The organism is Enterobacteriaceae bacterium Kacie_13, from assembly GCA_013457415.1.
Lineage (GTDB): Bacteria > Pseudomonadota > Gammaproteobacteria > Enterobacterales > Enterobacteriaceae > Rahnella.
This window is the reverse complement of sequence record CP045665.1, coordinates 3,055,567-3,113,237: the sequence shown is the minus strand read 5'-3', so window position 1 is coordinate 3,113,237 and position 57,671 is coordinate 3,055,567. Positions and strand designations below refer to the sequence as shown.

Genomic DNA, 57,671 nt, shown 5'->3' with positions numbered 1-57,671 from the left:
GTGTTACTGACGCTGGTTTTGCTGCTGTTGCTGGCCGGTTACGGCCTGGCATTTCTCAGTCATGCGCCGAACCGGCTGGTCTCGGGGCAAGGCATTCCATTATCGACGCTGCTGCACGGTTATTTCGCGCTGATTTTACTGCCTGCCCTGTTATTGCTGGTGGCGGCTTTTCTCACTCTTTACGGAAAGAATTATCTGCTGGTGATGCTGCTGGCGGAAATCCTGCTGACCGCACTGGTATGGCTGGCCGGGCACAGTGCGGTGCAACTGACCGGGGGCGATGAAGACAGCATAGCGCGCACGTCCCTCGGCGGTGGTTTCTGGGCAGCGGCGGCGCTGTGCCTGTTGATAGCCTCCGACGCCATCTCCCGTTTTACCCGCAATCACAGTCTGCGCATTGTGCTTAACGTACAGATGATTTTGCCGGTCGCTGTGTTGCTGGCGTACGGCCAGCTGGCAGAACTTTCATTGTTAAAAGAATACGATAACCGCTCTGACGTGTTTAACGACGCGGTGTGGCAGCATCTGGGCATTTTGTTTGGCACGCTGCTGCCAGCGGTACTCATTGGCCTGCCGGTTGGGTTTCTGTGTCATCGCAAAGCACGCTGGCGCTCACCGGTGCTCTCAGTGCTGAATATCATTCAGACCGTACCGTCCATAGCGTTGTTTGGTTTGCTGCTTGCGCCGCTGGCCGGGCTCGCCCGCGCGCTACCGTGGCTGGCGGAGCATGGGATCAGCGGCATCGGCCTGGCCCCGGGGATTATCGCGCTGGTATTGTATTCCCTGCTGCCACTGGTGCGCGGGGTGATTGCCGGGCTGGAATCGGTGCCGGAAGCGGTGATCGAATCCGCGCGCGGCATGGGCATGAACCGCGGGCAGATCTTCTTGCGCGTGCAGTTGCCCATCGCGCTGCCGGTCATTCTCACCGGTATCCGCATCGTGGCGGTGCAAACTGTCGGTATGGCGATGGTCGCGGCGCTGATCGGCGCGGGCGGTCTGGGTGCCATCATGTTCCAGGGATTACTCAGCAGCGCGCTGGATTTAGTGCTGCTCGGTGTGATCCCGGCGGTGTTGATGGCTGTAGTCGTCGACAGCGTCTTTAAATTCGCAATCTCAATACTGGAAACCTCACGCAGATGATTCATTTCAAGCAGGTAAGCAAACACTTTGCCGGAAAGGCGGTCGTGCGTGACCTGACGCTGGAAATGGCTAAAGGCGAATTTACGGTGCTGATCGGCACCTCCGGCTCGGGTAAATCCACCACGCTGAAAATGATTAACCGGCTGGTGGAGCACGACCGTGGGGAAATTCTGTTCGCCGGTGAACCTATCGAAAAATTCCGTGCGCAGGATTTACGCCGCCGGATGGGGTATGCGATCCAGTCGATCGGCCTGTTCCCGCACTGGACAGTGGAAGAGAATATCGCCACCGTGCCGCAGTTGCTGAAATGGCCGAAAGCCAAAATCCGCGACCGCGTGACCGAGCTGCTGGCGTTGCTAAACCTGGATCCGAAACAGTTCCGTCACCGTTACCCGCATCAGCTGTCCGGCGGGCAGCAGCAGCGTGTCGGCGTGGCGCGTGCGCTGGCGTCAGATCCGGAAGTGTTGCTGATGGATGAACCCTTCGGCGCACTCGATCCGGTGACCCGCGCGACGTTGCAGGAAGAAGTGGCGCGGATCCACAAAATGACCCACCGCACTATTGTGCTGGTGACACACGATATTGACGAAGCGCTGGCACTGGCCGACCGCATCGTGCTGCTCAACGACGGGCAGGTGGTGCAGCAGGGCACGCCGCTGGAATTGCTGACCAAACCTGCGACGCCTTTCGTGCGGGATTTCTTCGGCGGCAGCGATATGGGCATCCGTTTGCTGTCGTTGCAGGAGGTCGGATCGCGTACCCGGCACGGCGAGCTTTACCACGGCAGCCAAAAGCCGCTGGTGGCATCGATGAGCCTGAGTCAGGCGTTGTCGAAATTTGTCGCGCAGCAGGTTCAGCAATTGCCGGTGGTGGACGATGAGGGGCAGCCGCTCGGCGTGCTGCATTTTGCTGATCTGACCGCACAAAGGAGCGAGGCATGAAACACGGTTTGCGGCGGATTATCACCGATCCGTTACCCTGGCTTTTTGCATTGCTGCTGGCGCTTATCTTCGGCATGACATCGCTCGGCGGCCTGTTTCACTGGATGTTTCCGCAGCTCAGTCGTCCGGTTTATCAGCAGGAAAGTTTTGCCTCGCTGGTGCAGGCACATCTGTTGCTGGTCGGCGTATCAAGTCTGATTGCCGTGATCATGGGTATGGCGGCGGGCGTGGTCGTAACGCGCCCGGCGGGGAAAGAGTTTCGTTCACTGGTTGAAACTCTGGTCGCTATGGGGCAGACGTTTCCGCCGGTCGCGGTGCTTGCCGTGGCGGTGCCGGTCATGGGATTTAGCGAAAAACCGGCGATTATTGCGCTGGTGCTGTACGGCTTATTGCCGATTTTGCAGGGGACAATTGCCGGGATTGAATCGGTCTCTCCCTCAGCGCGTGAGATTGCGCAGGGTGTCGGAATGAGTCGCTGGCAGATGCTGCGTAAAGTGGAAATACCGCTGGCGGCACCTGTTATCATCGCCGGGATCCGCACGTCGGTTATCATCAATATTGGTACAGCGGCAATCGCCTCTACGGTCGGAACATCCAGCCTGGGCTCGCCGATCATTATCGGCCTGAGCGGCTTTAATACCGCCTATGTATTGCAGGGCGCGGTGATTGTCGCGCTGCTGGCGATTTGCGTGGATATGCTGTTTGAACGCTGGAGCCGCTGGTTACATCGCTGGCAGCAGCGGTCGCTGGAGTGATCAGTTAACGGAAGCAGAAGACGACGGCGCAGGGACCACGGAAGGGGCGTCGTTATCGTTTGCCGGTTTAGCATCATCCTGAATGACGACGGCATAGCCTGCGACCATCACACCGCCAATCGCGCCAATCGCCATCAGACCAAACAGCGCGATAAATAATTTTTTGCCAAGCGAATTCATGTGTCTTACCTCAAAAATATCAGCCCCGAATTATAAGTCCTTTATGGGATCCGGCAACACACCATTCATGCGATAACAATATTATCCCTCAATGCTACTCATTTTTTGTCATATACAGACACTTTTTAGCAACATTTTGGTGCGATCGCACAGAATTCCTTGCCGTTAATCAGGGCAATAGCGTTAACTGTCTGCCTTCGTTATCACGCTAATAAGTTACTCCTATGCCTTCTGCTTCGCGTTCCCTGTTGCCGTTAGTTGCTGCATTATTTGCGCTGTATTTTATCTGGGGCTCTACCTATTTTGTGATCCGCGTTGGGGTAGAAAGCTGGCCGCCGCTGATGATGGCCGGTCTGCGTTTCTTCGTCGCCGGATGTGTGTTGTTCACGTTTCTGATGCTGCGTGGGCATAAATTTCCGAGCCTGAAACAGTGGCTCTCGGCGGGTGCAGTGGGGATTTTACTGCTGTCGGTAGGCAATGGTCTGGTGACCGTCGCCGAACATATGCAGGTGCCGTCCGGTATCGCGGCGGTGATGGTGGCGACCGTACCGCTATTTACCCTGTGCTTTAGCCGTCTGTGGGGGATGCCAAACAGTCGTCTGGAATGGACCGGCGTCGGCATCGGCCTGTTCGGTATTGTGCTGCTCAATACCGGCAGCAATCTGGAAGGCAATCCGTGGGGCGCAGCGCTTATTTTACTGGCGTCTCTGAGCTGGGCATTCGGTTCGGTGTGGAGTTCGCGCCTGATCTTACCGGTCGGCCTGATGGCTGGGGCGGCGGAGATGATTGTCGCCGGGGTTGTGCTGCTTATCGCCAGCCAGCTGAGCGGCGAGCATCTGGTCGCTACGCCTTCACTGCACGGATTTCTGGCGCTGGGGTATCTGATTGTATTTGGCTCGATGATCGCCATCAGCGCCTACATGTTTTTGCTGAAAACCGTGCGTCCGGCCATCGCCACCAGCTACGCCTACGTGAACCCGATCGTTGCAGTGCTGCTCGGCATCGGTTTCGCCGGAGAATCCCTGTCACCGGTTGAGTGGGTGGCGTTGGGGATTATCCTGTGCGCAGTTCTGCTGGTCACGCTGGGCAAATTCGTCTTCGGGCGCAGGAAGACGGTGATTAAAGAGGTGAAGGTGTAAGCTTTTACTTCTTCTCAAAGAACAGCGTCACCCGCGCCACTTCGACGCCTAATTTTTTCAGCGACGTGACGTTAAACAGATGCTGTTCGTCCTGCTGATAAATCCAGTCGTCGAAGGTCAGGCGATAGGTGCTGCCGCCTGATTTGACGTCCATCACGTAGTTCCAGTTGAACGCGTTACCCGCCGACTGGCCTTTGGCGGTGCCAATAATATCGCCTGCGGTGCCGGTATAGGTGCCGTCAGCGAGTTTGCGAATGTGCCAGACGCGGGTTTGTTTTTCGCCGTCGTCATACACAAAATCTTCGTGCAAGGTGAGCGTATCGGCCACCACATCACCACGAATTTTCACTGCGAAGCGGCGCGTTTGTTTATGAGTGTAATCCTGCACCATACCGTAGGCGACGCTCTCCCCTTTGAAGTAGGTGAAAATATCCAGCTTTGGCTGCGTCTGTGCGTAATCTTTAATGTCCGCGCTGCAACTGGTCAGTAACAGAACGCAGGCCGCCATCAGACCGAGAAAACCTTTGCGTAAAACAGAGTGTGAAACTGTCATAAAACCTCCGGTCGGATGAATATTAATCAGACGCCGATGCGCCGATCAACTTGCTGCGTAAGTCAGGATATTGCGTGGCGGGCGAGAGCCAGATCGCCAGAAAAGCGTCGCGGAATTCAGGGCTGAATGAATCACCGACCGGCGCAATTATCGCGCTGTTGGCCGCACTGCTGTAAAACTGACCGCCGGACTCCGTTGCCAGAAAAACGATTTCGCTGCCGTTGCTGACGTCCGGCCAGGTTTTTTCCACGGCCTCCAGCCAGCCATTTTTCTGCGCGACGCTATCCATGCCCAGTTTCTGCCACTGTTCTTCGGTGGCTTTGGTCAGCTCCTGTCGGTCGATACTGCGCAGGTACTCAATGGCCAGCGCCTGCGGCCATTTTTGCGCCTGATATTTACCATCGGGCGTCAGTAATGAGGAGTGGTAGACCTCGAACGGTCCCCAGCTCAGGGTAGCGCGGCCTGCCTGTTGCCACTGCGCCCAGGGCGTTGACGCGAAGGCAGAAAAGGAAAATATCAGTACCAGCGCGGCAATGAGTAAACGTTTCATCGCGTTCTCCTGTTGAGCAAAACCGGCAGACTGATGAGCGGCAGGAATATCGCCCAGCCTGCTGCCATTAGCAACCAGACGTAAGATGGCGAGGCAATAAGGGTCATCGCGCCGAGCCGCATACCGAGGTAATACGCCAGCGGGCCGCTGACAGCGCCGAGCGGGATCAGCCAGTACCACGTCAGGCGCAGATACCCGAGAAGCCAAAGCCACCACGCGCTGAATCCCAGCCACAGCGCCATCATCCACGGTGGAACGCCCGTCGAACCGGTGAATTCAAATAGTCCGAGAATGCACCACAGCGAATCCAGAATAATGCCCAGCGAACAGGCCACCGCCACCCACAGACGGCGTCGCGACGGGGTAAATGCCAGCATCAGAAAACTGCTGATCAGCAACAGAAAAATAAATCGCTCGCGCCCCCACACAGCCAGCGTCCACCAGGCATCAAAGCCCAGCGTCAGCAGCCAGAAGCGCAGGGAATTCATGTGCGTCGCTCGGCGATCAGCTGAACGGTGCTGATGGTGCGGGCGCGGAATCCGGCCTCGCAGTAGCACAGGTAAAACAGCCACAGGCGGCGGAAACGCTCGTCATGTGCACCGTCGAGCTGGGCGTTCCAGTAGCGCTGTACGCGTTCACGCCATTCGTGCAACGTGCGGGCGTAGTCGAAACCGATATCGAACAAATCGCGCACCACCAGCCCGGTACAGCGGGTCATGGTCTCATTCATGGCGGTGATGGAAGGCAGAAAACCGCCGGGGAACACGTAGCGCTGAATGAAATCGACGTTGCGGCTGTACGAGGCGTAACGCTGATCGGCAATAGTGATCGCCTGAATCGCCATGCGCCCGTTCGGTTTTAGCAGGGCGTTGCAGCGCCTGAAGAAGGTTTTAAGATAGCGCTTGCCCACCGCTTCGATCATCTCGATAGAGACCAGTTTATCGAACTGCCCGCGCAGGGCGCGATAGTCCTCAAACAGTACGGTGACGCGGTCGGTTAATCCGGCTTTTTCGATGCGCTGACAGGCGAAGTCGTACTGCTCGCGGGAAATAGTGGTGGTAGTAACCTGGCAGCCGTATTCGCGCGCGGCGAATTCTGCCATCGCGCCCCAGCCGGTGCCGATTTCCAGCAAATGATCGCCCGCATGCAATTGCAGATGATCGCACAGGCGACGCATTTTCGCTTCCTGAGCCTGCTCCAGCGTCATCTGGGGCTCCTGATACCAGGCGGAAGAATAGAGCATCTTCTCATCAAGAAAGCCCTGATAAAAATCGTTGCCGAGATCGTAATGTGCAGAAATGTTTTTGCGCGCCTGCGAGGGACTGTTGCGGCGAAAGAAGTGGATCAGGCTGTTGACCGGCGCAGTGATCCAGCTCAGGCGGGCTTCGAGCTTATCAACCAGCTTAAGATTTTCAGCCAGCAGTTGCAGCACGGTAGTCAGATTAGGCGTCGTCCAGTCGCCATCAATGTAACTTTCCCCGGCAGCGATACTGCCGCCGAGTAATACACGGCGGTAGGCACGCAGGTTGTGTACCTCGATTTCGCCCTGCAACGGCGCGGTCGGATCACCAAAGAAGATGGCATTCTCACCGGTTTCCCGCAGGGTCAGACCGGCACCATGCAGCTGCTTTAAAACACCGAGAATCAGTGCGCGTGCAGCCTTGATGCGCCGGTTAGTCGCCCCGTCGCGGGCGAGTTGCACTTCGGGTTGGCTCATGGTCAGTCCTTATCAACAGGAGGATGCGAATAAATCGGTGCCCGTTTCAGCCACAGTTTCACGGCCTGCCAGTAAATGGTCAGAGCGGTTTTTGCGGTCATCAGGGGCAGTCGCCATAATTGTTTGCGCAGCGCCTCGCGGGTGAGCGGGAGCGCCTTCAGCGACAGGGCAGCATCGAATTCACGTTCTTTGCGATGATTTTCGATAGTGATGTGTAACTCTTTTCCCGGGGGTGTCAGCCGCCAGTGATAGACCATGTCCATCGGATTGAAGGGCGACACATGAAAGGCTTTCGGCACCGGCTGCGAGCCGTCGGGGACAACGGCGTAGGTGTGGCGTTCGTTCCAGGGCGTATTACGCACTTCAGCCAGCATCCAGCGCAAAATTCCGGTCTTATCATAAAGGTAGTAAAAGTTGACCGGATTGAAATAACAGCCGAAATAACACAGCTGGCACAGCAACATCACGCGGCCATCGGGGCGTTCCCCGGTCAGCTCGGCAATTCTGTTCTGTGCTTTGGTTTTGATGTCGCCGCCGCCGAGATAATCTTTGCGGCGAAAGCTGGCGGCGGAAAAACGCTCCAGTTTGATGCCGACGGCGGGCAACTGCTCCAGCTCATCGAGATCTATCAGCGGCATAAAAATGTCGTAGTCGAAACGATGCTCAACCGGCCTAAACCGGCGATGGCGCACCGTGCCGACGTACAACGTGCTGTTCATGACATTTCCAGCGCAGCAGGCGTTTGGTGTTCAGCTTCGCGTTGCAGCTGCAAATCCAGTTGTTCGACCACGTCGCGGGCGCTGTTCACGCCATCCTCATGAAAGCCGTTGTACCAGTACGCGCCGCAAAACCAGGTACGGTGATGGCCGTTGATGCGAAAACGCTGCTGCTGCGCATGATGGCTGGCCAGATTCAGGACCGGATGCATGTAGGTTGCGCGGAACAGCACTTTGCTTTCATCAATCGGTGAGAGCGGATTGAGCGAGACGCAGAACGTATGCGGCGCTTCCAGCCTCTGCAAAATATTCATGTTATAGGTCACGCTGGCACGGCGGGTGTGCGCCGGACTGGTATCGCGCATATCGGCACGGGAGGAAGATTTCAGCGAGTTGGGTAACTGATAATTCCAGCTCGCCCATGCGCGCTTTTCACGCGGCAGCAGACGGGTGTCGGTGTGCAGGATAACGTCGTTGGCCTGATACGGCAGCGCGCCGAGAATGACACGTTCATCCGCCGTGGCGCTGTCACCTAAAATCGCTAGTGCCTGATCGGAATGGCAGGCGAAAATCACCTGATCAAATATTTCCTCGCCGCGCGTGGCGGACTGAAGTGTCACGCTGCTGGCGGTGCGGGTGATTTTGGTCACCGGCGTGTTAGTGCGAAGCGTCACACGGCGCGGCAACTTTTCCTGCATCCGGCGAATGTATTCCCGCGAACCGCCGGGCACCACCATCCACTGCGGACGATTTGTTACGTCCAGCAGGCCGTGGTTATCGAAAAAGCGTAAAAACATCGACAGCGGGAAATTCGCCATATCGCTCAGGGAAGATGACCAGATCGCCGCGCCCATTGGCAAAACGTAGTGCAGGGCGAAAAACGGCGTGAAGCCATTTTGATCGAGCAAATCAGCCAGCGTATCTTCGTCATTGTGCGCATTAAGCAGACGCGCTTTGCACAATTTATTAAAGCGCAGAATTTCGCGAATAAACCGCCAGAACTGCGGCCTGAGCAGGTTGCGTCGCTGAGCAAACAGGCTGTTGAGCGAATGGCCGTTATACTCCAGTCCGCTCACCGGATTGCGCACCGAGAAACTCATTTCAGTCGGCGTGCCTTCAATGTCCAGCTCTTTGAGCAGCGCGATGAAACCGGGATAGGTGCGGGTGTTATAGACAATAAAACCGGTGTCGATGGCGTAAGTTTTACCGTCGCAAACCACGTCCTGCGTGGCGGTATGCCCGCCCAGCTCCATCGCTGATTCAAATACAGTGATTTCTGCATGAGGCTGGCGCTGTGCCAGTAACCACGCACAGCTCAAACCGGAAATACCGCTGCCGACGATCGCCACTTTTGTTGTCATCTTATCTCACCATTCTTCGGCTTAACCATTTTTGAATGCTGACCGGTAGCAGCGAGGCGACCTTCAGTAAGCGGGCAAAAAGTGGCGGGAAAGCAATTTCACTGGCACCTTGCGCCAGCTTTTTACGAATATGCGCCGAGGCCTGACTGACGGTGACCATCATCGGCATCGGGAAGTCATTGCGGGACGTGAGGGGCGTATCGACAAAGCCCGGTTGGATCAGCGAAACGTGGATGTTCCGCGCTATCAGGTCAACCGACAGCGAACGGGCGAAGTACGCCAGCGCCGCTTTGGATGCGCCGTAGGCTTCTGCCCGCGGAAACGGCAATAATGAGGCGGTTGAGCCGACCAGCGCGACGCGGCTGCCTTCCGCTAAGCCCGGCAGCAGGGCATCGAGACAGTTCACCGGCCCCATAAAATTGGTGCTGATGACCCGCGCGACTTTTTCAGCCTCAACCACGCCATTATCCAGGTACTCACAGGTACCGGCGCAGAGGATGACTAAATCGGCTGTCACGCCCTGTAAAGCCTGACGTGTTTCATCCAAATCGGTGATATCAAAACGCAGCGGAATAATCAGCGGACTGTGTGCAGCCACGGCGTTGAGTTTGGCTGCATCGCGTCCGCAAGCGGTTACTTCCCAGCCTTCATCGGCGTAATCCTGCGCCAGTTGCTGACCGATGCCCGAACTGGCACCGGTAATCAGTACGCGGCGCATTATTTCAACCTGGCTTTAATGGCGCGGACGGCACCGCCGAGAAGGGGGACGTGCTCATAAATCATGGCGCCGAGATCGTAATAATCGCGCTGATAAATGATACGGTTTTCCGCCTGACGCAAATGGCTGGCGCCGTTAAGCGACATCGCGTGGCCTTTTTTCAATGACGGATGGGAATACTCCATCCGCCAGAATAACGATGCTTCATCGCCATGAATCAGGGCTGGCTGGATATCAAAGCGGCAGTAATTCACTTTTTTGAGCAGTTGCGCGAAGTAATGCTCCAGAGCGTCAACGCCGTCGTAATGCGATACCGGATCGATAAACACCACGTGCGGATGATAGATGCGCGACAGCTGCGGGAGCAGACTCATGTCCAGATGACGATAAAAGTCGCAGAGTCGCGTCAGAGCGTCGGCGGGCAGGGGAGGTTCAGGAAAATGTTTAATCATTATTTTTCCTTAAATTTGTGGATCGGGACGATGGTCGGATCATCGAAAGGAACGTCTTCAGCCTCCTCCTGACTCCCTGCCTCCGCGGCCAGCAGTACCGAGGCGCTGCCGAGCAAAATAATTGTGAGCCCTTGATCTACCCACTGCGCCAAACGCAAACGCTCAATCTGCGTCAGTTTTCCTTCCGCCCAGACATAAATCCGGTCGCACAACAGATTTTCCAGATGTGGATCTTCGAGCGGCGCGGGCAGAACTTCTACCTGCATCCCTTCTTCACAACGCACTATCGCTTCCAGCCACAGTTCGGCGGGGTCGATGACGCCCCAACCCAGCACTGCAGCCCGAATGCCCGGCCGTTTGCGGGCGGCGTTCATGCACATCACCGCATGCTCAATCACTAAGCCGTCGAACAGGCTGCGCAAGGTACGCAGGCGATGATCGCCGGGGTTAAGGCGCGTACGCAGCGGGCGGAAGACATGATTGACCAATGCTGCGGCTGGATATTCACGCCCCAGTTCGGTTATCACCTGACGGACTTTCTGGTTTTGGCCGTTTTGCAGCGCGGTCAGCAGCCGGTGTTCAGATTCTGACCAGTCGCCTGATATTGCCTCGACTTTGCCTTCGAGCAGCGATTTGACCTGACCCACCGGAATACCGCGTTCTATCCATCCAAGAATGGTGCGGATGGTGTCGAGATCGTCATCATTAAACAGCCGGTGGCCGCCTTCGGTGCGCTGCGGTTTCAGCAGGCCGTAACGGCGTTGCCACGCGCGGAGCGTGACCGGATTGATACCACAAATGCGAGCAACCTCGCCGATGCTGTAAAGTGACATTCGCTACCCAAATATTTACATGACTAATGTTAACTCTAGCGTCTTGGTTCAAAGTTGTACAACTTTATTATTTTTGTACAACTTGGCTAATACTAACGGATTACATTATTTTAACTTGCCAGTTTCCCTAATTAGAGATAATTTCCCTGTATTGAGAATTCAGGTAAGGGTAAAGGAATGGAAGCGGAACAGGACAGCCACGATTTACGGCTGGCAGAACGGCTGGCGGAACTACGTATCATGCAGGGTTGGTCGCTTGAACAGCTGGCGCAGCGTACCGGCATCAGCCGGGCCACGCTGTCGCGCATCGAACGGGCGGAAACCAGCCCGACCGCGTCGGTACTGGGAAAGCTAAGCGCAACCTATGGCCTGACGACGTCAAGATTGCTGATGGCGCTGGAAGATAATCCGCCGGATCTGATTCGCGCCGCCCTGCAGCCGGTCTGGCATGATCGCGAAACCGGTTTCGAACGTCGTTCTGTATCCGCGCCCGCGCCGGGTTTTCGCACCGAACTTATTTCCGGCAGGTTAAAAGCCGGTGCCACCATTGTTTATGATTCTCCGCCAGTTGTCGGCCTGGAGCAGCACATCTGGATGCTGGAGGGCCTGCTGGATTTCACGCTGGATTCGCGTTGCTACCGGCTTGAGCCGGGTGACTGCCTGCGATTTCATCTTCACGGCGCATCCTCCTTTTATGTCCCGGGCCCGGCCGATGCGCGCTACGCCATCGTGATCTCCCGTCCTTAATCTCAGTCAGAAATAAGGTGTAACGCTATGCAAAGCAGTAGTGAAATTGTGATCAGTGAAGTGCAGGGCGGAGTGTTAACGGCAGCCGATCTCGATGCCTTAGCGGAGACGCTGATGCAGTCGGTCGCGCTGGGAGCAAGTATTGGTTTCGTGCTGCCGTTTGGATTTGTGCAGGCGCAGGCTTTCTGGCAAAAACTGTTACCCGCTTTCGAGCGCGGAGAAAGGCGTCTGCTGGTGGCGCGTCTCGACGGGATTATCGTGGGTACGGTGCAACTGGTGGTCGATCAGCCCGCTAACGGCGAGCATCGCGGAGATGTTGTGAAACTGATGGTGCATCCCGATGGCCGCCGCAAAGGCATCGCCCGTCTGTTGATGGAGCAGGTTGAAGCGCGAGCACGCGAGGCAGGCAAAACGCTGCTGATGCTTGACACGGTCACTGGCAGCCCGGCGCAGACCCTTTATGAAAGTCAGGATTTTACGCTGAGTGGGACGATCCCGCATTACGCGATGTCGACGGAGGGAATTCTGGAGTCAACGAGTGTGATGTATAAGATTTTGTTTTAATTGGAAATTGTTGGATTAAAATTTAAAACCGTGGGCGTCGGCCCACACCGACTTGGGGGGCGGCCTATCGCCGCCACCCCCCAAGACCCCCCGGGCTCTATAAAACACGCGCTATCGCTAGGCCGATGGACGTGTTCTGTGGCTCCCGCATGTGGCGCAAAATCCTGCCGCTGCGCGATGCCCTCTCTCGGTGCTGGAGCCATAGGTCTCCAGCCCGCTCCGTTCGGCAGGATTTTTTGATCGCGCCATCTCACCATTTTTAAAAAACAAAACAGAAAATTTGCACAACGTATTTGGTTTTTATTTTGAAATGATCCGAGAGGGCAAAGTTGTGACCTAAAAAGTTTCTGGCCGCCTTCAAAAATCACGCCGTAGGGAGAGGTGGAAAACCGCGCGGCTTTAGGCGCGGGTTGTAACCCAACCGGAGGGTACCGCGGTGCGGCGGGATTTTTGCGGCAATAGCTGCGACGGCTGAAACAGAGCCCGACTGCATGGCACGTGTTTTAAAGAGCCTGGGATTCTTAAGGGCGGCGGCGATAAGCCGCCCTTGAGGCCGGTTTGGGCGGCAGCCCAAGGTCTTGAACTTGACCTTGACCTTGAACTTGATTTTAAAGCCGCTATTGCAGCGGCATCTGCAACCGATACACCTGAGTCGGATCGCTCCCCTCACTCTTCCTTTTATCCTGCCACAAATTCATGCGTGCTCTCAGCGATCCGTTAAGTTCCTCATGAACCTGTTTCACCACCTCCGATTCAGGATTTATCTCCAGCGCGAACACCATAAACTGATCCGCGATGTAGCGGTTTTTCTTCACACCGGTGCCGGTCAGCCAGGCCATGCCCAGCGTGTAGGCGGCTTCGGCGCGATCAGGGTGCCCGGCGTTGTGCAAAATCTCCGGCAGCCAGTGCTCGGCAGCCTGACGTTTTTCGGCGTCAGAGCCGTTATCCAGTGCGCAGCTGGCACGCCAGTAGGCGGCGGATAAATGCCCGGCGTCCATCGCACGCTGATACCACTGCATCGCCTGCTCATAATCCGGTTCGCCGCCCAAACCTTCGCGCAGGGCGTTGGCACAGGTGAACATCGCTGGCACCATCCCGGAACGCGCGGCGCTCAGCACGCAATCCATCGCATTGCTGTCATTGTGATACTGAGACGGAACATCCTGATGCCAGGTGTTGCGGTAGAAAAAGTACAACTCATAACAATGGATGGCGCTGCCGTGGCGGGCCATCTCGGTCATCAGAAAATGTGCCGCGTCCAGATCGTCGTTAATCGCCATATCGTGTGCCAGCGTGACCAGATCTTTAGCAGGCTGATCGTCGCCGGATTGCTGCATCAGCGACCACGCGTGATCCATCAACCCGCTGCACAACTCCGGTTTTGCCGGTAATCCGTATAAGCCTGACTGAAGCGCTGCGGCGGCAAAGGCCACCAGCGTCGGGTTATTGGCCTGACTCAGCGCGCGGGTGAGCAGCTGCGTAAGAACCGGCAAACCTTCTTCATGGCCGTTCGCCAGCACAGCGCGGGAGATAAACATCGTGGCGAAATGCCCCGGCATGGCCTGCGCCGAAACGGCAAACAGATCGTCATAAACGGCTAAACCGGCCTGATCGTTATCCTGCCAGTAGGCGATGCAGATACCTGCCAAATCCAGTAAACGGATGCGTGTGGCGGGGGCGAGAGATTGCGCCAGTAAATCAGCCAGACGTTGTTGTAATTCGAGGGCACGTGCTGAATCGCGATCGGCGATATCGCCGGACAACGCATCGCAAAGGGCATTAGCGCGGAACTGATTGCGCTCTTCTTCGCTGAACTCCGCGCACAGCGGGCTGTCGATAATCAGCATCTGTTGCTCGTCGCTGCCGCCCCAAAAAGCAGAATGGAATAGCAGATAGGATTCCATGGTGCCGACGTCGGCGTGACGCACCGACATCGCCATGCGCAGCCAGTGATCCACCGCCTCTTCACCGGCTTTGCGGGTATCCTGCAGCGCAACGGGCAACGTTTGCGGCCAGTGCGTGGCGGGTTCGAAGCCGAGGGCGTGAATGTGAGCAATACCGGCGTGCCAGATTTCGCTGCCCTGAATCGAAAACTTTTCATGTAAGGGCAATGGAATTTCACCGGCGAACAGCGATTTCAGCCAGTAAGGTTCGCCGAAGCCGCCGCTGAGATTCATCATATGGCGATAGGCGTGAGTCGGGCGCGGATGCAATTCAATTGCCCGTAAAAACGCCAGAACCGCGTAGTCGCAGCACAGCTGGGCGCCCAGCCACTGATCATCTTCCACTTCCTGACCAGCCTGAGTCTGGCGGATCTGCCATGCGTTTTCATGCCAGACCATACCGAGCAAGACGTGAGCGTGATAGCTCTGCGGGCACTGTTGCGCCCAGTCGCTGAGAATTTCCAGTGGATTGAGCACAGGAGATTCGGTACCGGTAAACAGTGTCGCCGGGTGCAGCAGCAGGCCGTAAGCGCTGTGATCGTCAGTCTGGTTCTGCCAGCCACGCATCAGTGACAACAGCCACTCGTCGAGTTTTAGAAAACGGCGGGTTGCCAGCAGCATTCTGGCTTTGGATATGTTGTCGGACTGATCCTGTTGCGGCATGAGTTTCCCTGAACGGTTGTGAAGCCTGAACTGTCGGATAAAAAAGGTATAACGTGGCAGCGCAGTCTAACGTTGTTGAGCGCGCAGATCAGCGAGATTGCTCTGACTTTGCGTATACTACCGGATCCGTTCCTGAGAGACGAATAAACCCTGCACAATTTGGCGGCTAATAATCAGGCTTTATTTCCTTTTTAATTCCGCTATTTAGATATCAGATATTAATAAAATGGCGGCGCGAAAGAAGGAGAAACGATGAATTAATTATGGAGGAATAATGTCAATATGTGTAATAACCACTCTTAAATAATATCACCCGCCGTAATCATTTTTCTGAAAGCAAAAAAAAACCGACCACGATGGGTCGGCTGTTGTTTCCACAAAACGGGGAATGAGGGTAATTCAATAACAAATAATGATGATAGCGAGGTGAAGTATATATTAATGGCGGGAGTTTGCTTTATCACTTAGTGCGGTAAGTGATTGCGTTAATTTATTGATTTAAAACATGATTATATAAAATTAGCTTTGCGTGCTTTATTTTAACATAGATAAATAGAGGTAAATTTACTCTTTTAAAATATCTTGTTACATCTTATCGTATATAAGAAATGTCTTAACTAACTTCGTATCATTTTCTTTCTGGATTAATAGTAATTATAACCAGAGAATGAATTCGCCATGTCGGGCCAAAAATCTTAAAAAAGTTTTACCTCAGTAAAAAAGTAAAAAAGTAAAAAACGATACTTTACATTCAGTGGCACGGCTCGACACCTATCGAGGATAAATAAAATGAAACTCCGTGTTCTTTCGCTCATGATCCCTGCATTAGTGGTGGCGGGCTCAGCAAGTGCGGCAGAAGTCTACAATAAAGATGGCAACAAACTGGATCTTTACGGTCTGGTTGACGGTTTACACTATTTTTCCAACAACGCCGGTTCTGACGGCGATCAGAGCTACATCCGTTTAGGTTTCAAAGGCGAAACGCAGATCACCGACCAGCTGACCGGCTACGGCCAGTGGGAATATCAGGTTCAGGCTAATCAGGCTGAAAGCTCTGACGACGGCGATCGCGCATTCACCCGTTATGGGTTTGCCGGTCTTAAATTTGGTGATATGGGTTCATTCGACTACGGTCGCAACAACGGCGTGCTATACGACGTCGCGGCATGGACTGACATGCAGCCTGAGTTCGATGGTTCCACCTACGGCGCGGACCAGTTCTTGTTCCAGCGCACCAACGGTGTTGCCACTTACCGTAACGATAACTTCTTCGGCATGGTCGATGGCCTGCACTTTGCCCTGCAATATCAGGGTAAAAATGACAGCGGTGGTGGTGAACCGGGTACGCGCGATGTGCTGACGCAAAACGGCGACGGTTACGGGATGTCCCTGAGCTACGATATTGGCGCTGGCGTCAGCGTGGCGGGTGCCTTCTTCAACTCTGACCGTACTGACGAGCAGAATTCCGCGCCGGGAATTATGGGCGACGGCAAAAAAGCCGAAGGTTATACCGGTGGCCTGAAATATGACGCCAACAATGTTTATCTGGCCGCAATGTTCACTCAGGCGTACAACGCTTCCCGCTTCGGTTCTACCGATTCAGAAGCTTACGGTTATGCCAATGAATCTCAGGCATTTGAAGCCTACGCCAGCTACCAGTTCGACTTCGGTCTGCGTCCGTTCGTCGCCTATAACCAGACTCGCGGTAAAGATTTAGGCACAGACCGTCTGGGTAACAACTATCAGGATCAGGATCTGGTCAAATTCGTCGATCTGGGCGCGACCTATTACTTTAACAAAAACATGTCAGCCTACGTTGACTACAAAATCAACCTGATTGACAGCAGCACCTTCACCGACAACGCCGGTATCAATACCGATGACGTGACGGCTGTCGGTCTGGTTTACCAGTTCTAAACGTGCCTTTCTCAGACACAGAATGCGTATAGAATTGTGCAGTAAAGAATAAGCAGTAAAAGAGCGCGGCCATCAATGGCCGCGTTTTTTATAGGGACGATTTGGCGTGCGAACCCCGTTAAACGCCGTCAGTGAACACCGGTTCCACTGGCCATCAGGGCGCAGGCCGGATACACATCCGTGCAGCTTCAGGCTGATTTTTGGTGGATCAAATGCAGCGGGGGAGAAACATCGAGTTTGATGTCGGGGTTTTGGCGGAATTCATGGGGCGTAATGTTGAAACGCTTGCGGAACATGTAGGTGAAATGCGACTGCGAGCCGAATCCGAAATCCATCGCGATATCAAAAATCGGTGTTTCACTGCTGCTCAGCTGATAGACAGCACTCGCCAGACGACGTTCCCTGATGTACTTCCCCAGAGAAATGCCTGTCGATTCCTTGAACAGTTTTTGCATATGCCAGAGCGAATAGCCTGAGTACTCAGCCAGTTCTTCGAGGTGGATGACGCGGCCCAGGTGGCCTTCGATCCATTTGCTGAGTGCGCTGACGATTGCGAGATGAATGTCTTGAGCCATAACCAGTCTGTATTGATGTCGAATATCGCTATTATACACGACTTCGCCCTGATGGCGTGGCAGGTGTTGCTCAGGAAATTGGTGAGCAAATGGCCCGCAGAGCAGAACTGCGCGTGCAGCCTGGGGGGCCATGATTTAGCGTAACAGGATCCAGTGAATTAACCGGGCAATGCCATCGTCCAGAAGTACCATTCCGGCGAGAATAAGAACGATCAGAATGATAAAGTTCTTACGCGTTGGCATAAGCTACCTCAGTTACCAGGGGCCACTGCCCTGCATATTCAGTGCAATAACAGCCAGACACACCACAACAAAGACCAGCAAAACGATAAAAAGGCGTTTCATTGTTTTTTATCAGAGCCTGAGCTCTTCCTCCAGCATAGGGAAATCATCTGCACGTTTCCTGAAACTGAGTTTCAGGAATCAAATCACGCGAACGTTAACCCTATTTCCCCCACAAATCCAGTGAACTTGTGACGCAGATCTACCCTTCAGTCGCCGGACGCCTCACCAGATCGGTCTTCTGCCCGCCGTTGATGATGGTGGTTGGCGGTGTTTCAGGCACCAGCGCGTCAGGAGCGATATTCATGTGGTTGAGCACTTCGCCCATGATTTGTCCGAAGATGGGGCCGGCCACCGAGCCACCAAAGTGTTTACCGGCCTGCGGGTTGTTGACCATCACCACCAGCGCTACGCGCGGATTACTGGCCGGTGCGACGCCTGCCGTATAGTTGATGTAACCGCCATCGTATTTACCGCTGGCGCCCATTTTTTCTGCGGTACCGGTTTTGATCGCCAGCCGATAACCGGGAACCGCCGCGCTGAGGCCGGAGCCGCCGGGCAGGGCATCACTTTCCATCATATGAATCACGGTGCGCACCACATCAGCGGACATGATTCGGGTGCCGAGCACCGGAGGCGTCACTTTGGTGATCGACAACGGGCGATAAATACCTTCCGAGCCAATGGTGGCGTATTCACGGGCAATTTGCAGCGGCGTGACGCGCAGGCCGTAGCCGAAGGAGAACGTGGCGCGCTCGATATCCGCCCAGCGCTCACGGTGCGCCGGGAAGTAACCACTGCTCTCGCCGCCGATGCCTAAATCTGTTGCTTTGCCTAAACCGAAGGACTGATAGAGTTGCACCAGCACGTTGGCAGGCATCGCCAGCGCGATGTGCGAGACAGCTATATCACTGGATTTCTGCAGAATACCGGTGATGGTTAGCGCAGGCCAGTGGCCGACGTCTTTGATCAGATGACCGTTTACGGTGTACGGATGGGTATCAAGCACGGAGTCAGGGCGGATCATCTTGCGTGCCAGACCGGCCATTACCACCAGCGGTTTCACGGTCGAACCCGGCTCGAAGCTGTCGCTGATGGCGACGTTACGCATGTCTTTGACTGCCACGCCAGCATAGTTGTTCGGGTTATAGGAGGGGAACGATGCCATGCCTAAAATCTCGCCCGTATTCACATCCACCAGCACCGCTGCGCCAGATTCAGCCTGGTTTAGCAACACGCCTGTGCGCAGGCGTGAGTACAGGACGTACTGCATAAAACTGTCGATGCTCAGGTTGATGGTCGGTGGCTGTTGTGGCGCGACTTCTTTCAACACACCGATGACATTACCGTGGCGATCCTGACGGTACTCGCGCATGCCAGGTTTACCTTCAAGTAGCGCGTTAAAGCCTTTTTCGATGCCGTTCAGACCTTCGTTATCGGTGCCGACTACGCCGACCAAATTGGCTGCGGCTTCGCTCATCGGATAATAACGGCTGTCGTCATGGATGCTGCTGATGCCGCCGAGGTGCAATTGCCCGATATCTTCAGCGATGCCTTCTTCAATTTTTCGGCCCAGATACACAAAGCGGCGCTGCGGATCACTGTTGATGGTTTGCTGCAGTTGCGACAGCGGCATATTTAGCGCGGAGGCCAGATACTGCCATTTAGGACTGTTCAGATCACTGTGCAACTCCAGAATACGAAAGGGATCGGCGACAATATCTTTTGAAGCGACGCTTAACGCCAGAGGATGGCCGTTACGGTCGGATATCGTCCCGCGCACGGCAGGAATAACATTGGAACGCAGCGAGCGTGAGTCGGCTTCTTTTTCCAGCATAGGCTGATTGAGCAGTTGCAAATAGCCCACCCGGCCAAGCAGAAGCGCCATACAACAGACAATGCCGAGGCAAATTAGCGCAAAGCGCTTGGCGTAAAAATGGGGTTGGGCGCTGGATTTTTTTGAACTCGGTGGCATGGCGGTTTCGCAAAGTCATTGACGCATTGAAGCGAAAAGCGAAGGTGCACAGGAACACTAAAACCGGACGAAATTAATCCAGTGTGTACCCAATATTTTGCGACACATCGCTCTGATTGATAATGAATTTCGTATATCACCAATATCTTATATTAAGCCCAGGCTATGGATTGTTTATTTCAATTGCGCTTTGTAAGCAAGTGCGACCACAACGCCATTTTTTATTCGACGGACAGCCATTCGTCGGCTTCTTCGAACATTTCCTCTAGCATTTGGTTTAATTGCGAACGTTCCTGCTTGCTGGCACCGTGGGTGTTCAGCCCGTTCGCCTGCATGGGTTTTACTTTTACGTCGGCGTCCGGGAACATCCGGTGAACACGTTTAGCCAGCTCAGCTTCAATTTTTTCACTGGCATTAGGGATGCCGGAGACATTCCGTTTGTCAAAAATCAGTTCAACCCGCATAACTTTCCTCATTATTATTCAATGTCATTAACTGGCTAAATATACAGTAACTGAGCAGGGCGCTCTAGCTGTTTTTCACCCGTGGATTGGAATCAGTTTCACTTTTTTAAGCGTAAATTCATGTAATTCGTGAACCATAGCTATTGTGAATGTTTTGTTGCCCGTTAGAATGGCGGCGATATAGATGAGGGAACTGTGAATAAACAACGGCGTTCAGCACTGATTTTCTTCTGCCTGGCATGTCTTGTCATACTTACTTGTATGACACAGCGCATCGCCGGGCTGAACGCGTTGTCCGCCATTCTAAAACAGGATGCCGTTACGCAAGCGGGTTCGCCCGCGCTGACTGAACAGCCTTCCGACGTCTCGTCTATCCCCACACCTTGTGAGCTGGCCAGCAAGTCATTGCTTTCCGTTCCGCCTCTGCTTTTAGAATTTGCGTTTCTGGCGCTGAGCCTGCTGCTGGCCTTTTTGTCACGTGGCAACCTGGCGGCCATTCGCTGTCTTCTGCCCGAGGCCGTGCCTGTACCGCGATTGCGGGTACATCTGCGGCTTTGCGTTTTCCGGGAATAAAAATACGTCTGCGTTATTCAACAGGACGTGATCTTTTATTTTTGGAGAAAATCTATGCGAAGTTTATTCAGGGCAGCGTTCGGCTGCTTTCTGATGCTCTGGCTGAACGCCGGGACAGCGGCCGATTCCGGCTGGCTGCAAAGTCCGCAAAATACTCATGCGAAAGTCCGTTTACAGGCTCAGCCTGCGGACGCTACTGCGGAACATACCCGGCTGCTGCTGTCTGTCAGTCTGGAAAAGGGCTGGAAAACCTACTGGCGATCGCCGGGGGAGGGCGGTATTGCACCGTCGATCAGCTGGCAGGATGACGCCGCGGGCAAATCTGCTACCTGGTTCTGGCCGACGCCGTCGCGGTTTGATGTCGCCGGGATCACCACCCAGGGCTATCACGATGAAGTGAGTTTGCCGCTGGTGTTTACGGGTAAAACACCGGAAACGCTCTCCGGAACGCTGACGCTACCGGTGTGCAGTAACGTCTGTATCCTCACCGATTATCCTTTTAGTCTGGATCTGCGTAAAACCACGGATATCGAGGATTTTGCCCGTCAGTTTGCTGTTGCAATGGGGAAGGTGCCGATTGCGCAGGGGCTGACGGATAAGGCTTCAGCCGGTTATCGTAGTGGAAGTTTGCAGATTACCGCTCACCGCGCTCAGGGCTGGCAAAAACCTGAATTGTTTATTGATACGCAAGAAGGCAGTGCGTTTGGTAAACCGGTGGTGAAGGTTGAGGGTGAGCAACTGCGCGTGACGCTGCCGGTGACCGATGAGTGGGGGGATGTCGCCGGTGAACTCAGCGGTAAAACCGTCAGCGTGGTGCTGGCTGACGAGGGTATTGCGCAGCAGCTGAGCCTGAAAGTCGGTACGCTTTCCCCGAAGTCCGGCGAGGGGATCGCGCTGTGGCAGCTAGCACTGATGGCGCTGGCGGGCGGATTTATTCTCAATCTGATGCCATGCGTGCTGCCGGTGCTGGGCATGAAGCTGGGCAGCATCTTGCAGGTGGCCGAGCGTGACCGGCAACGCGTACGCGTGCAGTTTCTGGCATCCTCAGCCGGGATTATTACCTCGTTTCTTGCGCTTGCGCTGCTGATGACGGTATTACGTCTCACTCATCAGACGCTGGGATGGGGAATTCAGTTTCAGAACCCCTGGTTTATCGGCCTGATGATGCTGGTCACCGCGCTGTTTACCGCCAATTTGCTCGGCCTGTTTGAAATCAATTTGCCTTCACGCATGACGACCCGTTTAGCGACGCAAAAACGCGGCGGATTGACGGGGCACTTTGCCGAGGGGGCGTTTGCGACCCTGCTGGCGACGCCGTGCTCTGCACCATTCCTCGGCACGGCCGTAGCCTTTGCGCTGGCGGCGTCCCTGCCGATGCTTTGGGGCGTCTTCCTGATGTTAGGGGTAGGCATGAGCCTGCCGTGGCTGATGATTGCGCTGTGGCCGGATCTGGCGCTGCGCCTGCCGCGTCCCGGCCGCTGGATGTTGCGCCTGCGGCTGACGCTCGGGTTCCTGATGCTCGCCGCCTGCCTGTGGCTGCTCAGTCTGATGCAAAATCATCTCTCCGTTCAGACGGTTATCATCATCGCTGCCGCGTTATTGCTGGTGCTGATGGGGGTTTCTGCCCGTCGCTACGGGGTGCGCGGTACGGCAATGGCGACCGGCGTCGGGCTTGTCGTGTCGGTGATCATTTTCTTTGGTCTGACTTTCAGCTCAGGCAAGCCATCCAGCCGCGATGAAATTCGCTGGCAACCGCTGTCCGAGCAGGCCATTGAGGACGCGCTGGCGCAGAAAAAAGTGGTGTTTGTGGATGTTACCGCTGACTGGTGTGTGACCTGTAAAGCCAATAAATACAACGTTTTGCTGCGTGATGATGTGCAGAAAGCGCTGACGGACAATCACGTCGTCGCCCTGCGCGGTGACTGGAGTTTACCGTCGAAAACGATCACTGAATTCCTGCAAAAACGCGGCAGCGTTGCCGTGCCTTTCAATCAAATTTATGGTCCTTATCAGCCAGAGGGCGACATTTTATCGCCGCTGCTGACCCGGGAAGCCGTCTTACAGGGGCTGAAAAAAGCCCGCGGAGCTGAATAATGAAGATGTTAATGCTGGTTTTAATGATGGTGATTTCCCCTGCAGTGCTGGCGATGACGCCGGAAGAAACGCTGTTCAACAACCCGGCTACGCCGCACTTTGGCGCGAAAAATCCGCGGCTCACTATTGTGTCGTTCACCGATTACAACTGCCCGTACTGCAAACAGTTCGATCCGCTGCTGGAGCGAGTGGTGAAGGAAAATCCTGAGGTATCGGTGGTCATCAAACTGCTGCCGTTCCGCGGAGCCAGTTCGATCATTGCCGGTCGTGCGGCGATGACCGTCTGGGAGCAGCATCCCGAGAAGTTTCAGGCGTTACACCAGCGGCTGATGTCCAAAAAAGGGCCGCATGACGAAGCCAGCGCCGTAGAGGCAGTGAAAAGCGTCGGGCTGGCGCCGATCACCGTCACCCCAGCCAGTTATCTTGAGCTGAAAACTAATGTGGAAATCGCCGAAGTGTTGGGCATTCAGGGCACGCCGGCAACGATTATTGGCGATCAACTGGTCGCGGGCGCCATCAGTTGGGATGACCTTAATAAGCTGGTGAAAGAGCAACTGGCGAAGGTGAAGAATGACAAAGCTTAAACGCTGGGCGCGCGAGCTGGGTATTCTGGCACTGGTTATTGTGACTGTGATGTTCGCCATGGATTTCTTGCGCGGACCGCAGGCACCGGCGAATTTCGGTAATCAGCCTTTACACATGCTCGATGGTCAGAACATCACGTTGCTTGAACAAAGCCAGCAGCGGCCGCTGCTGGTGTACTTCTGGGCGACGTGGTGCGGTGTGTGCAAAATGACCACGCCGGACGTCGCGGCGCTGGCACAAGAGGGCGGAAATGTTATTTCCGTGGCACTGCGCTCCGGCGATGAAGAGAAAATCCGGCAGTATCTGGCAGCGAAAAATATCGCGATGCCGGTGATCAATGATCCGCGCGGTGAGCTTTCCGCACAGTGGGATATCGGCGTGACACCAACATTCGTTATTATCAATAAAGGCAAAGTGGTCAGCACTACCACCGGCTGGACATCGTACTGGGGAATGAAAGCCAGACTGTGGTGGGCGGAGTTCTAATCCATATACTGGCAAAACAAAAAGGCCTTCACTGACGGATCGGTGAAGGCCTTTTTCAAAGATGTGCTTTATGCAAAAAAATCAGTTGGCGAGGAAGCGTTTCTCGTCGGTCAGAACCTGCAGCAGAAGGCTCAGATCAGGTTTTTGATCTTTTATGCGCTTACCGTTCTCATCGAACGCACGGTAATCTCCGTCGCTTTCCAGTTCCAGCGTCTGGGTTGGCGTAGTGATGACCAGCGTACCCTCATCGCTGGTGGTGACCCAGTTGTGGCGGCGTTTGGCAGCAAACAAATCTTCGCCCTGCGAGTAATCCGCCGGGGAGGTTGTGACGTGGAGCAGACGTTGCATGAGCGTGGTCATGACATCGGCATGCGCCGTCAGCTTGTCGATATTCTGCGCCGGAGTGCCTGGCCAGTGAATGATCAGCGGAACCTGCATTTGCTGGCGATTCATGGTATTGCCTGAACCCCATGTGCCGTTCTCATTGAATTCAATGCCGTGCGAGGCGGTGATCACTACCACGGTTTTATCCAGCTCTCCGCGATCTTTTAGCGATTGCAGGATGTTGGTGATTTGCTGATCAACGCTCTGCGCGCCACGCTGATAACGATGAATAAAGGTGTTACCCACCGGAACGCTATCGTCGTTCTGGCGCAGCGAGGAACTGATACCGTTCAGATTGATGTAGGAGAACCACGGGCTATTGCCGCGCACGTTCAGCCACTGTTGCCACTGGGCAACTGTCTGCTCATCGGTCTGTTTGACCGGTGCGGGCAGCGTAAAGTCGGTCAGCAGCGCCTGACGGTACAGCGGATTATCAAAGCCGTCAGAGGCAAACAGGCCGAATTCATAACCCTGATGTTCCAAAGAGGTGACCAGCGCCGACGGTTTGCGCGCCGCCAGAATACCCGGCATATAAGTCGGAGAGATACCGTAGAACAGGCCAAACTGGCCGGTATCTTCACGGTTGCCGGAGCTGAAATGCTGGTCGAAACGAATATTCTGCCTGGAGAATTCTGTCAGCGCAGGCATATCCTGGTTAAGCGTGGACGTGTGGACGCCGTCAAGTACGACCATCAGCAGGTTGTATTTGGTACCGGTGGCGTTGAACGTGATGTTGTTCAGCGGATATTCCACCGCCAGCGCTTCAGGGTTTCCCTGTTCGATAAGACGCTTCTGGTACTCCGCGGCATTCAGCAGACCGTGCTTCTCCAGGAATTTACGCGCCGTCATCGGATAGGACAGTGGCAGATTCGAGCGTTGCATGGTGATCGGGCGATAGAAATTGGCATCCGCCCAGATATACATCAGGTGCGAAGCAAAGAAGCTGACGATAAACAGCACGACGATGGGTTTGGCAAAATTGCGGCGGTTCAGGCTGCGCAGCTTCTGCCATGCCCAGGTACCAAATAGCATTTCAAGCAGGAAAATCACCGGCACGGCGATGAACATCAGCTGCCAGTCGCGCGCCATCTCACCCTGTCCGGGATTGACGACCAGCTCCCACACCACAGGATTAATGTGCAGGTGGAAGCGGGTAAAGACTTCGGTATCGACCAGCAGGAGCGTAAGCCCGGCTGTGGCCAGTATCGCTGAGAGGAATCGCAACAAACGTTGCGACATCACCACAAAGGTCAGTGGGAAGATGATCAGCAGATAGGCGGAAAAACCGATAAAACTGAAATGCCCAAGCCAACTGACGAACGCGTAAACGCGACCTTGCAGCGAGGAAGGCCAGTCAGAAACAAACAGGTAGCGGCTGCCCAGCCCCAGAATGAGCAGGATATTAAACAGGGCGAACCAGTGGCCCCAGCTGATCATCTGGGAAACTTTTTCGCGATAGCGCTGACTATTTGTCACCATGAGAGGGTTTGGGCAAGTAAAGGATTAATGGGCTTTATCTTCTCTTATCGACGCTTGCAGAGCATTAGCGAAAGACTGAGATAACGCTTTGCGCTGTGCAGGAGCGACGCTGGTATTGATAAGGTTAGTCACCATATTGCCCAGAACCATCAAAGAAAGATCGGTTGGGGCGCGGTGCTTTTCCAGAACGGTTGCCAGCTCGGAAAGGAGTTGTTCAACGTGTTCGTCACTGTAACGGGATGATTGTGCCATAGAGTAATGTGCTTCTTGATCTGACAAAGTCCAATATCTTAACGTAACGCGCCCCCATTTTCCGCATTTTTATAACGAAGATAACGTTGCGTTATTGATCGTATCTATTAATCGGTATTTCCGGCGTGGGAGTGGTTGCGGCTTTCGCACTTCAGTGTTTGAATACGCCCCGCAGGCAAACCCCTCTTACACGGCTGCATTTCAAACAGGAGAAAGTCCCCATGAGTCTGGATATCGAGCAGATCGCTCTGCACCAGTTGAACAAGCGCGATGAGCAAACGCTGGATGTTGTGCTGCGCGATACGCTTTTGACGCCTAATGCTGCCGTTGACGAAATGATGGCTGAACTGCACCGCGTCTACAGCGCAAAAAGCAAAGCCTATGGTCTGTTCAACGAAGACAGTGAGCTGAAAGAGGCGTTACGCAGCTGCCGCAAAGGGGACGACGATTTTCTGTCATTCAGCCGCGCTGCCACTGGCCGTCTGCGTGATGAGTTGGCCAAGTATCCGTTTGCCGACGGCGGCGTGGTGCTGTTCTGTCATTACCGCTTTTTAGCCGTCGAATATTTGCTGGTGGCGGTACTTAGCAGCCGCAGCAGCATGCGCGTGAACGAGCAGCTGGACGTCAGCAGCATCCATTATCTCGACATTAACCATGCGGATATCGTGGCGCGTATCGATCTGACCGAGTGGGAAACCAATCCTGAATCCACCCGCTATCTGACGTTCCTGAAAGGCAGGGTAGGGCGCAAAGTCTCTGACTTCTTCATGGATTTCCTTGGCGCAGGCGTCGGGCTGGACACCAAAGCGCAGAACCGCGGTTTATTGCAGGCGGTTGACGATTTCTGTACGGAAGCGCAGCTCGATAAAAACGAGCGCCAGAATTATCGTCAGCAGGTTTACACCTACTGCAACGAACAGTTGCAGGCGGGAGAAGAGATCGCGCTGGATGATTTGTCCGAAGAGCTGCCGCCATGGAATGACAAGAAATTCAAAGAATTTACCCAGGAGCAGGGCTATCAGCTGGAAGAAACCTTCCCGGCAGATCGCAGCACACTGCGTCAGCTGACAAAATTCGCCGGCAGCGGCGGCGGCCTTACTATCAATTTTGATGCAATGCTGATGGGCGAACGTATTTTCTGGGATCCGGCGACCGATACGCTGACCATTAAAGGCACGCCGCCGAATCTGCGGGATCAGTTGCAGCGAAAGTCCGGCAAATAAAACCTGGATCGCAGCCAATAAAAAACACCGCCTGGGCGGTGTTTTTTATTTGTTCTCGCACGGCGTCCCGATGCGCAACAACTCAGTCTGCGATTAAACGCGAACGAAGTCGATGTGAGCCAGTTTTGGCTTGAACGGGTGACGCTGTACAGCCTGAACTTTAACTTTGGTTTCTTTACCGTCGATAACCAGAGTAATAGCTTCAGAGTAGAACTCCGCTTTAACTTCCATGTTCTTTACAGAATCATGGTCCAGTTTGATGGAAACTGGAGCAGCTGAGCCACCGTAAACGATAGCTGGGAATTTGTTTTCTGTACGCAGGCGGCGGCTCGCACCTTTGCCCTGCTCTGCTTCTGGACGTAATTCAACATTGATAGTGAACATGTTTTATTTCTCATTTAGAAAGTTTGCCCCGCCACCTGCGACCGAGTGACGAGTTGAGTATTGCTGCTTCCACACATGGCGAAAGCGGGCGGTATAATACCGGAATACCCGAGGGACTAAAAGTCCTATCTGGATATTATCCGCGCAGCTCATTGGCACGCCGGTATCGCCCCTCATAATCGAACATTTTTTCCCGCACCTGCCAGAACTGGCCTTTCATGCGTGCGACCACAAAATCGGGATGCCGGAGCAAAACCTGCTGCGCGACAATATCCGCCGCCGTATTCCACTCAAGAGGGATGCCCGGTGCGCGCTGATGCGGACGCAGGAAATTATGCAAAAATGCCAATCGCTGGGCGGGGGTGCTCAGACGGTAACGTTCCGAAACGTCCGCGCCGTCTTCATCGTAATAGGTGATTTTCAGCCATTCGCCTTTATCGTCTCGCCCGTGTTCCAGTTTCATCCCGCCGCAGCGCAGCACCAGCGCATCTTTCAGCCGCAGCGCGGCTTTGAGCATATCGTCAGGATCCACCAGGATTTCCTGACACTGATGGCAGCGGCGTGCGGCGATGTCGTTCTCTGCGCCACAGTGCGGGCAGCTTTTGAAGCGAAAGCGGAAATCACACTGTTCGCGGTTGCCGTCGTCATCTTCCAGTACGCCCTGACAGCGGCGGCCAAAATGCTCGATAATCGTGCCGTCTTCGGTGGTTTTCCCCCAGAAGATATTGGCAAAGCCGCAGGCCGGGCAGAATACCTGCACCGGTTTGTTGTCGCCCGCCGGCTTATGGCTGCCCACTTCCGGTGTAAAAAGGTCGTGCGGATTACCCGCGTAATCGAGGATCAGGCAGTCGGTTTTGCCCGGCGCAAGACGCAGCCCGCGCCCGACGATCTGCTGATACAGGCTGACCGATTCGGTCGGGCGCAGAATGGCTATCAGATCCACATGCGGCGCATCGAAGCCGGTGGTCAGCACCGAAACGTTCACCAGATAGCGTAACTGCTGCTGTTTGAAGGCGGTGATCAGGCGGTCACGCTCTGCTGCATGGGTTTGTGCGCTGATCAGCGCCGCTTCGCCTTTGGGCAGCAAACCGAAAATCTCCGCCGCGTGTTCGACGGTAGAAGCAAAGATCATCACGCCTTTGCGATCCTGCGAGAACTCGACAATCTGGCTGATGATGTGTGGCGTGATGCGTTTTTGCTGGCGCAGTTCGTGGTTGAGATCGGTTTCGCTGAACAGCCCGCTGCTGTTGGTTTTTAAACGGCTGAAATCGTAGCTGACCACCGGCATGTCCAGCCGCTCAGGCGGTACCAGAAAGCCATTTTTAATCATGTAACGCAGCGGCAATTCATAAATGCAGTCGCGAAACAGGCTGTCAGCGTCGCCGCGCACCATACCCTGATAGTGATACTGATAAATCCAGCCTTTGCCGAGACGATAGGGCGTGGCCGTCAGCCCGAGCAGCCGCAGGCGTGGGTTCTGTGCTTTCAGATGAGTGATAATTTGCTGATACTGGCTGGTGTCGTCGTCGGAGATGCGGTGGCATTCATCGACAATCAGCAGGGAAAACTCACCGCTGAACGCCGCAAGATTAGGAGCGACGGACTGCACGCTGCCGAACACCACTTTACCGCTGCTTTGTTTGAGATTCAGCCCTGCGGCAAAGATATCCGCTTCCAGTCCGTAGGAAAGGTATTTGCTGTGATTCTGCGCCACCAGCTCTTTGACGTGCGCCAGTACCAGCACGCGGCCACGCGCCACGCGGGCGAGTTCGGCGATCACCAGACTTTTCCCCGCACCGGTAGGCAGTACGATCACTGCCGGTTCATCGTGTTGGCGGAAATGACGCAGCGTGGCGTCCACGGCATCTTGCTGATAAGGGCGGAGTGTAAAAGCAGTCACGGTTGGCCAGTCACCTTTTGATTTTTCCTGTAAATAACCACAGTGGTGAAGTATGCCAAGAAATCTGCCTGATGGCGATGAGCAATCAAATCACCCGACGTGAATGTTTAGCCTGCTTATTTTTATGCTTTCCTTCTAGGATGCACCGCTAAGCGCGGCTATACTCTCTGTCTCAATGCGGCAGTGCGTCTGCTCCCTCGAAGTAATAATCACTTTTTGCAGTTATTACGAATTGAAAGTATTGCAAACTGAAAGTATTACGAATCGAACAACCCTGAACCCTGTCAGTTGCTTGAATGCGGCGGCGGGGTCTTGTGTTTTATCAGTAACGCGATCACTCAGATCGCCATGTAAGGCAAGCCTACCCAATGCGTCTGGACAAGTTTCTATCTCAGCAATTAGGTGTAAGCCGCGCGCTCGTGCTGCGTGAGCTACGTAATAAACGCGTCACCGTCGACGGTGAAATCGTCAAAACCGGCGCGATGAAAATCAGCCCCGAGCAGGTCGTCGCCTTCGACGGTAATGTGCTCGATCAAATCACGGGTCCGCGTTATTTCATGCTCAACAAGCCGCAGGGTTATGTGTGTTCTACCGATGATCCCGATCATCCGACCGTGCTGTATTTCCTCGAAGAGCCGGTAGCGTACAAACTGCATGCGGCAGGGCGTCTGGATATCGACACCACCGGTCTGGTGTTAATGACCGACGACGGTCAGTGGTCGCACCGTGTTACATCGCCTCGCCATCAGTGTGAAAAAACCTATCTGGTGACGCTCGAAAATCCGCTGGCAGATGATACCGCCGCGCAGTTTGAAGCAGGTGTGCAATTGCACAACGAGGATTCCCTGACCAAACCTGCTCAGCTTGAGCAAATCGACGAGCGTGTAGTACGACTGACTATCAGCGAAGGTCGTTACCATCAGGTGAAACGCATGTTTGCTGCGGTGGGTAACCACGTGGTGGCGCTGCACCGTGAGCGTATCGGTGAGATTGTGATGGATGAAGATTTAGAGCCAGGCCAGTACCGTCCTTTAACTGAGCAGGAAATTGCCAGCGTTGGCATGCCCCCGCGATAGTTTTCTCATTGTCTGATTAATTTGGTGGTGAACGTGCAGGAAAAACCGGTATCCCATATTGGATTGATTTTCATTCTGGGATTGATATCGATGCTGATGCCTCTGGCTATCGATATGTATCTGCCAAGTATGCCCGTGATCGCGCAGGAATATGGTGTTCCGGCGGGCAGTGTGCAAATGACCCTCAGCGCCTACGTGCTGGGTTTTGCGATAGGGCAGCTGTTTTACGGGCCGATGGCGGACAGCCTCGGGCGTAAACCGGTCATTTTCTGGGGCGTAATGATCTTTGCGGTAGCGGCCGGGGCCTGTGCGATGGCGCAGTCGGTCGAGCAGCTGGTCTGGATGCGCTTCCTGCACGGTTTAGCTGCGGCGGCCGCCAGCGTGGTGATCAACGCGCTGATGCGCGACATGTTCACTAAAGACGAGTTCTCGCGGATGATGTCTTTCGTGGTGCTGGTAATGACCGTCGCGCCGCTGCTTGCCCCGATGCTGGGCGGCGTACTGATGGTGCTGTTCAGCTGGCACGCGATTTTCTGGGCGATGGCGATTGCCGCGCTGATTGCCGCAACGCTGGTGGCGGTGTACATCAAAGAAACGCTGCCCAAAGAGCGAAGACAAAAATTCCATCTGCGTACCAGCATTGGCAACTTTGTGTCGCTGTTTCGCCATAAGCGCGTGTTGAGTTATATGCTGGCGAGTGGTTTCTCTTTCGCCGGGATGTTCTCCTTCCTCAGCGCCGGTCCGTTTGTGTATATCGAACTCAACGGTGTTTCGCCGCAACACTTCGGCTTTTACTTTGCGCTGAACATCGTGGCGCTGGTCATCCTGACCATCATTAACAGCCGTAACGTCCGCCGCGCGGGCGCAGTGAAAATGTTCCGCTTCGGCCTGTTTGTGCAGCTGGCGATGGGTATCTGGCTGGTCGTAGTGTGTCTGCTTGGGTTGCCATTCTGGGCAATGGTGATAGGCGTGGCGGGGTATGTCGGCGTGATTGCCATGGTGACGTCTAACGCGATGGCGGTGATCATGGATGACTTTCCGCACATGGCCGGTACCGCGGCCTCTCTGGCCGGGACGATTCGTTTCGGCACCGGTGCGGCGATTGGTTCCATTCTGTCGCTGTTTACCGCGAAAAGTGCCTGGCCGATGGTCGGTTCAATGGCGTTTTGCGTGATTGCCGCCACCTTGCTGTACCTGTACGCCAGCCGCCCGGCGAAAGTGTCTACCCAAGTCGCCTGATATAAACTCCCCTGCGAAGGGGAGTCATTCTCCTAGCCAACGATCTCCGCTTTAACTCCCTGAACTCTGCGTGCAGCTTTGGCTCTGGCATATTCATCCGCCATCGCTTTGGCTTTCGCGCCGGGGATAAGCGCCATGTCGCACTCTTTCGGCAGTAACGTGGTGACCGCTGCGGCAATCAGTAATGACGCCACCAGCGCGTAAATCGCGGTGCTCTGACCGTACAGGCTGACCAGTACGCCGACCAGATACGGCCCGCAGAAGCCCCCTAAATTCCCCAGACCGTTAATCACACCGCGCGCGCTGCCTGCCACTTCCGGCGTGGTCACTTTGCCCGGAATGGTCCAGAAGGCGCTGGTGGCGGCTTGCAGGAAGAAACCGGCACCGACCAGGAAACCGTAGGCCGCCATGATGTTATGGCCGAATGCCACCGACGCCGCCAGACAGGCCGCGAAACCACACAGCGGCAGGGCGATAAACATCCGGCGTTTGCCGGTTTTATCGGACATCACCGACATCGCCAGGATCCCCAGCATGGTGCCCACGTAAGGGATAATCGCCAGCATACCCACCGAGCTCATGTCGCCGCCGGTGAGGTTTTTCAGGATAGTCGGCAGCCACAGGGTGTAGCCGTAGATGCCGGTCTGATAGAAGAAGTTAATGATGATCAGTTTGACGATAGAACCGTTGCGGAACACCTCTTTGAGCGGCGCATTGTTCACCGGCGCCAGTGCCCGCAGGGCGTCGCGTTCGCGGTTCAGCTCGGTGACCAGATAGTCGCGTTCACGCTCTGACAGCCATTTGGCCTCTTCCGGACGGTCGCTGATGGTGAACCACCAGAAAATCATCACCACGAAAGACAATGCCCCTTCAATGATGAACAACCAGCGCCAGTCGAGTGTATCCAGAATCAGGCCGGACAGTGGGGCGGTGATCATGCCACCCAGCGGCGCGAACATCAGCACATAAGCATTGGCGCGACCACGCTCCTTGTCCGGGAACCAGTTGCTGACCATCGTCAGCACCACCGGCAACATGCCGCCTTCTGCCACGCCCAGCGCAAAGCGCAGGAACAGTAGCTGGTACTGGTTAGTGATAAAACCGGTGAGGATGGAAATGATTGCCCAGGCAATCAGCGAGCAGGCGATAAATTTGCGTCCGCTGCCATGAACGGCAAGGCTGCCGCCGGGTACTTGCAGGAATAAATAACCGATGAAGAAAATACCCGCAGCCAGTCCGGCCATCGATGCGGTAATTCCTAATTCAGCATCCATTCCTCCGGGCATGGCGAAACTAATATTCACCCTGTCCATAAACGAAATAATACAGGCAATGAGAATGGGAGCGATGACGCGTAACCAGCGGGCCTTAGGAATCTTATTATTCATATTCTTTCCTCTGTGTACTTGTATCCGGCGATGGCCTAATAAAAGCATTTTGAGGAAACTATTTAGTGACATGAGTCACGTTGAATTATGTTAAGAAAAGGTGTTACCCGTAACGTGATCCTGCGCCACACTTCGGGCGCGGGACTGAGGATTTTTAACCGCTGGTAAACAGGGGGGAAGCTGTGTTAAATCGTGCCGCCCAGAGAGATCCGATAGTGTAAATCGACGCGCTCAATGGTAGGCAGGTTTTTGATTTTCTTCAGTAATATCTCGGCCACCACTTTGCCCATTTCGAAGCGCGGGGTAATAACACTGGCCAGCAGCGGCGTGGTCGCCAGGCCGATATCCAGACCATGGAAGCCGGAAATCGCCATGTCCTGAGGGACGCGGATCCCCAATTTCAGGCATTCCTGTAACACGCCCACCGCAATATCGTCATTGGTGCATAAAATGGCGTTTGTCTGCGGATCCAGCTGGCGCGCCATCGCCAGCATGCCTGCGCCAATAGACACCGACGAGACTTTATTTGGCGTGATATGCACCGGCGTCAGCCCGCGTTCATTCATGGCGCGGCAATATCCCTGATAACGTTTCTGATCGCGGGCATCAGACATCGAGCCGAAATAGACCACGTGCTGTTTGCCGCTGGCGAGCAGCGTGGTGGCCATGTCGTAGCCGGCCTGCTGATTGTCAAACCCTACGGCGATCCGGCCATGGGCATCATCCAGATCCATCACCTGCGCCACGGGAATATCCGCCGCATTCAGGTACTTATCGGCTTTCAGCGTATGGACGGAATCCGTCAGGATAAGCCCCGCCAGCTGATAACCCAGCAGGTTGATGATGTGCTCTTCTTCGCGCTCTTTGCTGTAATCATAATTGACCACCAGCGTCTGGTAGCCCTGTGCCGAGGTCACCGATTCAATACCGGCCAGCAAATCGGAGAAGATCTGATTATTAAACGACGGCACAAGAATGCCGATGCGCGGCGCTTTGGCCGGTCCCCGCGCCTCTTCCAGCGGATATCCCACTTCCTCCATCACCCTGGTGATGCGCTCGCGGGTTTCAGGAGACACCTTTTCCGGCGTGCGCAGAAAACGACTGACCGTCATCTTGGTCACATCTGCCAGTTGGGCGATATCCTGTAGTGTCACGCGCTGATTTCTCATGCGGAATGTTCCTGGTTGTGCCTGCAAATAGTCCTGATTATTGAAACAGAAAGCGCCGTGAATTGTTATCAAAATGATGATGATCACACGAAGGGTAACAGCGTTTTTTAACATCCTTCAAAGTGATCTGCATCACAGTTTGCCCGCGCCTAAAACGTTGTAGTGTGGCTAACGCTTCGAACCGCTTCCTTCATAAGGCCAATGCTATGACAAATCTCTTCTCACTGGATAACAAAAAGATACTGGTCACCGGATCCACGCGCGGTCTGGGTTTCCTGCTGGCGAAAGGGCTGGCGCAGCACGGCGCTGAAATTATCGTCAACGGTACGCAGCAGGCGTCCACGCAAAAGGCGGCCGAAGCCCTGCGGGCGGAAGGTTTTATCGCCCATGCCGTTGCGTTTGATGTCACCAGCAGTCAGGCGGTGAATCAGGCTATTGACCATATTGAAAGCACCATCGGACCGATTGATGTGCTGATCAATAACGCCGGGATCCAGCGCCGTCACAAATTTACCGAGTTTCCGGAAAAAGACTGGGACGACGTGATTGCCGTGAACCAGAAATCCGTGTTTTTGGTTTCTCAGGCGGTGGCGCGTTACATGATCCCGCGCGAGCGCGGCAAAATCATCAATATCGGTTCGATGCAAAGCGAGCTGGGCCGCGACACCATCACGCCTTACGCCGCGTCAAAGGGGGCGGTGAAAATGCTGACCCGCGGCATGTGTGTTGAGCTGGCGCGCTACAATATTCAGGTGAACGGCATCGCACCGGGCTATTTCAAAACCGACATGACGCAGGCGCTGGTGGATAACAAAGAGTTCTCCGACTGGCTGTGTAAACGCACACCGGCAGCGCGCTGGGGTAACCCGGAAGAGCTGGTCGGCGGCGCAGTTTATCTGTCATCCCGAGCCTCAGATTTCGTCAACGGGCATCTTTTATTCATTGATGGCGGCATGCTGGCCGCGGTGTAGAAGGAAGCGAGATGAGCACAGAAAACGCGAAAATTGCTTTAGTCACCGGCGGCGGGAGCGGCATTGGCCTGAGTGCCGCGAAGGCGCTGGGAGCGATCGGTTTTACCGTGATCCTGGCCGGGCGCAATAAAGAAAAGCTTGATCAGGCGGTGAAGTTATTTGCAGCGGGGCAGGCGGTGGCGCGGCAACTGGACGTTACCAGCCCGCAATCGGTCGCCGCACTGTTTCAGGATATTCAGGAAACCTTCGGGCGGCTGGATGTGCTGTTCAATAACGCCGGTAACAATGTGAAGGATGTGCCCATCGACGAACTGCCGGTGGAAGACTGGCTGTCGGTGATCAACACCAATCTGACCGGCGTATTTTTATGTACGCAGGCGGCGGTAAAACTGATGAAACAGCAATCGCCGCAGGGTGGGCGCATCATCAACAACGGCTCTATTTCGGCGCAGTCGCCGCGCCCGAATTCTGCGCCGTACACCGCCAGCAAACACGCTATTACCGGTCTGACCAAATCCACCGCGCTGGATGGGCGCGCGTTCAATATTGCCTGCGGGCAGATTGATGTGGGCAATGCAGCGACGGACATGGGCAATAAAGCGCTGGCGGGCAGAATGCAGGCCGACGGGCATATTGCCGAAGAACCGGTGATCCCGGTGGAACGTGTCGGTGAGGCGGTGGCATTTATGGCCGGTTTGCCGCTTGATACTAACGTGCTGACCATGACCGTCATGGCGAGCGCGATGCCGCTGGTAGGCCGAGGTTAAGCTGAATTTCTGACATAAAAAAACGGCCCTTAAGCAGGGCCGTTTTGCATTGCATTGAACGAATTACGCCGCTTTCGCTTTGCGTTTGCGTCCGAGCCAGAAAATCAGCACCAGCAGAATCACCACGCCTGCCACCATCGCCGGTGCCATGAACGGCTGGAGTTTTGCCAGCAATGTGACCGGCCCCCCGGCGCGTAACACCGCGACATCCTGCGCGTTAACCTGCACACCCGCGTTGCCGTAGTTCTTCAGCACGTAGTTGGAGATATCTGCAATCTGCTGATCGTCGAGCTGACCGACATACGAACCCACGCCGAATTTCGGCATCAGCACATGATGGTCGCCGACCTGGCGATCCACGCCGTACAGAATGGCGGAAATCAGGTTAGACGCGTTGCCCATACCTGTCGCTGTATTATTGTACAGCGACGGATACGCCTGATTTTTACTGCCTGAGCCATCCGGCTGATGGCAGCTGGCGCAGTAACCGCTAAACAGTGCTGCACCGTTATCAATGGTGTTGTTAGCATTGTAAGGGTGTACGCCGCGCAGACCTTCTTCCACATTCACCGGTTTACCATAGGTATCCGCTGCCTGTGTATCACGCGGGTCACGCACCGGTGTGCTGTTTTTCAGGTAGAAGGCGATGGCATTGAGATCAGTATCTGACATGTATTGCAGACTGTTTTGCACCGCTTCGGCCATGCCCCCGGCTGCCTGATTTTTCCCGGCAGTTTTGCCGGTTTTCAGATATTCCACCAGCTGAGGTTGTGACCAGTTGCCGATGCCGCTGACCGGATCAGAACTGATGTTCGGCGCATACCACGGACCGACCATACCGCCCGCCAGCGGTTTATCCGTCACGGAACCCATCATCAGGTTACGTGGCGTGTGGCAGGTATCACAGTGACCGGCACCGTTCACCAGATACGCACCACGGTTCCATTGCTCGCTTTTGGTCGGATCCGGTTTAAACGGCGTGCTGTCGAGATACATCAGGTTCCAGCCGGCCATCGCAATACGCATGTTGAACGGGAACGGCAGGGCAGTTTCAGTATTCGGCTGTTCGACCGGTTTCACACCTTCTTTGAAATAGACATACAGCGCATGCATATCGGCATCGCTCATATGGCTGTAAGAGGTGTAAGGCATGGCCGGATAGAGATTTGCGCCGTCCGGGCGCACACCTTCGCGTACAGCACGGACAAACTGCTGCTCAGTATAATTGCCGATACCAAACTGTTTCGACGGGGTGATGTTGGTGGTGTAAATCGTGCCCATCGGCGAGTGGATTTCATAGCCACCGGCAAACGCTTTACCGCCTTCCGGTGCGGTATGACAGGCCTGACAGTCCGCCGCAGTCGCGACCTCCTGCCCCTGACGGATGAGTTCGGCCTGATTGTCCTGCGCCGCCGCAAAGCCGCTTAGGGAGATACTGAACAGGCATGCAGTGATGATTTTCTTCATGCCGCACCTGCCAGTTTTTTCGCCATATCATCCGCTGCTTTCAGACCCAGTGCGGCCATGGTCAGCGTACTGTTCACCACGCTGGAGGACGGGATTGCACCGCCGCCCGGCAACCACAGGTTGGCGTGATCGTGCGCACGACATTCACCGTTCACCACGGAATCTTTCGGATCGTTCCCCATGATGGTGCCGCCCATAATGTGGTTGTTGGCGTTCAGGCTGGTGGTGATGTTGAATTCTTCCGCCATAAACAGCGAGCCGATATGTTCCAGCTGCTTGTGTGCCGCTTCCGCACCTTTACGCACGTAATCCCCGACGTCGTAATGAATATCCGGGCACGGCAGACCGTGCGGATCTTTACGGGTCGTGCTGAGCGTCAGGCGGTTATTCGGATCCGGCAAAGGCTCCAGGCTGATGGATAAATCCACGCCGAAAATAGAGCGGCGGCGGATTTCTTCATCCAGCTCCTTGCCCACCAGCCCCATCTGCAACGCTTTGGACGTTGCCGGGATCACGCGGCTGATGTTGTTGAGGATCATCTTATTGGCGGAGTAATCCTTGCGGAAATCACCGTCGCGCGGGCCGACCAGGCAGCTGCTCTGCGCCGGGCCACGGCCAATCCACAACGGCTCTTTGGCGATGAAGGTACAGTGGAAACCGGAGTGGTCCATCATGTTACGGCCAACGTGATCGGACGAGTTGGCGATACCGTTCGGGTTCTTTTCGTTCGCTGCCATCAGCAGCAGACGCGGGGTTTCGATGCCGTTACAGGCCAGTGCGAAGACTTTACCGGTCGCCTTGTGCGATTTCTTCTGATTATCCAGCCAGTGAACCGCCGTGACATTGTTGTTTTCGTCGGTATCAATCTTGTAAACCACAGCTTCGGCCAGCACCACGGCACCTTTGTTTTCGGCACGTTCGACGTGGGCGATACCATTATACATCGCGCCGATCGGGCAGATTGGCTGGCAGTTGTTATTACCGCAACAGGTCGGGCGACCGTTCCACGGACGCGTGCTGCGGCCCTGTGGGATCGGTACCGAGCGGTAACCGTGCGGGTTAACGATTTCTGCAAAGCGGGTATCTCCGTAACCGTAAGGCACCTGTTCCATCGGGTAAGGTTTGCTGCGCTGTGCAGGGGATTGCAATGCCGGGTCATTCGGACCCGCTACGCCGATTTCTTCTTCCGCACGGCAGTAATAGGGCTCGAGTTCGTCATAGGAAATCGGCCAGTCGCGACCCACGCCGTACAGCGTTTTCATTTTGAAATCGTTAGGGACGTGACGCCAGCAGGATGCCGCCCAGTGCCAGGTGGTGCCGCCGACGGTGCGCAGATAACCCTGTTTGAAGCTGCCTGCGCTCGGGCCGGTCAGATGCACATAGTTGTTTTCGGGGAAGTACAGCGGTGCAGGGGCGTTTTCTGACTGCGGATAAAGCCCCTGGAAATCAGAGCCCGCGCGGTTGTCAAACGGCATATTGCGCCAGTTTTCCACCGCCTGCGCGCGTTCGATACGCAAACCGGCTTCCAGTACCAGGACGGAATATCCCTGGCTGACCAGTTGATCGGCAATCATGCCGCCCACGACGCCGGAACCGACAACGATCACATCAGCAGACGCATCGCCGTCTGCGGTAAATTCGGGTTTTTTCATCAGGCTTTGCTCACATCAGCAGATTCAGAAGTATTGGTAAAACGGTCAGCGTTCATCGATTCAGGCATCGCGGCGTCAGGTGGCGCGGCGGTGAAATACAGCGGACCGTTGCCGCAGTAGGTCGGCACAATCAGGCCGTCGCTGACCGGGCGGTACATCAGAGCATCTTTGTAAGAAATTAAAATGGAATCGGTACCATGACCAACGGTACCGGTGTACCACGCGGTGACGATGCTGGTCACCAGTTCACCCAGACCGTTTTGCTTCGCGGCTTCTTGCAAGGCTTTGGCCGATTGTCCCGGCCTGACCAGCGCGTGGAGCTTGCTGACCTGTGCGGCGAAATCCGACTGCGAGCGGTGAAACGCGTTAAAAATCTGCGCTGAAGAACCTTCGCTAATATTTTTATGTTCGGTGATGGCCTGTGAGACCAGATAGAACTGCCCGAAGATAACCGGGGCCTGCGTGGCGGTCTCTTTTTCGGCCTGGCTCAGAAAAGGAAAGCCGAGCAGGGTGGTGGCGACCATTGCCGAGGTTAAACCTTTCAGCAGTTCACGACGACTGAAACCGGTTCCATTGACGGTCGTATGGCTTCCATTGATTGAAGGATCGTTTTCCATCTCATTTCTCGCTGGGTTGGGTGTGAGCCAAATGACTCAGGAATGCGTAGTTCAATGACTCATTATGATATTTATCAGAAAGTTAAGGCGGGTGTCTTTCATCCTGACAGGGTATATCAGTAATAACGATGCGGATGATAAGCCAATAATGAGGGTTTTGTGCAAACAAATTGTGCGGATTTATTAACATTAGATCCAGATTTTAACGTATGATGCGCCGCGATAAAAATGTAACCATCCGGTTCATTTCAGTCTGAAATTAATGACAGAGTCTGAGAATAAATTGCCGGTTAAAATGGGTATTATCATAATTTTAAACGGTTTTTATTCTTGTCTGTTTCTTCAGCTTAATGCAATTTGTATATTTTTTGTAAATAAATAGAAGTTAAAAAGTAGCTGTTAATGATGAAAATGGTTGTTAAATAAGGCGGAAAAGGTTACAAAGAAGCCAAAATGAGATCTGGCTCTCAGAACCTTCGAGAGCGGACAGAAAAGGGTTATAGTTTACGGTTCTGCGGCTGATGACGTTAATTTAATGTTAATTATTTGAGCGTAAATTGGGCAAAGCACGTTCCGTCGTCTATAACTGGTATAGATGTAACGATTTTGTAGATGATTTGTTTAAATCATTGTCTGGGGAACCCCGTGAATAATATCCAACTTTCGGTAGTACACCGTTTGCCGCAAAGTTATCGCTGGATGTCAGGTTTTGCCGGTATCAAAGTTGAACCGATTCCGCTGCCTGGCAACGAAGAAGATAACAATCTGATTGGCCTGAAATTATTGAGCCATGAGGGTGAGTTTGCCTGGCAGGTTATGCATCAACTGACCAATGCGCTGGAAGATATCCAGGTGAAAGCGGCGATTGTCGAAATCGACGGTGAGCCTTGTCTGTTTGTGCGTCGCGAAGATGAAAGCGCCACGCTCTGCTGCCTGAAGAATATCGGTGCGGCCATTGCCGAATCGATCACCGCACTTTATCCATTCTGACAGCCTGACGATAACAGAGTCAGGCGTCGCTTTTCATTGCTTCACTCCTACTGAGTATCAAACGCATCTGACGCGGACAATAACTCGCGGGTATAAGCCTGCTGCGGTGCGGTGAATATCTGCTCACAATCCCCTTGTTCCACCACTTCTCCGTTTTGTAACACCATCAGCTGGTGGCACAACGCCCGCACCACGTGCAAGTCATGGCTGATAAACAGATAGGTCAGGCTGCGACGTTGTTGCAGTTCGCTCAGGATCGCCAGAATTTGCGCCTGCACGGATTTATCCAGCGACGACGTCGGCTCATCAAGGATCAGCATTTCAGGCTCTAAAATCAGGGCGCGGGCGATGGCGATACGCTGACGCTGACCGCCGGAAAACTCGGTCGGATAACGGTGTCGGGTTTGCGGATCCAACCCCACGTCCTGCATGGCGCGGATCACTGCCTCTTCGCGCTCTTTCTCCGTCACCTTCCGATGAACCAGCAGGCCTTCAGCGATGATTTGTTCGACGGTAAAGCGCGGGTTCAGCGCCGAGAACGGATCCTGAAACACCACCTGGATCCGGCTGCGGAAGGGCAGCATTTGCTGGCGCGAAAAAGTGTGCAAAGGCTGGCCGTCGAACCAGATTTCGCCTTGTGATTTCAGCAGGCGCAGCAATGCCAGCCCGGTAGTGCTTTTCCCCGAACCGGATTCACCCACCACACCGAGGCTTTCCCCGCGACGCAGCTGGAAACTCATCTGATTCACCGCGTGTTTGACGCTGACCGTGCGGCGCAGCAGGCCGCGTCTGACCGGAAAACCGACGTTCAGGTTTTTCACCTCCAGCAATACCGGCGGTTCGCCCGCTAGCGGCTGCGGACGCCCCTGTGGCTCGGCTAACAATAACTGACGCGTATACGGATGCTGCGGCTGGCTAAACAGTGTGGCGCGCGGTTGCTGCTCCACCAGACGTCCGTGCTGCATTACCGCAACGTTATCCGCCAGACGACGCACGATGCGCAGGTTGTGGGTGATAAACAGCATCGCCATACCCATTTCCTGCTTCAGTTCATCGAGCAAGGAGAGGATCTGCGCCTGCACCGAAACATCCAGCGCGGTGGTGGGTTCATCGGCAATCAGCAGTTTGGGTCTGGTCAGCACTGCCATGGCGATCATTACGCGCTGGCGTTCGCCGCCGGAGAGCTGGTGCGGGAAATCTTTTAACCGCGTGGCAGCCTGACGGATACCTACGCGATCCAGACAGCGGATAATCTCACTGTGCGCCGCATTACCGCGCAGACCCCGATGTAGCATCAGCACTTCGGCCAGCTGTTTCTCAATGGTGTGCAGCGGATTCAGCGACACCATCGGCTCCTGAAAAATCATCGAAATCTGGTTGCCGCGGATGCCGCGCAGCGTGTTTTCATCGGCGTGCAGCAGGGATTTCCCGTCGAAAAGAATATCACCTTGCGGATAACTCACCGGCGGCGAGGGCAGCAGGCGCAGCACCGACAGTGCGGTGACACTTTTACCGGAACCGGATTCACCCACCAGCGCCAGTGTTTCCCCCGCGCGGATATCCAGCGACACATCGCTAACCACCTCGCGAAGTTGATTTCCTTGCCGGAAGGCCACGCTGAGATTTTTTATCTGTAAAAGAGGTGTGTCTGTCATTTCAGCGCGCCTCCTTGTGTTGTGCAGACGGATTAAAGGCGTCGCGAACCGCTTCACCAATGAAAATCAGCAGTGACAGCAGCGAGGCCAGCACCACAAAGGCGCTGATGCCAAGCCAAGGTGCCTGCAAATTATTTTTGCCTTCCATCAGCAAGGTGCCGAGCGAGGGCGAACCGAGCGGCAGGCCAAAACCGAGGAAATCCAGCGAGGCCAGCGTGGTAATCGAGCCGCACAGAATAAACGGCAGATAGGTCAGCGTGGCGACCATCGCGTTCGGCAGCATATGCCGCAGCATAATGGCGCGGTCGCTGACGCCCATCGCCTGCGCCGCGCGGATGTAATCAAAGTTTCGTGTACGCAGGAATTCCGCACGCACCACGCCGACCAGAATCATCCAGCCGGAAAGCACGCTTATCAGCAACAACCACCAGAAATTGGGCTGCACAACGCTTGCCAGCATAATAATCAGAAACAACGTGGGCATGCCTGACCACACTTCGATAAAGCGCTGCCCGATGAGATCAATTCGGCCGCCGTAATAACCCTGCGCGGCACCGGCTGTCACTCCAATAAGCGATGAGAATAATGTCAGCAAAATGCCAAAGAACAGCGAGATCCGCAGACCATAAAGGATTTGTGCCAGCACGTCGTGTCCGTTGCTGTCGGTGCCCAGCCAGTTTTGCGCTGAAGGTGGAGAAGGGAAGGGCTGCGTAGTGGCAAAGTTGATGGAGTTAAAACTGCTGCGAATCGGTGCCCAAAGTACCCAGCCGTGTTCTTCCAGATGTTTGAGCACAAAGGGATCCTGATAATCGGCAGGCGTTTCCAGTTCGCCGCCAAAGGTGGTTTCGCTGTAGTTAACCATGAAAGGCACAAACCAGTGCCCCTGATAGCGCGCCAGAAGCGGTTTATCATTCGCCAGCAAGTTAGAGAGCAGTGCCAGAACGAAGATCACCAGGAAAATCCACAGCGACCAGAAACCGCGCCGGTTCTGGCAAAAACGTGCCCAGCGCGCCTGATTCACAGTGCTTACATTAAGAAGGGGCATCAGTGGCGTCCCTCGAAGTCGATACGCGGGTCAACCAGCGTGTAGGTGATATCGCTGATGATGTTTAACAACAGGCCGATCAACGTGAAAACGTATAACGTGCCAAACATCACCGGAAAATCGCGTTGCACAATCGCATCATAACCCAGCAGTCCCAGGCCTTGCAGCGAGAACATCACTTCAATCAGCAACGAACCGGTAAAAAACATGCTGATAAAGGTGGCCGGAAAACCGGCGATCACCAGCAGCATGGCGTTGCGGAACACGTGACGGTAAAGGATCTGCTTCTCGTTCAACCCTTTGGCGCGTGCCGTCACCACGTACTGTTTGCCGACTTCATCCATAAACGAGTTTTTGGTCAGCATGGTGAGCGTCGCGAAGCCGCCAATCACCGTCGCCAGCACCGGCAGCGTGATATGCCAGAGGTAATCGGTGACTTTGCCGTACCATGGCAGGGTATCAAAATTGGGTGATGTCAGGCCGCGCAGCGGAAACCAGTCGAGATAACTGCCGCCGGTGAATAACACAATCAGCAAAATGGCGAACAGGAACGACGGCACGGCATAGCCAATAATGATAAAGGTGCTGCTCCATGTATCAAATTTGGAGCCGTTGCGCACCGCTTTGCGGATACCCAACGGGATCGACACCAGGTAGATGATGAGCGTGCTCCACAAGCCGATGCTGACCGACACTGGGAGCGCGCTTTTCACCAGCCCCATCACGGAGGAACCGCGAAACAGGCTGTCGCCAAAATCAAAGCGCACGTAGCTGGAAAGCATCTCGAAATAGCGGACGTGAAGCGGTTTATCAAAACCGAAGCGGTGGGTAATTTCAGCAATGACTTCGGGATCTAACCCGCGTGCGCCGCGATACTGGCCTTCACCAAATTGCGCAACGCCCGGCGAGGCTTTGCCGTTACCGGAATCGCCGCCCGCGCCGGGCAGGCCGCTGGAATGCCCCATCTCAATGGCCGCAATGGCCTGATCGACCGGACCACCGGGGGCGATCTGTACGATAAAGAAGTTGATGGTGATGATAGCCCACAGGGTAGGGATCACCAGAAGCAGTCGTCGTAATAAATAGGCGGCCACGGCGTTCTCCTTAGCGGCGTTCCGCAGGTAAGCGGGCTGCCCGGTTCATGTCATACCACCAGGTATCCAGCTCCATGCCGTTAGAAGGCGCAACGGCAGGCATCGAGAATTTATCCCAGTAGGCGTAACGCTCGTGGTTGGTGTACCACATCGGGATCATCACCATATTCCACGTCAGCACGCGATCCAGCGCGTGACCAAGCGAAAGCAGTGCATCTGGATTGCCCTGACTGGCGGCGATCTCTTCGGTCAGTTTGTCGATGGCCGGATCGCTGATACCCGATTTGTTGTAAGTCGAGTCGAGATATTTGGTATTCCAGTAAATCTGCAAATCGCTGCTCGGGTAAGAATTGGCAGGATAAACTGCCGGGATCATGTCGTAATCACGCTGGCGCATACGGCGTACGAACTGGGAACTGTCGACTTCGCGAATCGACATCTTGATGCCCAGACGTTGCAGATTATGCTGGAAAGGCAGAACGTACTGCGAATTCCCACCGCTCGGCAGCAGAAGTTCGAAGGTAAAGGGTTTGCCCGTTTTACCGTTCACCAGCACCTGATTTTTCACTTCCCAGCCTGCTTCTTTGAGAAGTTGCGTCGCTTTTAACAGATTAGTCCGGTCGTTACCGCTGCCGTCGGATCGCGGTGGCTGATACAGTTTGCTGAACACTTCAGCCGGTACTTTACCTTTCAGCGGCCCCAGCCACGCCAGTTCGGCAGAGTCAGGGTAGTCTTTCGCGGCGTATTGGGTGTTCTGGAAATAACTGTTAACGCGCTGATAGGCGCCGAAATAGAGTGCTTTGTTCATCCAGTCAAAATCGAAAGCCAGAGTTATGGCCTCGCGAACTTTGCGATCGGCAAACTGCGGGCGATGCAGATTGAACGCCAGCCAGCGGGTATCCTGTGCTGCCTGATTTTCCTCATCCGCCTTCACAATAAACTTTTTGCTGAAATTACCGCCCTGATACTGCGTTGACCAGTTCTTCGGTGAGGTTTCCATGCGAAAATCAAACGCGCCCGACTTAAAGGCTTCAAGCGCCACATTGTCGTCGAGGTAATAGTCGTAGCGGATGGTATCGAAATTGTAACGGCCGCGGTTGACAGGCAAATTAGCGGCCCAGTAGTCAGGCACACGGGAATACGTGATGTACTGGCCAAGTTTGTAATCGCTGATGCGATAAGGGCCGCTGCCCAACGGTGGGGTATTGAGGGGTTCGTTGAATTTGTGTTTTTCCCAAAATGTCTGCGGCAGGATCGGCAAACCGAGCAGCCCGAGCATCATGTCTTTGTCCGGCTTCGGCAGCTCAATGCGCACGGTGAGGCGTGAAATGGCTTTCACCTCGACGCCTTTGTACACCACGCGAAACTGCGAGACACCTTCGGTCATAAATTTTTTAAAAGAGAAGGCAACATCGCTGGCGGTGATTGGCGTGTTGTCGTTAAAACGGGCGCGCGGATTGATATCCACTTCCACCCAACGGTACTGGCTGTCGTACCGTGCAGAATCGGCGATCAGCGGATAATAGCTGCCAATCTCATCGCTGGAGGTGGTGAACAGGCTGTCGTACAACGACCCGCTGCGCACCGCTGGATTGCCGCGGGAGGCGAAGCGGTTGAAGTTGTCATAGGTGCCGATGGCCGCGAGAGTCACCTGGCCGCCCTTCGGTGCGGCAGGGTTGACGTAGTCAAAATTGCTGAAGTTGGACACGTATTTTGGTTCGCCTAAAATCGCGAACGCATAGCTGTCCTGAATGACTTCAGCCTGAGCGCCGAGGCTCAGCAGGCACAATGCTGCGGCAAATACGCGAAAAAACATCCTCAATCTGCACTCCTGTGATGACAACAGCACGTTGCGACTCAGGCGCGGGCTGTCGTTCAGTGATGAATAAATGATGGCTAAGGCCTTGTAACGCGCCAGTTTTCGGCGACTTCACTGATTTCGGCCTTTTTATCATATCCGGCTGCAGACGCCTAAAAGAAAAATACCCCATCGCGGGCAGCGGATGGCGGCTCAGATGTGATAGCACGCCTCTTTCTCGTTGAAGTCGCGGATGAAGTCCATCAGTACGGTAATGCTCAGCGGCTTGCTGTACAAAAAACCCTGCAGGTAGGTGACACCGTGATTGCGCAGATAATCTGCCTGTTGGTACGTTTCCACGCCTTCGGCTACGGTTTTCAGCTTCAGCTCTTCGGTCAGCTTGAGTACGGTATCCAGTACCGGTGCGATAAGGGTTTTCTGATCAATCGACATAACGAAGCCCCGGTCGATTTTGAGATAATCGAGCGTGAACTTTTCCAGATAAATTAACGCGCTGTGGCCGGTGCCAAAATCATCAATGGCGATTTCAATCTTATGCCGCCGCAGCCAGTTAAACTCGCGTATCGCCGCTTCAGTATCGATCATTCCCCGTTCAGTGATTTCGAAAACCACCTGAAACGCATTTTCCGGCAGCGCTTCGACAAAGTTCAGGACATCATCATGGAAGCTCACTTTGTTCATGTGATGCGGGGAAATATTGATGCTCAGCTTGGCTTTATCGGGAAACGCACGTTGCAACTCATGTGCATCTGCGGCGACCAGCGCCATCATATGTTGAGTCAGCTGGACGATGAGCCCCTGAGTTTCCGCACAGGCAATAAACAGGTCGGGAGGAATGCGACCTTCAATCGGATGCTGCCAGCGTAACAAAGCCTCGACGCCGGTAATCTTCATGCTGCGCGATTCAATCACCGGCTGATATTCCACAAAAAATTCTTTGTTTTTCAGCCCGCGCAGGATCTCTTTCTCTACGTTGTGACGATTGAGGTAACTGTAATAAATCAGCGTGCAGACGAAAATGCTAAGCAGCAGACCGCCCAGCAGCGTAAAACGAAGATTGTCGGCGGTGAGGGAAGGGGTGTAGAGGCGGATGGTGAAAGGATAGTCGCCGGCTTTGATCTCAGTGTAATTGCTGCGCGGCAACTCGTTGAGTGAGACTAATCCTTCTTCTGAAGATATCAGCGCCGCGTCACCGACCAGCAGGGCGAATCCGCGATATCCCGTACCGGGTTGGGCAAATAGCATGTAGGGCGATAACGTCAGTTCGAGTGTGGCGATCACGCCATCGTCAGATGATCCAGGATTACGTTGCCAGACGATAATCACTGGCCTGTTCGGTACGGCGGGCGTGCCCATCTGCAAACTGACGGCCATCGTTTGGGTGAAATCAATTCCATGCAGCGTGGTATTGGCCGGAATGTTCTGATTACCCGAGGCAGACGAGCAAAACACCATGCCATCACGTACCAGCTGGAAGTCCCGCACACCGATGCTGAACGCCGCATCCCGGTTAATTTCGCTGGCGACTGACGCACAGGGTTCTGTCGTCAGCAAACCGACGCGGCGCATGGTATCGGTTAACTGATGAAAATAGCGGGCGCTGAATTGCTCGGTTCTTTTAGCAATCTCATTTTGTTCGCGGGAATTATTGGCTTTGATGACACTGAGAGTGATGAGGGTAAATAAAATAAAAAATAGGACGGAGAAAAAAAGGCTTCTTTTTAAATAACGGCGTTTTGGCAATACGCTGTGCGTAAGCGCCGCTTTTAAACCCATGGGAGTTAACCTTTATCTGGCTGATGAAATCAAAGTATAACTCAGCCAATAAAACATCAGCCTTTTATTACTCACTGCGATAAATGAGGAAATCCGGCATAAAAAAACGCCATCCGAAGATGACGTTTTTTTATTCGCTTGGCATAGAACAACAAGAGCTAAATCATGGGGTAACGGTTAGCCGTTAGCCAATACGCGTCTTGCTTCACGATAACGGGCATTCCAGTAGGATTCTTTCAGGTTTGAAATCATCACACCGTTGCTGGTGGAGGCATGAACAAACTGATCGTTACCTAAATAAATACCGACGTGACGGCCTGTTGAGCCGGCGCGGAACAGAACCAGATCACCCGGGCGCAGTTTCGTGCGCTGGATTTTCTTGCCCTTTTCTTCCTGTTCATACGTTGAACGAGGCAGATCCATACCAAATTGTTCGCGGAATGTTACCTGAACGAAGGCTGAGCAATCGATACCACGCTTGCTGTCACCACCTAAACGATAACGAACGCCTTTCCAGTCAGCATACTGATCCATGATTTTGGATTTTACGTTGACGCTGCGAACCATTGCTTCGAATTCATCCTGAGAGGCTTGCAGTAGAAGACCGTCTTTGTCATTTACTGCACGCATATCAGTTTGCGCGTTTTCTGTGTTCGAAGAATGTGTACCACTACACGCAGTGAGAATAATTGCTGCGCCAATCGCGGGAATTATCCGCGTGATATATCTCAGAAACGGTTGAGACTTGACCATTATTGTTGTTATCCCTTGCTGTCCTTAACGATGAAATCGTTATTAAAATTGCCAAACGAAGCGAGACTACCCGCCGCGCACAGTGGGGACAAACACCTGAATGATAAAATGTGCGTCAGAGCACGTTTTTATCTTCAAACCGGGTGTTTTAGCCACAATTCTATGCAGGCGAATTGGAGATTACCGTAATGGATAGGGGATTGCGAGAGGTATTATGAGATTTTTTATAAGAAATTGTGATGTAAGCTGATGTAAGTAAAGATGTAAAAAAAGATGGGTTATTTTTATACTAATTTGGATTAAAACTGCCTCACAGGCGGGTTTCTGGCTAACATTTCAGCTAAGTATATCTGGGATTTGTCTTAAAAACTGGCCCTCCAGACAGTAAAACGCCGACGGGCCATAATGAAATGATATGTATCAATGAATCACGCGTTCTTAATGGGATTTTTATTACCAGGTAATTTTCTTTCCAGCCAGTTAATCAGTATGTCGCTGGCGGGGGTCATCAGCCACCAGCTGGCGCCGACCAGCACAACTGACATTGAACCGACCGCGATGTCCGTGAACCAGTGCGCGCCTATCATCACGCGTGGCAACGAGAAGATAATAGTAATCAGCACCGCAACGGCAAACGCGCCTTTGCTTAAATAACGCAGCATAAAGCACGAGAAGATAATCAGCATCATGCCGTGGTCGCCGGGGAAACTGTCCGAAGAGGCATCTTTGGTCGGAATGCCGGTCAGTTTACTCACGCGGTTAACATCCGGGAAACTCAACGACGGGCTTTTATGGCTGACAGGCAGTAAATGGCCGAGCTGGTTAAGCACCACGGCGGTCAGCAGCATCACAAAACCAATAATGACCAGACGACGGCGTCCCTGTAAATCTTGTTTGAGGAAGAAACACAGGTACAGCGCACCCATCGCCAGCAGCGAAATGCTGTCAAATGCGCGGTTGTTGGTCACGGCCACCAGATGCAGGAACCAGTGGTCCGTCGCAAGATGCTGATTGAAGAAGAAGAAGATGGACTTATCAACCGGGAACCAGAAACCGTGATTCGCTGGCAGGTAATAGGATAAAAACAGGGCAACGCCTAATACATTGAGTACCAGGATTGCAGGTATATTTCGGCGCCACATAAATGAAAACCTATACTTAGCAGGGTAATGAATAAATTAGTCAGCGTTAACTTAATCCTTACAACTTAAACGAATCTTCAACAAGAGTGATTGTAGTTCATTCCATTGCGCAACATCTCGTGTAATCAGCTCGATTCTGCTGTCTAAAGGTGCCACCGGTTTTGTCTCAATATGCAGGTCGTTTCCCTGGCGGTTAATCAACAGCGTCCCTTCCTTTATGTGCATAATGCCTTTCACCCGGTCAACCGGTGCCGTACGCGCCCAGTCGAGGATGCCTGCGGTATCAAACTGCGTGTCGCCATCAAAAATCCACCCGCAGCTGGTATAGCCGTCACCCTGATTCACTGCACGCCGCCAGCGCTGCGTTTCCGGCAGACTCAGGGCCGCCAGTCCGCGTCTTGCTGCATGAGCATGATGATGTTTTCCCTCCGGCAGTTGCACCTTATTGAGGCGCGTTAAATCGAGCAGGGCAGGGTCGATGGCCCCCTGTGACGCAATCACCAGTTGACGCCCTCCGCCGTTCAGGCGATACCACGTGTCGAGCGCCTGTTGATCGTGCATCTGCGCCATATCGGATTTATTGGCGACGATAACATCCGCTGAAGCCAGCTGGTCGCGGAAGTTTTCGTTGTCGATAACGCGTTGATCGCTGAGCTGGCGCGGATCCAGTAAACAGAGCGTGGCATTGAGCGTTATCCAGTTGTTGTAAACCTCAGACGTCAGCAGTGACAGAATCTGCTTCGGATGGCCGAGCCCGGTTGGCTCAATCAGCAAGCGATCGGGTTTTGCCTGCTGCAATAGCATGTTCAATCCCACCTGCATCGGCAAACCATTCACACAGCACATGCATCCGCCGGGTATTTCTTTCAGGACGGCACCGCTGTCGGCCAGCAAGGCGCCGTCAATGCCGATTTCGCCGAATTCATTGACCAAAACCGCCCATTTCTCACCTTCAGGCTTCTGAGCCAGTAAATGGCGCAGTGTGGTGGTTTTTCCGCTGCCGAGAAAACCGGTGATCAGGTTAGTTTTGGTCATGGCTGCCTATCCTTAATTAAAAAATTCACCCGACAATGTGCAACGGACATTAAAGAAAATCCAGCGTTGTGCCGATTAATGTTCCTGTAGCTTGAAACTGGCGCGGATCATCCCCAAATTTTTTCGCCCGAATAGTGCGAATTTGGTTAGATGTATTAATGTTAAATTGAAGTTAGCTAAATATTAAAAAATCTATTTTCATATGAGGATGTGACCATGAACAGAATCAAGTGGGTACTGTTTTTGGGATTGTTAGCCTCAGGGATGACTCAGTTTGCGACAGCCGGAAACACCGGCACGATCCACTTCTCCGGTGCGATTGTTGACGGTGGATGTACCTTTAATACCGGCAGTAATCAGGTTATCAGCAACTGTGAGCGCGGTGGTAAAAGCGTGACACAGGTTCGCGCCGTAGATACGCAAAACCCGCAGGCATTTAACTTGCCGCTTTCGCTTGGAACTGTCACCACTCAGCAAATTAACAACGATCCCCATCTGGCGGTGATGACGGTCACGTACAATTAAATTGTTAAACATTTCTTAAGTTTTTGTTGTGATTTTGTGCGTCAAAGATGCCGGTTGTGCTTCTGGCCGGACAACCTGAGAACTGGCTGGCCCAATTTTGATCGGCCCGTCAGTTTTCAGCTCTCCTCCTTTTCCGATTATCCCCGCATGTTATAATTTCCCCAGTAAACGCAGCATCATGGCAGCAAATCACCTGCTTCCAGATGTCAGACCAATTGAACGGCAGAGGCAACTTTATGCGACTTTATCAGGAGATTGGCGGGCACTTACGTCGTGATATTCACGCCGGAAAATATGCCCCTGGTGACCGTTTGCCGCCGGAACGCGATATCGCTGAATCTTTCTCCGTGAGCCGCAGCGTGGTGCGTGAAGCACTGATCATGCTGGAACTGGAAAAAGTGGTGGACGTGCGCAAAGGCTCCGGTGTTTATGTGCTGCCGCCGACTGAAAATAGCCTGTCAGACGGTGCGGACAGCGGTTACGGCCCGTTCGAGCTGCTTCAGGCGCGGCAGTTGCTGGAGAGTGAAGTTGCTGCTTTTGCCGCGATGCAGGCCACCAAAACCGATATTCTGCAAATGCGCGACGCTATTGATGCCCAGCGAGACTGTATTGCGCGCGGCATTTCTGATGACGCCGAGGATCAGCGTTTTCACGGTTTGCTGGCGCAGGCGTCGCAAAACAGCGTTCTGGTTAAGCTGGTGGATGATCTGTGGGTGATCCGTCAGCGCAGCCCGATGTGGCAGGGGATCCATCAGCATGTCGGCGATAAGAATCACAGCCAGATCTGGTTGCAGGATCACCAGACTATTTTGCAGGCGGTGCTGCGCCGCGATCCGAAAATGGCGAAGCAGGCGATGTGGCAGCATCTGGAGAATGTCAAAGACATGTTGTTGCAGGTGTCTGACGCGGATGATCCTTCATTCGATGGATTCTTATTTTCCTCCGTACCATCTGAGCTTAACGACTGATAACCCTCGCCAATAAAAACGGCTGCCGCAGCAGCCGTTGCTTTTCATCTCATCTTACCAACAGTTAACTGACGTACTTCGCCACGGCTTTCTTAGCACCGATGCGTTGCAAATCGGCATACGCGGCCAGAATCGCCTGTACCACTTTTTCGTTGTGCGCAAGTTGGTCACCAAACACAGCATTCAGCCCCAGCAGGGCTTTGACGCGTTCTTCTCCGTCTGCGGTAGAGGCCACGATTTCAGCGAGCTGCTCAGCCATCGGATCTTTGACTTCAATCGGCTCACCGGCATCATCTTTCCCACCGATATAGCGCATCCAGCCGGCGACACCCAGTGCCAGCAGCTCATAAGAGCCGCCATTTTTCACATGCCAGCGGATGGAGTCGAGCATACGTTGCGGGAGTTTTTGCGTGCCGTCCATGGCGATTTGCCAGGTGCGGTGTTTCAGAGCCGGATTACTGTAGCGTGCGATCAAACTGTCAGCATAATCATTCAGATCCACCCCTTCCACGCTCAGCGTCGGTGCCTGTTCTTTCAGCATCAGACGATGGGCGGCGGTTTTGTAGTGCGCATCGTCCATACAATCGTTAATGTGCTGATAACCGGCCAGATAGCCCAGATAGGCCAGGAAAGAATGGCTGCCGTTGAGCATGCGCAGCTTCATCTGCTCAAAAGGCAAAACGTCGGAGACCATCTGCGCACCGGCTTTTTCCCAGTCAGGACGTCCGGCGACAAAGTGGTCTTCCACCACCCACTGGATGAACGGTTCGCAGGCGATACCGCAAGGGTCAGCCACACCGCCGAGCGCCTGGGTAATTTCTTCCAGCGTAGTTTCAGTCGCCGCCGGAACGATGCGATCCACCATGGTGCTCGGGAAGGAGACGTTTTGGGTGATCCACTGAGTCAGTTCTGCTGAACGCGCTTTTGCCATCCCCAGAACGGCGTTTTTGACCACCAGACCGTTTTCCGGAATATTGTCACAACAAAGCACGGTAAAGCCCGGCAGGCCGCGCTCATGGCGCAGGCGCAGCGCTTCAACCAGCACGCCTGGTGCGGTGCAAGGGGCTTGTCCGCCCGCCAGATCCTGCTGGATTTTCGGATTTTGCAGATCAAGTTCACCGGTCCCCGGCTCAATGCAGTAGCCTTTTTCGGTGATGGTCAGCGAGACAATCGCCACCTGCGGTTCGGTCAGTTTTTCGAGAACCGCATCCAGCCCGTCAATCAGGCCGTGTACCGAGTCATGAGCCGAGCCGACAATAATCGCCTGATTACCCTCCGCACCTTTTTCCAGCACGGTGAACAAGTGGTTCTGCTCGCGCAGGGTTTTGATCAGGGTTTCATTGCCGAACAGACTGATTTCACAAATGCCCCAGTCGCCGCCCTGTAAATTCAACACCCGGTTGGTCAGCAGCGCCTGATGTGCGCGGTGGAAAGCGCCAAAGCCAAGGTGAATAATACGGCTTTTCAGTGCATCGCGATCGTAAGCAGGCAGCGATACGGCTGAAGGCAGGGACGCTGTGGCAATAGTTTTCATGCAATACTCCAGGCAAGTCAGAAAATAAAAAATTGGTCAGGCCAAATAGGGGCTGTTTACCCGTCAGTTCAATTTCATGCTGGATAAAGCGACGATTTAAGCCGAAATCAGGGCTTTGAGTGTAAAGTCATATGATAGAAAGGGGAATTGGTAAGTCCGGAAGGTCTCTCGTTTTGTGAAGTAGATCGAGAGTCTGGTGCATTTCTGCAAAGTTATGGCAATAAAAAAGGAACGCCGCGGCGTTCCTTCAAATTCTGGGGGAGCAGGGGTTAATCTGCGCGGCCCATGTAACGACGTTCAGCGATATGGATGCGGATTTTGTCGCCGGTGCTCAGGTATTCTGGCACCTGAATATTCAGGCCGGTTGCCATCACAGCCGGTTTAGTGCGTGAACTGGCGGAAGCGCCTTTGATACCCGGTGCCGTTTCCATAATTTCCAGATCGACGGTCTGCGGCATTTCCAGCGCCAGCAGCTGGCTGTCCAGCGTCAGAACCTGCATACCCTGCAAACCTTCTTCGGGAATAAACAGCAGTTCTTCTTCGATTTGCGATTTGTTGAAAGTGTACGGCGTGAAGTCTTCGTCATCCATAAAGATGTATTCGTCGCCGTCGACGTATGAGAAGTTCACTTTACGGCGGGTAAGGCTGACGGTGTCAAGAATGTCGTCACCCTTGAAGCGCTCTTCCACTTTGCCGCCGGTACGTACGTCTGAGAAACGCATTTTGTACAAGGTGCTGGCACCCCGGGCGCTTGGACTTTGAACATCGATATCTTTTACCAGCAGCAATTTGCCGTCGTAGTTCACAACGAAGCCGCGTTTAATTTCGTTAGCACGAGCCATATAAATACCTGTCGAGATAAAGAGGAAAATAATTTGCGACACGTTACCCGCGCCGCCGATTTCAGGCAAGCAGATAGCGCAAAAAGAGTCGGGAAAACCCACATTATTACGCATTTTTTTAGGCCAGCCCGTTGACGTTAAAAATGGGCGGTCAACTGTGTTAAAGCGTAGTAAATATTTCGCTGGTGGCGCAGTAAAGCGCCTGCTATTGTCGCGCCTCTAAACGAGGCCTGAGGAGGCTGTTGATGGACTGTCGTACTGATTGCGGAGCCTGTTGCATAGCGCCTTCAATTTCCAGCCCGATCCCCGGAATGCCGGACGGCAAACCTGCGAATACGCGTTGCGTTCAGCTGGCCGATAATTTCCTGTGTAAAATTTTTACCTCGCCGTTGCGCCCGAAAGTTTGCGCCAGTTTGCAGGCCAGCCGCGAGATGTGTTTCACCCATCGCGACCAGGCACTGACCTATCTGATTAAACTGGAAGCAGACACCGCACCTTAAGCTTCAGGGGCGACAGTTTCCGTGATCGGATCTTCCACGTTTTTCACATTCCAGATACACACCACCGACCCCACCACCATTGCCAGCGCGGCGTAAAACACGGCGTGATAGGTCCAGAACTGTGCGATAACGCCTGCCAGCGAACCGGCGAGGATCCAGCCCGCGCGCGTCGAGTTGGTGAAGAGTGTGGTAGCCGCGCCTGCCTGACCCGGCATCAGATCCTGAAAATACAACATCCCTATACCGGCCAGAATGCCGATGAAAATCGCGTTCAGCAGCTGTAAAGCAATCAACATGACCGCGCCGGTGGTAAACAACAGACACCCGTAGAAAATCACTCCGGCGACAACCGCCAGACGCATCAGGAAGCGTTTACCGAGTTGTCTCGCCAGATAACCGGCGATCAGCATCGTAGGGATTTCCAGACAGGCTGCGCTGCCCATCAGCACGCCTGCGAGTTTCTCCGGCAGACCCAGTTCGCGAACCACGTACAACGGCATATTGATCAGATAAATACTGTTGGCCGCCCACATTAACGAGCAGGCGATAAACAGCATCAGTGTGTCACGACGGTTTCGGCGCGGCGCTTCGAGTGTTGCTGAAGTCTTCATCCGCGCTTTCGGCATCGACGGCAAAAACACATATACCATTGCACCGCACACCAGAAATGCCAGCGTTGCTGCGCAGTACATAAAGGTAAAACCAAAGCCCATGGAGAGCGCGAACGCCAGCGGCGGACCTACGACCCACGCCAGTGAAACCTGCGCACGCAAAATAGAGCTGAACATGACGGCTTCGCGCCCGGTTTTCTCAGCATGTTCTCGTGCGAGTGCGAACATCTGCGGGTTGGCGGTGGAGCCGAAGCTCGACAGCAACACGCCAATAAACAGCAAAACAAAGTAGTTGCGGTTGAAAGCGAACAGCACGCACGCCAGCGCACCGAGCAGGCAGCAATAGAGGATCAGCGTTTTTCGGTCGCCACGTTTATCCGACCAGGTGGCCAGCAGTTGGCTGACGAAAATGCCGATCACCGCGCTGCCGGTAAAGAAGATGCCGACCATGAACGGGCTGACGTGCACCTGAGAGGTCAGAAACAGGCTGAGCGTTGGCGTTTGTAACGCACCCGCGATGCCGGTGAGAAAGGCGATGATCAGAAACGCCGTAGAGGTCATGTCGGGCAGGCGGCGGGCTGACGCTGTAGATGTTCGCATTGAGATAACTGTGCCAGAAGTAGGGAAGGGACGAAATTTGCGCGAATGTTACGACAGTTTAAAAAAAACAAAAACAGGTTTCGATCATCAAAAATGTAAACCCGGATGAATTTGCCATACTGAACAATAAAACCGCACTTTGTGTTAAATATAGCCGAAAGAGTGGGCCCGATAACAGCATCAAAAACTATCAGCTGACGTCAGCTTTTGACGTTTAAGCCTCAATACAATCGCGTCAGCCAGACTTCAGCATTTGTGTTAAGTGATTCGCTTCAGACGTTCTGAATAAAGGAAACTGTGCGTAGCATCAAAAAATCATCACGTGGAATCAGGGAATACTTGCTTTAAAAGCGAGGCCGATTAAGACTTCCTGAAACGTTTCAGCGTTATCAGTTTCAACAACGAAATCTGGTGACGCTCCTTTTTTCTCAGTAAAGCTGAAACGATTCAATTTCAGCAGGAGAGGAGAATTATGTTCCAACTGTCACAGCAAGATATTCATCTCGGTGCAGCTGCCAGCGATAAGCAGGAGGCCATTCGTCAGGTCGCCGCTGCGCTGACTCAGGCTGGCCGCGTTAGCGAAGGTTATGTAGACGGCATGTTAGCCCGTGAACTGCAAACCTCCACTTACCTCGGTAATGGCATCGCTATTCCTCATGGCACTACCGATACCCGTGATCTGGTGCTCAACACTGGTGTTCAGGTTTATCAGTTCCCGCAGGGCATTGCCTGGGGCGAAGATCAGACGGCTTACATCGTGATTGGCATCGCAGCCCGTTCTGATGAACACCTCAGCCTGCTGCGTCAGCTGACGCACGTTCTGAGCGATGACAGTGTGGCTGAACGTATGGCGAAAACAGATTCAGCTGAAGAACTGCGCAGCCTGCTGAT

The 57,671-nt window shown here is 54.0% G+C and carries 55 protein-coding genes (2 of these 55 only partly in view); 21 read left to right on the top strand and 34 right to left on the bottom strand.

All coding sequences use genetic code 11. The features are described 5' to 3' along the window. The 3 genes in view from GE278_14230 to GE278_14220 are tightly spaced (at most 8 nt apart) and all read left to right on the top strand, a layout consistent with a single transcriptional unit that may run on beyond the window. Positions 1-1,140 carry the 3' portion of an ABC transporter permease subunit gene (locus GE278_14230; protein ID QLK61861.1) on the top strand. The gene continues 30 nt to the left of window position 1, outside the view, so 1,140 of the gene's 1,170 nt are visible here — the last part of the coding sequence; its start codon lies beyond the left edge, outside the window; it ends in the stop codon at positions 1,138-1,140. Then, the gene (locus GE278_14225) at positions 1,137-2,081 is read left to right on the top strand and encodes an ATP-binding cassette domain-containing protein (protein QLK61860.1); all 945 of its coding nucleotides are present in this window, start codon (positions 1,137-1,139) and stop codon (positions 2,079-2,081) included. The genes GE278_14230 and GE278_14225 overlap by 4 nt, the downstream gene beginning before the upstream one ends. Positions 2,082-2,089: 8 nt before the next feature. Beyond that, positions 2,090-2,836 carry an ABC transporter permease subunit gene (locus GE278_14220; protein QLK63300.1) on the top strand — a complete coding sequence of 249 codons (747 nt, stop codon included), beginning with the start codon at positions 2,090-2,092 and terminating at the stop codon, positions 2,834-2,836. Here the strand turns inward: GE278_14220 and GE278_14215 are convergent, their stop codons facing one another. After that, entirely contained in the window at positions 2,837-3,016 is a 180-nt protein-coding gene (locus GE278_14215) for a hypothetical protein (GenBank protein ID QLK61859.1), read from the bottom strand. A 224-nt stretch (positions 3,017-3,240) separates the two neighbouring features. Here GE278_14215 and yedA point away from each other — a divergent pair, with 224 nt between their 5' ends. Then, positions 3,241-4,155, top strand: coding sequence for a drug/metabolite exporter YedA (gene yedA / locus GE278_14210; GenBank protein QLK61858.1), 915 nt, complete (start codon positions 3,241-3,243; stop codon positions 4,153-4,155). 4 nt (positions 4,156-4,159) lie between these two features. Here yedA and GE278_14205 read toward each other — a convergent pair whose 3' ends face one another. Genes GE278_14205 through GE278_14165 form a run of 9 tightly spaced genes read right to left on the bottom strand, consistent with a single transcriptional unit; the run spans position 4,160 to position 11,055 of the window. Continuing rightward, positions 4,160-4,708: a DUF3833 family protein gene (locus GE278_14205; GenBank protein QLK61857.1), complete on the bottom strand. Its 549-nt coding sequence runs from the start codon at positions 4,706-4,708 to the stop codon at positions 4,160-4,162. Positions 4,709-4,730: 22 nt separating this feature from the next. Further along, positions 4,731-5,258: a hypothetical protein gene (locus GE278_14200; GenBank protein ID QLK61856.1), complete on the bottom strand. Its 528-nt coding sequence runs from the start codon at positions 5,256-5,258 to the stop codon at positions 4,731-4,733. Further along, complete coding sequence (locus tag GE278_14195; GenBank protein QLK61855.1) at positions 5,255-5,746, bottom strand: DUF2878 family protein; 492 nt, start codon at positions 5,744-5,746, stop codon at positions 5,255-5,257. Before GE278_14195 ends, GE278_14200 begins: the two co-directional genes overlap by 4 nt. Next, positions 5,743-6,975, bottom strand: a complete 1,233-nt coding sequence (locus GE278_14190) for a methyltransferase domain-containing protein (protein ID QLK61854.1) — start codon at positions 6,973-6,975, stop codon at positions 5,743-5,745. The genes GE278_14195 and GE278_14190 overlap by 4 nt, the downstream gene beginning before the upstream one ends. A gap of 2 nt (positions 6,976-6,977) precedes the next feature. After that, a complete protein-coding gene (locus tag GE278_14185; protein ID QLK61853.1) occupies positions 6,978-7,694 on the bottom strand; it encodes a DUF1365 family protein in 717 nt (238 codons plus the stop codon). After that, entirely contained in the window at positions 7,691-9,052 is a 1,362-nt protein-coding gene (locus GE278_14180) for an FAD-dependent oxidoreductase (GenBank protein ID QLK61852.1), read from the bottom strand. The genes GE278_14185 and GE278_14180 overlap by 4 nt, the downstream gene beginning before the upstream one ends. A 1-nt stretch (position 9,053) precedes the next feature. Beyond that, the gene (locus GE278_14175) at positions 9,054-9,770 is read right to left on the bottom strand and encodes an SDR family NAD(P)-dependent oxidoreductase (GenBank protein QLK61851.1); all 717 of its coding nucleotides are present in this window, start codon (positions 9,768-9,770) and stop codon (positions 9,054-9,056) included. Beyond that, entirely contained in the window at positions 9,770-10,222 is a 453-nt protein-coding gene (locus GE278_14170; protein ID QLK61850.1) for a nuclear transport factor 2 family protein, read from the bottom strand. The genes GE278_14175 and GE278_14170 overlap by 1 nt, the downstream gene beginning before the upstream one ends. Beyond that, complete coding sequence (locus tag GE278_14165; GenBank protein QLK61849.1) at positions 10,222-11,055, bottom strand: MerR family transcriptional regulator; 834 nt, start codon at positions 11,053-11,055, stop codon at positions 10,222-10,224. Before GE278_14165 ends, GE278_14170 begins: the two co-directional genes overlap by 1 nt. 177 nt (positions 11,056-11,232) lie before the next feature. On the opposite strand from GE278_14165, the gene GE278_14160 reads away from it, so the two are divergent. Both GE278_14160 and GE278_14155 read left to right on the top strand, forming a co-directional pair. After that, a complete protein-coding gene (locus tag GE278_14160) occupies positions 11,233-11,802 on the top strand; it encodes a helix-turn-helix domain-containing protein (protein ID QLK61848.1) in 570 nt (189 codons plus the stop codon). A 27-nt stretch (positions 11,803-11,829) separates the two neighbouring features. Next, positions 11,830-12,366: a GNAT family N-acetyltransferase gene (locus GE278_14155; protein QLK61847.1), complete on the top strand. Its 537-nt coding sequence runs from the start codon at positions 11,830-11,832 to the stop codon at positions 12,364-12,366. A gap of 617 nt (positions 12,367-12,983) precedes the next feature. Here the strand turns inward: GE278_14155 and GE278_14150 are convergent. Further along, positions 12,984-14,972 (bottom strand): DUF4034 domain-containing protein, encoded by a 1,989-nt coding sequence (locus GE278_14150; protein ID QLK61846.1) that lies wholly within the window; start codon positions 14,970-14,972, stop codon positions 12,984-12,986. Positions 14,973-15,761: 789 nt separating this feature from the next. On the opposite strand from GE278_14150, the gene ompC reads away from it, so the two are divergent. Beyond that, entirely contained in the window at positions 15,762-16,889 is a 1,128-nt protein-coding gene (gene ompC / locus GE278_14145; GenBank protein ID QLK61845.1) for a porin OmpC, read from the top strand. A gap of 188 nt (positions 16,890-17,077) precedes the next feature. Here ompC and GE278_14140 read toward each other — a convergent pair whose 3' ends face one another. From GE278_14140 to GE278_14130, 3 genes are all read right to left on the bottom strand, one after another. Beyond that, on the bottom strand, positions 17,078-17,464 hold the full coding sequence (locus GE278_14140) for a helix-turn-helix domain-containing protein (protein QLK61844.1): 387 nt from the start codon (positions 17,462-17,464) through the stop codon (positions 17,078-17,080). 484 nt (positions 17,465-17,948) lie between these two features. Further along, on the bottom strand, positions 17,949-19,721 hold the full coding sequence (locus GE278_14135) for a peptidoglycan synthase (protein QLK61843.1): 1,773 nt from the start codon (positions 19,719-19,721) through the stop codon (positions 17,949-17,951). Positions 19,722-19,942: 221 nt separating this feature from the next. Then, a complete protein-coding gene (locus GE278_14130; protein ID QLK61842.1) occupies positions 19,943-20,185 on the bottom strand; it encodes a DinI-like family protein in 243 nt (80 codons plus the stop codon). 195 nt (positions 20,186-20,380) lie between these two features. Between GE278_14130 and GE278_14125 the strand changes: the two genes are divergently transcribed. From GE278_14125 to GE278_14110, 4 genes are read left to right on the top strand one after another with little or no spacing between them, the layout of a single operon-like run. Continuing rightward, positions 20,381-20,758 carry a copper resistance protein gene (locus tag GE278_14125; GenBank protein QLK61841.1) on the top strand — a complete coding sequence of 126 codons (378 nt, stop codon included), beginning with the start codon at positions 20,381-20,383 and terminating at the stop codon, positions 20,756-20,758. 54 nt (positions 20,759-20,812) lie between these two features. Beyond that, a complete protein-coding gene (locus tag GE278_14120; protein ID QLK61840.1) occupies positions 20,813-22,852 on the top strand; it encodes a protein-disulfide reductase in 2,040 nt (679 codons plus the stop codon). Beyond that, positions 22,852-23,436 (top strand): thioredoxin domain-containing protein, encoded by a 585-nt coding sequence (locus tag GE278_14115; protein QLK61839.1) that lies wholly within the window; start codon positions 22,852-22,854, stop codon positions 23,434-23,436. Before GE278_14120 ends, GE278_14115 begins: the two co-directional genes overlap by 1 nt. After that, positions 23,423-23,923 (top strand): redoxin domain-containing protein, encoded by a 501-nt coding sequence (locus GE278_14110; GenBank protein QLK61838.1) that lies wholly within the window; start codon positions 23,423-23,425, stop codon positions 23,921-23,923. The genes GE278_14115 and GE278_14110 overlap by 14 nt, the downstream gene beginning before the upstream one ends. Positions 23,924-24,004: 81 nt before the next feature. On the opposite strand, the gene GE278_14105 is transcribed toward GE278_14110, so the two are convergent. Both GE278_14105 and GE278_14100 read right to left on the bottom strand, forming a co-directional pair. Continuing rightward, positions 24,005-25,786 (bottom strand): DUF3413 domain-containing protein, encoded by a 1,782-nt coding sequence (locus tag GE278_14105; GenBank protein ID QLK61837.1) that lies wholly within the window; start codon positions 25,784-25,786, stop codon positions 24,005-24,007. 24 nt (positions 25,787-25,810) lie between these two features. Continuing rightward, on the bottom strand, positions 25,811-26,038 hold the full coding sequence (locus GE278_14100) for a DUF1414 domain-containing protein (GenBank protein QLK61836.1): 228 nt from the start codon (positions 26,036-26,038) through the stop codon (positions 25,811-25,813). 221 nt (positions 26,039-26,259) lie between these two features. Here GE278_14100 and yejK point away from each other — a divergent pair, with 221 nt between their 5' ends. Then, positions 26,260-27,261 carry a nucleoid-associated protein YejK gene (yejK, locus tag GE278_14095; GenBank protein ID QLK61835.1) on the top strand — a complete coding sequence of 334 codons (1,002 nt, stop codon included), beginning with the start codon at positions 26,260-26,262 and terminating at the stop codon, positions 27,259-27,261. Between the two features lie 93 nt (positions 27,262-27,354). Here yejK and rplY read toward each other — a convergent pair whose 3' ends face one another. Beyond that, a complete protein-coding gene (rplY, locus tag GE278_14090) occupies positions 27,355-27,645 on the bottom strand; it encodes a 50S ribosomal protein L25 (protein QLK61834.1) in 291 nt (96 codons plus the stop codon). A 136-nt stretch (positions 27,646-27,781) separates the two neighbouring features. Then, positions 27,782-29,545: a DEAD/DEAH box helicase gene (locus tag GE278_14085; protein ID QLK61833.1), complete on the bottom strand. Its 1,764-nt coding sequence runs from the start codon at positions 29,543-29,545 to the stop codon at positions 27,782-27,784. A 368-nt stretch (positions 29,546-29,913) separates the two neighbouring features. Between GE278_14085 and rsuA the strand changes: the two genes are divergently transcribed. Together rsuA and GE278_14075 are read left to right on the top strand one after the other, a co-directional pair. After that, positions 29,914-30,621: a 16S rRNA pseudouridine(516) synthase RsuA gene (gene rsuA, locus GE278_14080; protein QLK61832.1), complete on the top strand. Its 708-nt coding sequence runs from the start codon at positions 29,914-29,916 to the stop codon at positions 30,619-30,621. 33 nt (positions 30,622-30,654) lie between these two features. Beyond that, on the top strand, positions 30,655-31,860 hold the full coding sequence (locus GE278_14075) for a Bcr/CflA family multidrug efflux MFS transporter (protein ID QLK61831.1): 1,206 nt from the start codon (positions 30,655-30,657) through the stop codon (positions 31,858-31,860). 32 nt (positions 31,861-31,892) lie between these two features. On the opposite strand, the gene GE278_14070 is transcribed toward GE278_14075, so the two are convergent. Beyond that, positions 31,893-33,248: an MFS transporter gene (locus GE278_14070; protein ID QLK61830.1), complete on the bottom strand. Its 1,356-nt coding sequence runs from the start codon at positions 33,246-33,248 to the stop codon at positions 31,893-31,895. 185 nt (positions 33,249-33,433) lie between these two features. Then, positions 33,434-34,417, bottom strand: a complete 984-nt coding sequence (locus GE278_14065) for a LacI family DNA-binding transcriptional regulator (protein ID QLK61829.1) — start codon at positions 34,415-34,417, stop codon at positions 33,434-33,436. A 206-nt stretch (positions 34,418-34,623) separates the two neighbouring features. On the opposite strand from GE278_14065, the gene idnO reads away from it, so the two are divergent. Both idnO and GE278_14055 read left to right on the top strand, forming a co-directional pair. Then, on the top strand, positions 34,624-35,388 hold the full coding sequence (idnO, locus tag GE278_14060) for a gluconate 5-dehydrogenase (GenBank protein QLK61828.1): 765 nt from the start codon (positions 34,624-34,626) through the stop codon (positions 35,386-35,388). An 11-nt stretch (positions 35,389-35,399) separates the two neighbouring features. Then, positions 35,400-36,155, top strand: a complete 756-nt coding sequence (locus tag GE278_14055; protein ID QLK61827.1) for an SDR family NAD(P)-dependent oxidoreductase — start codon at positions 35,400-35,402, stop codon at positions 36,153-36,155. Between the two features lie 63 nt (positions 36,156-36,218). Here GE278_14055 and GE278_14050 read toward each other — a convergent pair whose 3' ends face one another. From GE278_14050 to GE278_14040, 3 genes are read right to left on the bottom strand one after another with little or no spacing between them, the layout of a single operon-like run. Next, positions 36,219-37,622, bottom strand: coding sequence for a c-type cytochrome (locus tag GE278_14050; protein QLK61826.1), 1,404 nt, complete (start codon positions 37,620-37,622; stop codon positions 36,219-36,221). Beyond that, positions 37,619-39,274, bottom strand: a complete 1,656-nt coding sequence (locus GE278_14045) for a choline dehydrogenase (GenBank protein QLK61825.1) — start codon at positions 39,272-39,274, stop codon at positions 37,619-37,621. Before GE278_14045 ends, GE278_14050 begins: the two co-directional genes overlap by 4 nt. After that, positions 39,274-39,891, bottom strand: a complete 618-nt coding sequence (locus GE278_14040) for a dehydrogenase (protein ID QLK61824.1) — start codon at positions 39,889-39,891, stop codon at positions 39,274-39,276. Before GE278_14040 ends, GE278_14045 begins: the two co-directional genes overlap by 1 nt. Positions 39,892-40,536: 645 nt before the next feature. Between GE278_14040 and GE278_14035 the strand changes: the two genes are divergently transcribed. Then, complete coding sequence (locus GE278_14035; protein ID QLK61823.1) at positions 40,537-40,881, top strand: hypothetical protein; 345 nt, start codon at positions 40,537-40,539, stop codon at positions 40,879-40,881. Positions 40,882-40,928: 47 nt separating this feature from the next. Here GE278_14035 and yejF read toward each other — a convergent pair whose 3' ends face one another. From yejF to GE278_13995, 8 genes are all read right to left on the bottom strand, one after another. Continuing rightward, on the bottom strand, positions 40,929-42,536 hold the full coding sequence (gene yejF / locus GE278_14030; GenBank protein QLK61822.1) for a microcin C ABC transporter ATP-binding protein YejF: 1,608 nt from the start codon (positions 42,534-42,536) through the stop codon (positions 40,929-40,931). Between the two features lies 1 nt (position 42,537). After that, positions 42,538-43,581, bottom strand: a complete 1,044-nt coding sequence (locus tag GE278_14025) for an ABC transporter permease subunit (protein ID QLK61821.1) — start codon at positions 43,579-43,581, stop codon at positions 42,538-42,540. Next, positions 43,581-44,675 (bottom strand): microcin C ABC transporter permease YejB, encoded by a 1,095-nt coding sequence (gene yejB / locus GE278_14020; protein ID QLK61820.1) that lies wholly within the window; start codon positions 44,673-44,675, stop codon positions 43,581-43,583. The genes GE278_14025 and yejB overlap by 1 nt, the downstream gene beginning before the upstream one ends. Positions 44,676-44,685: 10 nt before the next feature. Further along, entirely contained in the window at positions 44,686-46,491 is a 1,806-nt protein-coding gene (locus tag GE278_14015; protein ID QLK61819.1) for an ABC transporter substrate-binding protein, read from the bottom strand. A gap of 195 nt (positions 46,492-46,686) precedes the next feature. After that, a complete protein-coding gene (locus GE278_14010; GenBank protein QLK61818.1) occupies positions 46,687-48,270 on the bottom strand; it encodes a cyclic di-GMP phosphodiesterase in 1,584 nt (527 codons plus the stop codon). Positions 48,271-48,447: 177 nt separating this feature from the next. After that, the gene (gene mepS, locus GE278_14005; GenBank protein QLK61817.1) at positions 48,448-49,023 is read right to left on the bottom strand and encodes a bifunctional murein DD-endopeptidase/murein LD-carboxypeptidase; all 576 of its coding nucleotides are present in this window, start codon (positions 49,021-49,023) and stop codon (positions 48,448-48,450) included. Between the two features lie 428 nt (positions 49,024-49,451). After that, positions 49,452-50,165: a phosphatase PAP2 family protein gene (locus tag GE278_14000; GenBank protein ID QLK61816.1), complete on the bottom strand. Its 714-nt coding sequence runs from the start codon at positions 50,163-50,165 to the stop codon at positions 49,452-49,454. A gap of 51 nt (positions 50,166-50,216) precedes the next feature. After that, entirely contained in the window at positions 50,217-51,200 is a 984-nt protein-coding gene (locus GE278_13995; GenBank protein QLK61815.1) for a hypothetical protein, read from the bottom strand. A gap of 216 nt (positions 51,201-51,416) precedes the next feature. Here GE278_13995 and GE278_13990 point away from each other — a divergent pair, with 216 nt between their 5' ends. Both GE278_13990 and GE278_13985 read left to right on the top strand, forming a co-directional pair. Then, entirely contained in the window at positions 51,417-51,725 is a 309-nt protein-coding gene (locus GE278_13990) for a hypothetical protein (GenBank protein QLK61814.1), read from the top strand. Positions 51,726-51,961: 236 nt separating this feature from the next. Then, positions 51,962-52,693: an FCD domain-containing protein gene (locus GE278_13985; GenBank protein QLK61813.1), complete on the top strand. Its 732-nt coding sequence runs from the start codon at positions 51,962-51,964 to the stop codon at positions 52,691-52,693. A 64-nt stretch (positions 52,694-52,757) separates the two neighbouring features. Here the strand turns inward: GE278_13985 and GE278_13980 are convergent, their stop codons facing one another. Next, positions 52,758-54,227 (bottom strand): fructuronate reductase, encoded by a 1,470-nt coding sequence (locus GE278_13980; protein QLK61812.1) that lies wholly within the window; start codon positions 54,225-54,227, stop codon positions 52,758-52,760. 269 nt (positions 54,228-54,496) lie between these two features. Further along, the gene (gene yeiP / locus GE278_13975; protein QLK63299.1) at positions 54,497-55,069 is read right to left on the bottom strand and encodes an elongation factor P-like protein YeiP; all 573 of its coding nucleotides are present in this window, start codon (positions 55,067-55,069) and stop codon (positions 54,497-54,499) included. A 245-nt stretch (positions 55,070-55,314) separates the two neighbouring features. On the opposite strand from yeiP, the gene GE278_13970 reads away from it, so the two are divergent. Continuing rightward, a complete protein-coding gene (locus tag GE278_13970) occupies positions 55,315-55,569 on the top strand; it encodes a YkgJ family cysteine cluster protein (protein QLK61811.1) in 255 nt (84 codons plus the stop codon). Here GE278_13970 and GE278_13965 read toward each other — a convergent pair. Continuing rightward, positions 55,566-56,780, bottom strand: coding sequence for a sugar efflux transporter (locus GE278_13965; GenBank protein ID QLK61810.1), 1,215 nt, complete (start codon positions 56,778-56,780; stop codon positions 55,566-55,568). The two genes, GE278_13970 and GE278_13965, sit on opposite strands and share 4 nt — an antisense overlap. 472 nt (positions 56,781-57,252) lie before the next feature. Between GE278_13965 and GE278_13960 the strand changes: the two genes are divergently transcribed. Then, positions 57,253-57,671 carry the 5' end (the start) of an HPr family phosphocarrier protein gene (locus tag GE278_13960; protein ID QLK61809.1) on the top strand. Its footprint extends 712 nt past the window's final position, so the window shows 419 of its 1,131 coding nt (coding positions 1-419); the start codon lies at positions 57,253-57,255; the stop codon falls past the right edge of the window.

Coding starts and splice junctions, on each gene's coding strand:
- mepS (QLK61817.1), bottom strand. CDS start 49,023: ATGGTCAAGTCTCAACCGTTTCTGAGATATATCACGCGGATAATTCCC.
- GE278_14140 (QLK61844.1), bottom strand. CDS start 17,464: ATGGCTCAAGACATTCATCTCGCAATCGTCAGCGCACTCAGCAAATGG.
- GE278_14120 (QLK61840.1), top strand. CDS start 20,813: ATGCGAAGTTTATTCAGGGCAGCGTTCGGCTGCTTTCTGATGCTCTGG.
- GE278_14185 (QLK61853.1), bottom strand. CDS start 7,694: ATGAACAGCACGTTGTACGTCGGCACGGTGCGCCATCGCCGGTTTAGG.
- GE278_14160 (QLK61848.1), top strand. CDS start 11,233: ATGGAAGCGGAACAGGACAGCCACGATTTACGGCTGGCAGAACGGCTG.
- rsuA (QLK61832.1), top strand. CDS start 29,914: ATGCGTCTGGACAAGTTTCTATCTCAGCAATTAGGTGTAAGCCGCGCG.
- GE278_14000 (QLK61816.1), bottom strand. CDS start 50,165: ATGTGGCGCCGAAATATACCTGCAATCCTGGTACTCAATGTATTAGGC.
- GE278_14110 (QLK61838.1), top strand. CDS start 23,423: ATGACAAAGCTTAAACGCTGGGCGCGCGAGCTGGGTATTCTGGCACTG.
- GE278_14105 (QLK61837.1), bottom strand. CDS start 25,786: ATGGTGACAAATAGTCAGCGCTATCGCGAAAAAGTTTCCCAGATGATC.
- yedA (QLK61858.1), top strand. CDS start 3,241: ATGCCTTCTGCTTCGCGTTCCCTGTTGCCGTTAGTTGCTGCATTATTT.
- GE278_14215 (QLK61859.1), bottom strand. CDS start 3,016: ATGAATTCGCTTGGCAAAAAATTATTTATCGCGCTGTTTGGTCTGATG.
- GE278_14180 (QLK61852.1), bottom strand. CDS start 9,052: ATGACAACAAAAGTGGCGATCGTCGGCAGCGGTATTTCCGGTTTGAGC.
- GE278_14195 (QLK61855.1), bottom strand. CDS start 5,746: ATGAATTCCCTGCGCTTCTGGCTGCTGACGCTGGGCTTTGATGCCTGG.
- GE278_13995 (QLK61815.1), bottom strand. CDS start 51,200: ATGACCAAAACTAACCTGATCACCGGTTTTCTCGGCAGCGGAAAAACC.
- GE278_13980 (QLK61812.1), bottom strand. CDS start 54,227: ATGAAAACTATTGCCACAGCGTCCCTGCCTTCAGCCGTATCGCTGCCT.
- yejF (QLK61822.1), bottom strand. CDS start 42,536: ATGACAGACACACCTCTTTTACAGATAAAAAATCTCAGCGTGGCCTTC.
- GE278_14070 (QLK61830.1), bottom strand. CDS start 33,248: ATGAATAATAAGATTCCTAAGGCCCGCTGGTTACGCGTCATCGCTCCC.
- GE278_14135 (QLK61843.1), bottom strand. CDS start 19,721: ATGCCACCGAGTTCAAAAAAATCCAGCGCCCAACCCCATTTTTACGCC.
- GE278_14050 (QLK61826.1), bottom strand. CDS start 37,622: ATGAAGAAAATCATCACTGCATGCCTGTTCAGTATCTCCCTAAGCGGC.
- GE278_14015 (QLK61819.1), bottom strand. CDS start 46,491: ATGTTTTTTCGCGTATTTGCCGCAGCATTGTGCCTGCTGAGCCTCGGC.
- GE278_14175 (QLK61851.1), bottom strand. CDS start 9,770: ATGCGCCGCGTACTGATTACCGGTGCCAGTTCGGGCATCGGTCAGCAA.
- GE278_14150 (QLK61846.1), bottom strand. CDS start 14,972: ATGCCGCAACAGGATCAGTCCGACAACATATCCAAAGCCAGAATGCTG.
- GE278_14205 (QLK61857.1), bottom strand. CDS start 4,708: ATGACAGTTTCACACTCTGTTTTACGCAAAGGTTTTCTCGGTCTGATG.
- GE278_14165 (QLK61849.1), bottom strand. CDS start 11,055: ATGTCACTTTACAGCATCGGCGAGGTTGCTCGCATTTGTGGTATCAAT.
- GE278_13965 (QLK61810.1), bottom strand. CDS start 56,780: ATGCGAACATCTACAGCGTCAGCCCGCCGCCTGCCCGACATGACCTCT.
- GE278_14100 (QLK61836.1), bottom strand. CDS start 26,038: ATGGCACAATCATCCCGTTACAGTGACGAACACGTTGAACAACTCCTT.
- GE278_13970 (QLK61811.1), top strand. CDS start 55,315: ATGGACTGTCGTACTGATTGCGGAGCCTGTTGCATAGCGCCTTCAATT.
- GE278_14010 (QLK61818.1), bottom strand. CDS start 48,270: ATGGGTTTAAAAGCGGCGCTTACGCACAGCGTATTGCCAAAACGCCGT.
- GE278_14025 (QLK61821.1), bottom strand. CDS start 43,581: ATGCCCCTTCTTAATGTAAGCACTGTGAATCAGGCGCGCTGGGCACGT.
- yejK (QLK61835.1), top strand. CDS start 26,260: ATGAGTCTGGATATCGAGCAGATCGCTCTGCACCAGTTGAACAAGCGC.
- GE278_14155 (QLK61847.1), top strand. CDS start 11,830: ATGCAAAGCAGTAGTGAAATTGTGATCAGTGAAGTGCAGGGCGGAGTG.
- idnO (QLK61828.1), top strand. CDS start 34,624: ATGACAAATCTCTTCTCACTGGATAACAAAAAGATACTGGTCACCGGA.
- GE278_14200 (QLK61856.1), bottom strand. CDS start 5,258: ATGAAACGTTTACTCATTGCCGCGCTGGTACTGATATTTTCCTTTTCT.
- GE278_14225 (QLK61860.1), top strand. CDS start 1,137: ATGATTCATTTCAAGCAGGTAAGCAAACACTTTGCCGGAAAGGCGGTC.
- GE278_13985 (QLK61813.1), top strand. CDS start 51,962: ATGCGACTTTATCAGGAGATTGGCGGGCACTTACGTCGTGATATTCAC.
- ompC (QLK61845.1), top strand. CDS start 15,762: ATGAAACTCCGTGTTCTTTCGCTCATGATCCCTGCATTAGTGGTGGCG.
- GE278_14065 (QLK61829.1), bottom strand. CDS start 34,417: ATGAGAAATCAGCGCGTGACACTACAGGATATCGCCCAACTGGCAGAT.
- GE278_14040 (QLK61824.1), bottom strand. CDS start 39,891: ATGGAAAACGATCCTTCAATCAATGGAAGCCATACGACCGTCAATGGA.
- GE278_14055 (QLK61827.1), top strand. CDS start 35,400: ATGAGCACAGAAAACGCGAAAATTGCTTTAGTCACCGGCGGCGGGAGC.
- yeiP (QLK63299.1), bottom strand. CDS start 55,069: ATGGCTCGTGCTAACGAAATTAAACGCGGCTTCGTTGTGAACTACGAC.
- GE278_14045 (QLK61825.1), bottom strand. CDS start 39,274: ATGAAAAAACCCGAATTTACCGCAGACGGCGATGCGTCTGCTGATGTG.
- GE278_14115 (QLK61839.1), top strand. CDS start 22,852: ATGAAGATGTTAATGCTGGTTTTAATGATGGTGATTTCCCCTGCAGTG.
- GE278_13990 (QLK61814.1), top strand. CDS start 51,417: ATGAACAGAATCAAGTGGGTACTGTTTTTGGGATTGTTAGCCTCAGGG.
- GE278_14170 (QLK61850.1), bottom strand. CDS start 10,222: ATGATTAAACATTTTCCTGAACCTCCCCTGCCCGCCGACGCTCTGACG.
- GE278_14130 (QLK61842.1), bottom strand. CDS start 20,185: ATGCGGGTTGAACTGATTTTTGACAAACGGAATGTCTCCGGCATCCCT.
- GE278_14190 (QLK61854.1), bottom strand. CDS start 6,975: ATGAGCCAACCCGAAGTGCAACTCGCCCGCGACGGGGCGACTAACCGG.
- rplY (QLK61834.1), bottom strand. CDS start 27,645: ATGTTCACTATCAATGTTGAATTACGTCCAGAAGCAGAGCAGGGCAAA.